Source organism: Mesorhizobium sp. AA23 (genome assembly GCF_001672435.1).
Lineage (GTDB): Bacteria > Pseudomonadota > Alphaproteobacteria > Rhizobiales > Rhizobiaceae > Mesorhizobium.
Genome location: NZ_LYTP01000015.1, coordinates 1 through 55,718 on the forward strand (window position 1 = coordinate 1; position 55,718 = coordinate 55,718).

Genomic DNA, 55,718 nt, shown 5'->3' on the forward strand with positions numbered 1-55,718 from the left:
TCCCCGCCCTGCCCGGCTTCCGGTGAAGCGACCATCGCGTTGCAGCCGGCCGCCGGCCCTGTTGATCGCTGTCCGGATCTGACTGGCGAAGCGTTTGCCTGCTTTCGATCCGCGCGACCCGATCTTGCCGAGCTTCGGCCTGAATTCATCGTCCTGCATGCCGGCCTCCGGGTAATCCAAAGCCAGATCAACCGTTTAGGCGCCGCAGCCTCCTGGCGCGCACAGCTGCCTCCTGGAAAAACGATGTGCAGACAGACACTTGGCCGCCTCCGGGAGGCGGTGCCTTTATCTTGCCTTACGCGCCCTGCCCTTGTCGCGCGCGCACCGCCTCCAAACTCCTAGCCATCCGGCTCCTTCGGCCGCATGTCATCCTTGCGAAGCGGCACGAGCAGATCGCGGTTTCGCGCGCCGGCGCGAACACCGTCGTGGAGGAAGAACAGCGAGCGCCCCGAGGTTGCCTTTCGCCTCGCCGGAGCGACAGATTTGCCCTTGAATTGTTTCATGTCGGTGGCCGAAACCCCGGCCGCCCTGAGCTGCTCGAGGTAATCGACGGTCTCTTTCGGCAATGGCTTGCCGTGCTTCAAATGCCCTTCGTAGCGCTCGGGGCCTGCGTTGTAGGCGGCGAACAGGCCGGGGAATCCGAAGCGGTCATACATGGCTCGGAGATAGGCGGTGCCGGCGAGAATATTGTCGCGCGGATCGTGCGGATTTGGGCCGAGACCATGGGCCACGCGCATCTCCGCATAGGTGGCGGGCATCACCTGCATGAGGCCGATGGCGCCGGCGCGAGAGGTGATGGGGCGGCCGTCGCGCATGGTGTTGCCGCCGCTTTCGGCATCCATGACGGCGTAGATCCAGGCCTGCGGAACACGAAAACGCCGGCTCGCTTCCGCTACGAACTGCTGCCAGTTTCGAAGCTGCGGACTTTGGGAAATGGCGACCGGCTCGGCGCCGGTCGAGGCGGAACAGGCGCATGGCGCGGTGGCGATCATGCCCAACATCAGGAGGGTCACTCGGTCCATAGCGGCACGAGCCTCCCGATGACATTGGCGGCCGGAACCGCCCCGAAATAGCGGCTGTCGAAGGAGCGATTGGTCTCGTTGCCGAGCAGGAACACCTCGTCCTTCGTGAGTGCCCGGCAGCCGTTCCACCAGGGCAAGGGCCGGCCTTGGGCGTCGATCTTGAGCCGGCGCGCGACGATGTCGCCGCCGATGATGATGGCGTCATGGAAGGCGCAGACATGCTCGCCGGGCAGTGCGGCAAGGCGTTTGACCAGCGCCACATTGCCAGGCAGATAGCCGCGTTGGGCCGCCAGATAGGCCACGTAATCAGGCGGGCGGACGAGCACCAGATCGCCCAGCGCCGGCGTGCCCGCAGCGATGCGATAGAGGCCGATCGGCGCGCTGGCCGAGGCGTTCCAGACCAGCCAGGGCGTGGGTTTTGCGAACGTGGTGAAGCCTAAAAGGCTGAGGCCAATCGTGGCAATGGCGATCGTCTTGCGGGCGCGAACGCGGCGCAGGCCGGAGCCGATCATGCGGAGGAAAGGACGCCGGCTCATGAGCGGCCCCCATCGTCGGCCGGCGTGGAACCGGCTTCGGGAGCGCCGTAGTGCGGATGGCCTTTCGACCATTCGTCGAGCTCGTCGATGTGATAGCGGACATAGCGGCCGTGCTTGCGGAATTTCGGGCCGCCGCCCTTGAGCCGCATCTTTTCGAGCGTGCGCTGGGAGAGCCCGATATAGAAGGCTGCCTGCGCGGTATTGAGAAAGGGGCTGCCCTTCTTGGCGCGGGCGGCGCGTTCGTTTTCGTCGTCCATGATTGTCCTCGTGTCGCTTAAGGAGAAGCGACGGACAGGATGGGCGAGCGAGGTCGCTGCGGGGACGGGCGAAGAGTCGGGGGCGAGTTTTCGCCGCTCTTGTCAGATGAGCCCCGCGCCGGTCGCGGCGCGGGGCTCGGAGCTCCGCCGTTCAGTCGACGGGGTTCCAGATGATGGCGTAGGTGTCGTCATCGTCCTGGCCGGCGGCGCGGCCGAGATTGGCGTAGAGCTTGCGCGGACCGAACTCCGGGGCGGCGATCGACAGGCTCACATAGTCCTTGCCGGAGGCCTCGCCCATGCGGATCCAGCCGGCGCCGACTTCGACGCCTTGCGTCAGCACCCGGAAGTCTGGATGATTGTCGGCGCTCTTGGCCTGGTTGGGCACGATGTCGATGTCGGCGCGGACGCTGAGCGTCTTGAGCTGGCCCTTGTAGCCGCCGTTTTCCTGCTTGGTGACGTATCCGATCGCGGTCATGTTAGTCTCCTGTTTTGCTGTCGCCGGGGACCATTCCCCTGCGATGGCGGACCGTGATGGGCGCGTCCGGCCTGCCTGAACCCGACAGGGCCGCAGCGGCAGCGCAGGACCCGAGCGGGCGGCTTTTTTGGAGCGAAGCGGGCGCGAGGAAGCCGCCATAGGCGGCGGGGAAAAAAGCTGCTGGCCGAGGGTTTCGGGCGGGTCGGAACCGCCCATAGGTCGACAAGCCAAGCGCAGGGAAATGGTCCTGAAAGACGCATGGGAGACAGATCGCGCGATCGGCTGACACGATCCCCAAGCAACATGGCGGGTACCGGGCTTGGCACGGGTTCAGACACCGCAGCCAGCGACGACGTGCCTAACCCGAGTGGCGCCTCGGCGAGCATTCCGGCCTGGCACAGGGCTGGCGAAGGGCATCGATTTGCGTCGAACCACCACATGCAGTGCGCGCTTCAAAAATCGCGAAAGTGCAACCGGTTCTGCCCGAGAGGTGCCCCAAGCGGCGGCCTTCGAAGTGCCGCCGCTTGAGGCTTGGCAGGTCACTCCGACACGAACAGGTGCCGGACCTTGGCCCACTGATCGGCGGTGCGGAAGCCGCCGCGCGCTGTGTAGCTTTCGGCGGGGAATTTCATCCAGCGCGGCAGCCAGCTTTCCACCTTCTCGCGGCCGTTCTCGCCGGCAAGGAAGTCGCGGATGATCTTCTTTTGCGTCTTGACCTTCTCCGAAACATTGCCGTCGGCGACAGGCTTGCCGCCGATATCGGCGAGCATGGCATTGGCGACTTCCTTGTCGCGCAGAAGCTCGAGGAACGCTTCGTCCGCCTGCCAGAAAGCAGCCATGTCGACGTTCAGATTATGCCCAAGCGCCTCAATGACGGCGCTGTCGGCTTCGAGCGTCTCGGCCATGACAAGGCTGAGAACGCGCAAGACATCGTCATCGGAGAGCGCCAGCAAGCGGGCAAAGACGCTGGCGAGAACGAAGGCGTCGCCATGGCCGCCGGCGAGTGGGCCATCGTGATCCGCTTGCCCAATCAGCGCCAAAACCTCGCGCCGCTTCTCGGCGAAGGCGGCTTCGGCTTTGCTTCCTGCGAGGCTGGCGGCGACCGTCTCGTTCGCCGCGCGCTGCGGCTCGCGGCGCACCTGCCACAGGCCGGAACCGGCAATCGCATGCGCCACCATGAGGCGAAGCGCGGCGCCCGGATGCTCAAGCATGGCGGTGCGCACGGCCCCGTGGCGATGCAGATCGACATAGTTCTGCATCGGGCCGGTGAGTTCAGGCCGCGACGGCTTGACGACCTGTTCGTCCGGCTCGCCGCCCTGTTCATCGGCGCGGGCGCGGCGCGCTTCCTTGCGCGACAGCCAGCCCTCGTGACACTCGACCTCGCCGCGATGCGAGACGGTGATGACGACCTTGCCGCCCTTCTTCTTTGGAGTCTTTTCGTGGTCCCATGAGTGGAAATACTGCCCCGGTTCGAGCACGGTCACTTCGCTCCAACCGGCCTCGATATAGGCGTCGCGCTTGGCCGCGATCGCCTCGTTCTGCTTCAGCCAGAACAGGTCGGCATCGGCGAAATAGCTGTCCTCGCCGAACAGGTCGGAGACGATGAGGCCGGGATAATCCTCGATGGCGAACAGCGCCACCTTGGTGGAAATCGACTGGCCGCCGAACAGCCATTGTTTCAGCTGGTAGCCGCGCGGCGCGTATTGCTCGGGGTCGGCATAAAGCGCCAGCCAGTCCTTCTGCTGCGCTTTCGAAGCCATGGTGAGATAGCGCGCCGTCTCGGCGTCGATCTCCTCGCGGCGGTAGGCTTCGCGGATCTTGGGCAGAAGCTCGCCGAGCGCCAGACTGCGTTTCACCTGAAGCTCGGTGATGCCGAAGGTGGCGGCGATTTCGGCAATGGAGCGGCCTTCTTTGATCAGCCGCGAGAACGTTTCCCATTGCGAGACCTCGTCAGGGTCGAGGCGAGCGATGTTTTCGATCAGCGAGGCTTCGAGCGCATCGGCGTCGTCGCCATCCTCCATGATGGCGCAGGGCAAGGCGTCGCTCTCGCCGCGCTCGTCGGCGAGCGACTTTGCGGCGAAATAGCGTCGCCGTCCGGCGACGATTTCGAAGCTTTCCGGCGTCCCGTTGGGCCGCACCAGAAGCGGCACGAGAACGCCGCGAGCGCGAACGGACGGCAGGATATCGGAGATATCCGGCGCGCGTTTGCCGTGGCGCATGTTGAGGGCGGAAATGTTGAGCCTATCAAGCGGAATATGAGCAAGCTGCATGATCTGTCTCCTTCGGTTTGGTTGAGGTTCTCCCGCCGCAAACGGCCGCAAGGCCGGCGCGGCGGGACGGTTTCGCGCCCTAGCGGCGCGCTTGTTCCGCCGTGTCAGGCGGAAGCTCGGAATGGGGGCTTGCAAGCCCGTCTGCTACCTGCCGCAGCAGCCGCTCGTCCTCGGTAATGGGGCAACACAGCCGAGCGGCTTCGGCGTAGACGGAGAGCGGAAACTCGGCCTTGAAATAGCGGTCGCGCTCGATGCCGAGGCCAAGCCGGCCCTTGCCGCTTTGCAGTTCGGCAAGGCTGACGCTGCCGAGTTCGGGAAAGCCGAAGCCGAGATCGCAAAGGCCGAACAGCGTGTCGCCGTCGGCGTCCAGTTCGCTCAAGAGCCACGTTGCTGCCCCGGTCGGATCGAACAGTTTTACGACCGGAACATGGTCGGTTTCGGTGTCGGAAGCGCCATTGGCGAGGAGACGGGCGCAAAGGTCGTCGGTGATCAGGATCATTGCGGAATTCCTTGTCAAAACAGGTCGAGTTGGTTGCGCGCGCATTCGTCGAAAAGGCCGATGTCGAGCGGCTTCTGCGCCTTGCGCGGTCGCATCGGCGCGTCAATGAGAAGCGAAAAGCCGGTCGCGCGTGGTGACTGGCCGGACACCGGGAATGAGCGTCTGCTCGCCTTCCGGCGTCATGTCGGGCGGCAGCGTATGAGGATCGTGCGCGCTCACGCCGCGATCTCCTCACGGTCCGAGTCTTCAGTGCTGGGGATAGAGCAGAGCAGCAAATCGGCGGCTTTCGAGGCTTGGCTGGCGGCGCGGAAAATGGCGCGGTTGTCCTCGCGCAGCACGGCGAGCCATGAGCCGATGTAATCGGCATGGCGCACGGTCGGCTCGATACCGAGACTGCTGCAGACGAAGGCTGCGCAGATTTCTGCGACCAGTTCCTCGCGCGCATAGGCCTTCGAGCCGAAGGAGCCGGAAAGGTCGCGCGCAAGCCGGGTTGGATGGCCGGTCCAGTGGCCAAGCTCGTGGAAGCAGGTGCGGTAATAGTCGATCTGGTGAAAGAAAGCGGGCTGCGGCGGCACTTGAATGAAGTCGCTGCCCGGCATGTAAAAAGCGCGATCGCCGCCGATGCGGAAGTCAGCGCCGCAGCCGTGAATCAGCGCCTCGGCCTGCGGGACGACCTGACGCTCGGGCAGCGGCTCGGCGGCGGCATAGAGATGTTCGGGCAGGTTATCGCATTGCGCGACATTGAAGACGGTGAAGCGCTTCAAAAAGGGCACGGCGTGCGGCTCATCGCCATCCTTCTTGGCGCGTTCCTTTTCGTCCTTGGGAACAAAGCGGTCAGCGTGGACGATGGTCGTGCCGTGTTCGCCCTTCCTGACATTGCCGCCAAGCGCTAGAGCCTGCCGGAAGGTCAGCCAGTTCTGGCTGGCATACCCGCGCTCGAAGACAGCGCCCCAAAGAATCAGGATGTTGATGCCGGAATAGGCGCGGCCGGTGGCCGCGTTGCTGGGCAGGCCGAGGCCGGCCTTGGCGCTGCCCCATGGCTTGACCCATGGCACGGTGCCGCGCTCCAGCTCGGCGATGATGCGATCTGTGATTTCCTGATAAAGGCTGGCGCTCGTGCGCCCGCCGCTGCCCGCGCCAGCCTCTTGGCTACCGCAACGCTTGTATTTTGCACCCATCGCCTGGTCCTCCGCTCTTCAATCCAGCGCCCTCCCCGGAAGCGGGGTGGGCGGCGAAAGCGACCGGAAAGGCCCGACGTCCAAGGCGGACCGCATCCGAAGGGCCGGAACGAAGAGGAGGACCCGAAGCGAAGCGAAGGGTTGCGGGACGCCGCGGCGGGCCTAGAAGGGAGTGCCGCCCACCGCGCGCCACCGGGGAAGGCCAGTACAAGAAACCAGGCCGGCCCATAGGCCGGCGACCGTCAGCAGCCGACAGGCTGCCGCGCCAGGGGGCGAAGCCGCGGGGCCGAGACCGCCTGAGCTTGCCGAAGAAAAGCGGGCTCGGTTCACGAGCACCCGGCGCGCGCCTTCAGGCGCGCGGGCGCTGAGCAGTGCCGATGGCGTCAAGGCGACCGCTGCGAATTCGACGCCCTTGGCGGCTTTCTGAGCCTATGGCGTCAAAAACCATAGGAATCTCTTTGCGAAAGAGGCTGCGCCGCTATGCGTTGCCCGCTTCTTCGCCAATTTGCCGGCGTGTCTGGTCGGCATGGAGGCTTTGAATGGGGGGCTATTGGGCTCGCGTGCTCACCGAGCTTGGCCATCAGGTGCGCCTGTGGGCACGGGCCGCATATCCACGCCATGGATGCACTATATCCAAACAATCAAGTTTACCAATGGGTCCTCATACTGCATAGCGCATTGCTTGAAAACCTATGTGCTGTGCTTTCCAGCTCACGTTTTCCTCGGTTGCTCTAAAGTTGTTCCACAGCTAACTTTGACATGGATCTATTATGCGAATTTGCGGTATCAAGCTAACGCACGACGGGGCAATCGCTGTCGTCGAGGACGGCCGATTGGCCTTTTGCATCGAGCAGGAGAAACTCGACAATAATGCTCGATATCAATCCATTGACCGTCTTGAAACGATTGTTGCCGCCTTAGCGGAACATGGCCTGGATCCGCACGATGTAGACCGGTTCGTCATCGATGGCTGGGACGGTGAGATCGAGTCGCAATTCCAGGTTGTTAGTGAGGGCACACCAGTCACTCTCAACGGGGCACCATATGTGGAGCGGGATCCTAAAAGTCCCCTGACAGCTTGTCACGGCTCAGGCCTCGTGCTGGGCGGCGGGGTATTTTCTTATGAAAGCTATCCGCATGTCCTTGGCCACGTAGCTTCCGCATACTGCACCAGTTCATTCGCCAAAGCCAAAGAACCTGCCCTTTGCCTGGTATGGGACGGCTTCATCTTCCCGCGGCTTTACTACGTGGAACCAAGCGGAGTGCGGTTTATCGAATGCCTGTTTCCGATGATGGGTCATGCCTATGCCGCCGCGGGCCAACACTTCGGTCCTTACAGGCAGGAAACGAGGACCGGCTGGAATCTGGATATCGCCGGCAAGCTGATGGCCTATATCGCGCTCGGATCTGTCAGCGAAAAGATCGTGACAGTATTTGGGGAACTTTACGACCAACATTTCGCCGGCGACACGAAGCTTGCTATTGAATACAGAAACAACAGCCGCTCCGAGGACGCGTTACTCACGGCCGTGCATGATTTCTTCGATGCAGCCGAGTCACGGCTGGTCGCCGAGACACCTGAGGACATACTTGCTTCGTTTCATGCCTTTGTCGAGCGTCTTCTGGTTCGCGAAATGGCAATCGCGCTGCGTGGGCTCTCGGTTGCCGGAACGCGAAACCTGTGCATCGCCGGGGGATGCGGGCTGAATATCAAATGGAACAGCGCACTTCGGGCGAGCGGTTTGTTCGATACAGTTTGGGTGCCTCCGTTCCCAAACGACAGCGGGTCGGCGATCGGTGCCGCTTGCTGCGCGCTGGCTGCCGACAAAGGCTTCGTTCACCTCGATTGGTCGGTCTACAGCGGACCAAACATGAAGGATGGCCCCGTGCCGCCGGGATGGCAGGCTGCTCCATGCAGCGTGGCAGAACTGGCCAGCGTCCTCGCCGACGGCAAGCCTGTCGTTTTCCTCACTGGCCGTGCAGAGCTTGGGCCACGAGCCTTGGGAGGCAGAAGCATCCTGGCCGCAGCGACTTCGCCCCAAATGAAGGACCACCTCAACAAAGTAAAACGTCGAGAGCACTTCCGGCCGGTAGCGCCAATATGCTTGGAGGATCGCGCAGTTGATATATTTGAACCTGGCACGCCGGATCCCTACATGCTGTTCGATCACCGAACACGTTCGGAGTGGAAAGAGAAAATCCCGGCAGTCATTCATCTCGACGGGACTGCACGATTACAGACAGTTTCTAGAAAATCTGATCACCCAATTGCAGAGCTCCTGGTCGAATACGAACAACTCACCGGCATTCCGCTGCTCTGCAACACGAGTGCCAACCTAAACGGACGTGGCTTCTTTCCCGATGCCTCGGCAGCGTGTGAGTGGGGATGCGTGGACCACGTTTGGTGCGATGGGTTGCTGTTGACCAAGACGGGCTAGTCGCCGCTCCGGTCTTCAATAAGGCTGGCTGTGTGTGCAGGGTCGATCGCGCCTGGTTTGGCCGTGCATGCGGCATCATCGGGCAGCGTAGCCGGCCTCACAAGCCCGTGGCCGGTCGAAGGATAGGGCATGAAGGCTCTCCTCACGGTATTTCTCGTCAGGATTCGACAAGCGCCATGCCGCTAATCGTTGGTCAATCACCGCTGAGCTCCATGAAGCACTGCTGACGTCTCCACTGACAAAAATTGTCGGAGCAAGTTGCGCGCCGATCACCGTGCCGTTTGCCTTTGACCATTGCCCCGGTACGGGCAGACGGCCGTGGCGATCTTTTGGTCGCGCTTGCGACATTCTTGTCCGCCTTCGGACCCAAAAAAAGTTTTTTGGATGGGCGCGCCCGAGCGAGCAAATCAAGGCATCTCGATCATGCAACGATCCTGACGCCCAGCCGAACTCGATCCTTACCACGTGCAGACCGGCGCGCGGTGCTGATGAGCGGGAGGCGTCAAAGACCTTCCTCGACGGGGGAGCAGCAACAGCGCAATGGTAGAGGTGCGATGGCCGCGTCCTCCCAGATCGCCGACCTGCGCACGCAATCACCCACTAAAAAACGCGGTCGATGCAGGTCCCGCCGGAGTGGGCAATGCATCGGGCTCGGCGCGGCCGGAAAGGTTTTCGTCTTCCGAGCCGGGACGCAAGTGCCGATTACCCCGGACAATACAGCACTTTTGGGCTCGGGTGACCAAGCGATTGTGCGGCGCTCTCGGTGTCGGTCAAGGCGCGGCGGCCCTGCTCAATCCAACAGGGCTTCGGCAAAACATAGTCCGGTTCGGTGCCTGCAAAGTGAATGGTATGGCGCTTGCTGTCGTCGGTTAGAGCCCATCAGAGCACGTAGAGAGCTACAAACAGAACCATGGCAAAACGCGAGCGCCCAAGGAGACCCGTGCACATCTGCGCCGAACGTTTGCTCCAGACGTTCGTGCTCGGTAGGTGCTTTGCGCACCGCTGGTTCGAGACTGACGGACCAAGGCGTGGCGCTCGCCCAATTGCCGTTTACCCGCCTGCGCCAGCAGGATGCCGTTTTGGAAGACCGCGTCGACCAACTGCGGCCTCTCAATCTCAGGACTGTCGCCGACGCGATCAAGATACACAAGTCGACGGCAAGCCGGGTGACGTCGAGCAAATACATGCTGATCCCGCGCGGCGTGTTCGATCTGGAGTATTTTTTCGCCGTCGCGATCGCCTCTCCCAAGGTGGCGACGCGCACTGCGCCGAAGCGTCGGCCATCGGATCAAGTCGCCAAACGCCGCCAGAATTGCCACATGACGTGTTGTCCGACGGTGACATCGTCCGGCTCAAGCAAAGGGCCATCGATAGCGCGCGCCGCAACGTCACAACATATCGCGAAGCGACCACATCCCCTCTTTAGTGCAACGCTGCAGGGGAAGGCGCTTTTGGCGTTCATGCGGGTCAGCACAGCCTCCCCGATGTTGCGCATCGAAACTGGAGACCCGGTTCATGACCGAATCCGCGGATATTCATGGACGGAGTTCTGCATGACCCAGAACAGCCAAAATCAACGGTCGGGTGCCGCCTGGGGTGCGGTCATCTCTCTTGCCTTAGGCACCTTCGGGCTTGTGACGGCAGAGTTTCTGCCTGCCAGCGTGCTGACGCCGCTTGCGCGTGATCTCGGTATCACCGAGGGTGCAGTTGGACAGGCGCTGACAGCGACTGCAATCGTCGGTGCCATCGCGGCGCCGACGATGGCCATCATCACAAATCGCCTGGACCGCAGGATCGTCATGTGGGCGATGACGCTGCTGCTGATCCTGTCGAACGTTCTATCGGCCGTCGCCGAGTCGCTGCCGGTTCTTCTGACCGCCCGCGTCGTGCTCGGAATAGCGATCGGAGGCTTCTGGTCGATTTCAGCAGCGCTGGCGATGCGGCTCGTTCCAAGTCACCTCCTGCAGCGCGCCATGTCGATCATCCTCACCGGCGTTACCGTCGCTAACGTCTGCGCGGCTCCAATCGGCGCCTATGTCGGCGACATCTGGGGATGGCGAACCGCCTTCATCATCGCTGCGGTCGTAGCCGCCATTACACTGATAGTGCAACTCGTGACCCTTCCGAGGCTGCCTCCGATGGGACCGGCCAGCTTTCGCCATCTGCGGGACGTGGCCAGGAACCCGACGATCAAAGTCGCGATTTTGGTCGTCCTGCTGGCGGCGTCCGGGCACTTCGCCGGCTTCACCTATATCCGCGCTTTCCTCGAGGATGTTCCCGCGCTCAATATCGCGACAATCTCGCTCGTGTTGCTCGTCTTTGGCATCGGCGGCTTCTTCGGCAATTTGGCCGGCGGAGTCTTGGCCGAGCACAGCCTCAAGGCAGTCGCAGCCCTGCCGCCCCTGATCATAGCGCTTGCCGCTGTCTCGCTGCTGACGCTGGGAGCATCGGCGTGGGCCGCGCTGATTGCGGTTGGCGTATGGGGTTTTGCCTTCGGCGCGGTGCCGGTGGGAATGCAGACATGGATGGTGCTGCGCGCCGCTCCCGAGCATGCCGAAAACGCCGGTGGGCTGATGGCCGCAACGTTCCAAGTGGCCATCGCAGCCGGCGCGGTTTTCGGCGGACTACTCGTGGACAATGCCGGCGTGGCCAGTGTTTTTGCCTACAGCGCCGTAGCCTCGTTCCTCGCTGCCCTGACGGTATTCTTGCTCGGCCCCAAGCGCGATGCCTGGACCGCTTGAAAGAGGCCGTCAGTGAAGCGCGGGGAACGATGCAATCAGATCGGCCGCGCTGTCCGATCCTGCGCACGATCTTTGGCGGTTGCAGGCTTCGTCTCCGCGAGCGGCGGGATCTCAATCGCCGCCTGACCTGCGGGAAGCACCCGGGGACAGCGTCGGAAGTCAGCACCACACCGTCATGGCAAAATCATCGACTTTGAGCCAGGCCCAATTTTTTGCGCGCCGTTTGCACCCATACGAGGCGCTGAGTAAGATCCAGACCTGGACCAGGGAGCACCCGCGACTTCACATGCGGGACGCCTCCTGCAACATTATCTGCCGCATCCAGGTGCTTGCTGGATCGCTGTTGTGAAGGGTGGGCCATTGGACGGCCTCGGTGAACGTGGGTAGCGGCCGCGGAAGTTCGATGACCCGCAAGGGAAAGGTGTTTTTGAAACGCTGAACCAGCCGGAGCGGCATGGTCGCTATACGAGATGTGCCTGAGACCATCGGCGGGATCATGCTGAAGGACTGAACGATGATCTCGACACGCCTCTTGAGGCCATGCTCAAGCAAAAACCCTTCCTCAATGGATGGCATCTGCGCGCGGCCGAGCCTGAACGCAATGTGCTTCATCGTCACGTATCTCTCAAATGTAAGCTGCCCTGGCAATTGCTTGTTCGTGGGGCAGCCGACGCACACGAATGTCTCGTCGAACAGCGCCGCTCTTGGATGGGCGCTCGACATGAACGATTCGGGAAGGATCAGAAAATCAACGTCACCGCGCCGGAGAAGATCGTCCGGATTGTCGTCGAGCGGCAGCAATTCGAAGCTGATGGCGGGTGCTTCGCGTGCAACACGCTCCACAACCTTTTCAAAAAACACAAGTGTGACGAAATCCGAAACCATGATCCGGAAGCGGCGATCGGATTGAGCCGGCTTAAACGGCTCCCAAGAAATAATCGAGCACTGGATGTGCAGGAGTGCGCCGCGAACTGCGGGAGCGAGTGTTTCCGCACGGGGGGTTAGAACACGTTCGCGGCCGCTCATCGTAAACAGTTCATCATTGAAATAATGGCGCAGCCGGCCGACGGCCGCGCTCATGGCCGGCTGGCTCAGGTTGATGCTGTTTGCCGCAGCCGTGAGGTTGCGCTCGGTCAGCAGTGCGTCGAGCACGACGAGAAGGTTCAGATCAAGGCCTTTGAAGCGCATGCCTCATCCGTCCGCAACGTGGTTGCTTGTCATCGCGACCATTGCGTACGGTTCCCACTCAGAGGTGTTGTGTCTTGACCTGCCGCCCACGCGTGTGGAGGACGTGCTCGGGTTATGCCGATTGCGCGGCCGATCAGCGAATGGCCGGTGTGTACAACAGTTGATCGGACAGGTCCGGAGCTATGAAATGAATTTTTCACGTGGCTAATTGATTACAGATTGATGTTTGAGCAGACTTGGGGCGTGGCGGCGCTCCGACAACGATCTGCGACACATATCCAAGGTCGCCGGCAAACTTGCGAATTGCCATCGCTGTGACGACAATGGACACTCCAAGTACACTTGCGAACGCGATTCTGGTCGTGAGATTCCAGACTTCTCCAAACTGTATAAAATCCGTGAGGCGAAACACGGCACCCTGAACAAGGTAAAGCAGCAGCGTGCTCTGACCAAGCTCGACCGCTACAAAGTGAGCTATTCTGGTCGAATACCCAATTCTCCAGCATTGCAACATAAACTGCATTGCCACTGCAGAAGCCGCTGCAGAGCCGGCGAACATTAGCAATACTTGTTTAGCTGGCCGTCCATCATTGATTAACACGAGATTGTTGAAGGCGTAGGTCTGCTTATCCCACCATAGCAAGCATATGAAAGCTGCTATCGAAAGATAGAAAAGAAATATTGATTTGTGGGTCCATATAATACTTTCCTGCCACCCTTTTGACTTGGCAAAGAAGAACCCCAAACAATAAAATGGGTATGTGTATCTTAACGACGGGATTATCGATGATGTGATGGGGGCGATTGCGACCGCAATTGCGGATGCGCTTATGATCCACATCGATAGACGATTGAAAGTTGTAAAAAACTTGACTAGGACGAACGAAATAAACGCCGCCCATATGAACCAGTATGTTCCAATGACCTCTGTCAACAGATCCAACAATCCACCAGTTAAACTCTTCGTCGGGACCATCACGGTGGACTTGAGCGTCCAAATCAACGCACACCAAAAAAGCATTGGCAGCAGTAACTGGGTTGCTCGATTGCCGACACCCTGAATGAACGGTTTTCGCAAAATTGCCCCAGAAGAGAGATAGCCGCTTATGGCCATAAAGAGAGGCATATGAAATATGTATATCGACTTGAAATACGGCGACAGCCAGAAGGCGTCAGTGCCTCGATAAATGCAATGTTGTAATAAGTGCCCAATTATCACCAAAGTAATGAGTATACCTTTGGCGAAATCAAAGCTTGGGTCTCGGTTGTTTGTTCCGGCTGGGCGCGAGTCGCGTGCTTTCGCTCCGATTGTTATGTGATCAAGCATCAGACTCCAGCCTATCTATCGCATTGCTACGTGCCGTCTGCGGGCACGGCGAGCGCGCCAGTTTCGGCGCAAAGGATCGAAACTGACGGGGATCGGGCATGGTATTGTGGGGCGATTGGCTGCAAGCGAGCGGACAAAATCTCAGCGCCTGATCGCTACCTCGATCGCAGTGGCGGTCGCGATCATGTGCGGCGACGCGAACGCCCGGCACTATGGCCGCCAGGCCGTCTCTGCAGAACTTCTCAAGATGGTTCCACAGGGCGTGCCGAACCGTGCCGAAAGCGAATGGAATGTCAGGCTGCTGCGGTAGCACACGCATGACGCGGATAGAATGGCTCATTCCGAGTCTCTCAAGATCCGACTTGCACCGTTGTACAATCCGAGTTCGCTACCAAGAAATCAACCTCGCCGACCGTGAGGAAACGGCGCAGCAGGTCCAAGTGAGCCGCTACGCCGTGCAGTGGCGTGATCGGGTGCATCTCAGGTGCGGTCATCTATGCGGCGCTATGGAAGTTTGGTAAAATCGATTGTTTAGATCGTGAGCATCCACGCTATGGATAAGTGAAAGCCATGCGCTTCAAGGGCCTTGATCTGAACCTTCTCGTCGTACTCGACGCACTGCTGAGCGAGCGCAACCTCACGGCGGCGGCAAACAGCATCAACCTGAGTCAGCCGGCCATGAGCGCGGCCGTCGGCCGGCTGCGCGATTATTTCAACGATGAACTGTTTACGATGAGCGGACGCGAACGTGTTCTAACGCAGCGTGCGGAGACACTCGCTCCCGCAGTTCGCGGCGCACTCCTGACAATCCAATCCTCGATTATTTCTTGGGATCCGTTTAACCCGGCTCAATCCGATCGCCGTTTCAGGATCATTCTTTCCGATTTCGTCACACTCGTGTTTTTTGAAAAGGTCGTGGAGCGTGTTGCACGCGAAGCACCCGGCGTCAGCTTCGAATTGCTGCCACTCGACGACGATCCGGATGAGCTTCTCCGGCGCGGCGACGTCGATTTCCTGATTTGTCCGGAATTGTTCATGTCGAGCGCCCATCCAAGAGCGGCGTTGTTCGACGAGACACTCGTGTGCGTGGGCTGCCCCACGAACAAGCAGCTGCCAGGGCAGCTTACCTTCGAGAGCTACATGTCTATGAGGCACGTTGCGGTCAAGTTCGGCCATGCGCTGACGCCATCCATGGAGGAACGGTTTTTGCTTGAGCATGGTCTCAAGAGACGTATCGAGATCGTCGTACAGGCTTTTAGCATGATCCCGCCGATGGTCTCAGGCACAGCTCGTATCGCCAGCATGCCCTTCCGGCTGGTTAAATATTTCGAAAAAACCTTGCCCCTGCGGATCGTCGAACTTCCGCTGCCACTTCCCGCATTCACCGAGGCCGTCCAATGGCCCGCCCTTCACAACAGCGATCCGGCAAGCATCTGGATGCGAGAGGTGTTGTTACAGGAGGCGTCTCGAATGACTTCTCCGCCGGACGCCAAAGGGCGCCGCAGGCACCCCCAAATTTACTCCCGCGTCTCAGGCCGCCAGTCGGGTCAATAGCCCGTGTCGGACTAGATCGATGCTTGCGGCAAGTGCGCCTGCGAAGTCGTCGAGCGGGTGGGCTGCATCGACAAACGGTGCGAATGAGAAGGGGCCCCCATAACCGCCATCAAGCAGCGCCCGGATCTGGCTGCCATTGTCGGAACCTGCCAGGACGCGATCCGGGTAAATCCAGTGGATTGGATCGTTCACTCTTGAAATGTGCACTAGACCGGTCAGCTCGCAGGAGAAGAACGTCTCCCCGGCGAGCGTGTGATGGAACGTGTCGTGCACGAGTCGGAATACCGATTGGCCATCAACAGCGGCGATGGCCTTAGCCGCTTCGTTCTTCGATCGAAGCGAGCAGGTTTGGAAGCCCAGCGGCTCGACGAGACCGATCAGGCCGCGCGACTGGAGGATCGGCTTGAGAGCCTTCAAGGCGGCGTGGAGATCGCCCCGGCGCTCGCCATTGGCGGGCCAGGAGCCGTCGTTGACCGGGACCAGCATGAGCATCTTGGCTCCGCAGGCGGCCGCATAATCGGCGAGTTTGCTCGCCTCGGCCTTGCGGGCGGGTGTCCACTCATTGAAGCGCTGCAAGGCATTGACGGAAAGAATCCCAACGCCTGCTTCGGCGGCGGCAGAGCGGACGTCCGCCGCCGGGATGCCGAGTGCAATCGCATTGCTGCGCGGCTGGCCGCGGATCTGGACGTCGGTCAGCCCCTGGTCGCGGGCAAAAGCGAAAAGTGCCCCCACGTCAAGTCCGGGTGTCGCCATATGATCAAGTGCAAAGCGGGGCGATGCTTGGCGCATGGGTTGGTTTTCCTTCCAGGAAACGGGTGCCATTCTCGGCTGACTGGTCTTCTACCGTCCGATGATACGCGAGGGCCGAAATGATCTTCATGCGGGAGGCGAGTCGGTCGAGCTCACGCTTCTCTCATTGTGGTGCCGCGCCTTCTGAGAAATTGCCTGAATAGGTGCAATGACAGAAGCTGGCTCGGGCCATCCATCTGCTTGCGCAAGCTAACCCGCCAACCCGCAGAGACGGCCAACCGATCGGATTCACAAATTCAGGCAGCCGGGTGCTTCGCCAGGGCGAGGCCTACGCCCAGCGCGATCATCGCGCCGCCCGACGCTTCCCTTAGGCGGCGGATCAACCCGGGACGCGCTGCCGCGCCGTCTTGAATGCCGCTGGCCAGGACGGCAACCACGATGTCGGCAAGCGTGTTGAGTGCAATCGACAAGGAGCCAAGCACCACGAATTGCAGAGCTACGAACCCTGCGCTCGGGTTCACGAACTGCGGAAGGAAGGCTAAAAAAAACGCTGCCGTCTTCGGGTTGAGAGCCTCGACCAGCACCCCTTCACGAAATGCCCGCCGGGGTCCGACTGGACTCACCCGGTCGCCGTCATGGCCGCCAGTCGCTCCCTTGCGGCGGGCGGTTTGAAAGGTGCGCAAGCCGAGCCAGACGAGGTAGACCGCGCCGAACAGCTTTAATGCAGAGAACAGTTCCGAGCTCCCGAGCACGATCGCGGAGACACCTAAGCTTGCGGCGAGGACATGGATCATGCCCCCTACCCCGGTGCCGAAGCTGGAAGCGATACCTTCCGCACGACCGCCGGCAAGCGTGCGCGCGGCAACGTAGAAGATGCCCGGACCTGGCGTGATGGCGAGCATGAAGGCCGCGGCGAGATACAGGGCGAATGGGGTCAGTTCTGGCATCATGGTCGATTCCGACGAGGTTCACGATTATTTGGGATGAGAGCGGCGATCTCTCGGTCAGAGCGCCCGCTCCCTGCAAGGCCCTCCTTGCGTAACCAGTCAGCTACCGGCAATCTGACCTGCTGGAAACGGCCAGTCAGAAGCTATCGACGTGGTCCAGTTGACGAAAGACGGCATCGCGCCGATCCGATCAGGGACAGATCCCGCAGCGGGGTGGTCGAGTCTGGGAACAGCCTGCGTCCTTTGCAGCCGAGCGGTGGTGCATATCCCGCATGACGGCAACGGCGGCTAGTTTCCCAAACCTTGTGGCCCGCGATCACGCAGGAATGTGGTATAGGCCTGCGGCAAGCCCAATGAATTGAGCTAACGCAAAATCAGCCATGTTAAAACAACCTCGAGGAGAGCGCGTCGGCCAGGCAATGCCGAGAGCGTGCGCGGCTCCGGCAGGTGACAACTACCGTCCACGCTTAAGCGAACGGTCGGAGTTCGTCCGAGGTCGACGAAGTGCTTGTGCGCAGGGCGTAAACGGCCTGCAAGCCTTCATGCGCGAGATCACAAGGTTCTGGCGGAAAGCAGGTCCAATCCGGCATTTCAGTGATGTTCTGGAAGCGAGCGAATTTCATATCCGCAGGCATGTAATGCCGGAATTAGATTGGACAGCGCCATAACGGTCTGATCGCGCAGACTGGCTTGAGTGCTGGACTCGTCGGGAGGGCAACCGTCATGCAAGAGCACGATTGCGCCAGGCCGGACCGAAGCGAGCACTGCATCGACGATCGCGTCGGTGCCGGGCCGCGCCCAGTCTTTTGGGTCTATCGACCAATGAAGGGCCGCCAGCCCGGCGATCTCTGACGCAGTGAACACTTCTTCGGTCCAGGCGCCGTATGGCGCGCGAATGTAGCGGATCGAGGCCTGCGGGCATGCTCCCATGATGGCACGGTTCGCCTCAAATACTTCACGTTGCACTTCGCCCAAGCCGCATTTGGACAGATCCGGATGAGACATGGTGTGGTTGCCCACGTCATGCCCTTCTGCGATCATTCGCTGGATGAGATCCGGGTGCTCTGCGGCATAGGCACCAATGACGAAGAAAGTCGCTGGCACCCCATTTTGCGCCAGCACATCGAGTATCTGTGGTGTGAAAAATGGATTGGGACCGTCGTCAAACGTCAGATAAACGCTCCGACGGCCGGTTCCATCAGCGCATTCACTCTGCACCTCACATATCTTATCAAGAGGTTTCATCTCCGTATCCTTCCGGGCAATGTTGTACCGGCCATTTGCTCATCGGCCGCGCAATCGGCATAGCCAAGAGAGCACGTTCTCAACGCGCGAGACGGCAGGTCGAGGTTCGGCACTCCGGAGTGGGATTGTACGCGAACGTAGACGCAATGGCCGCCACGCCGTTTCGACAGGACCTCTCAATTGGTTCCGCAGCGCCTGCCCCACCGTGGCGAAAGCACTGGATATGGCACTCAAATGAATTGCTGATTCCGACTCGATCAAGATCCGGACGCATCGGGTGCAACCCGAATTCTGCCGCCAAGAGATCAACTTCGCCGATCCTGTTGGCGGCGCAACAGGCGCAGATGGAGCCGTGACGCCCAGAACGTCGTAGCCGTTGCCGAAGCCCCAGCCCAACTTCGAACGAATAGTGTTCCATTATAGGTGCCGTCGCACGAAAGAAGGTCGGAGAGTCCGACATGATCGGCACTTGCAACTTGTTTCGAAGCACAACCTCCACCGTCCTTGGGGGCGCATGGGCCTCAACTTTGTTGATCCTTGAGGTAGGCGCCTACGCTACCTGAGGGAGCTTGTGGCGAAGAGCCGACCCGATGCAGCTTGCGCCGATCACCGACGAACCTGATCGAAAAGCGGATCGGCTCGCCTAAAGTTCGGCGCAGCCCAGGAGGCACACACCAGAAATGCTCCTCGGAGCCAACGTATACATCGACAATCCCTTTAGGGCTGCATCCTCGAATTCTTCCTATGCGACGTCCTGTCCAATCCGCAAAATCGATTGCTTCGATGACAAGCATCCAGTTTGTGAATAGATGAGATCAAGCCCTTGATCTGAACCTCTTGGTCGTGCGACGCACCGACCGAGCGCAGCCTCACGGGGCGGCAAGCAGCATCAACCCAAGTCAGCCGGCCAGAGCGGGCCGTTGCCCGGCTGCTTTCAACGATGAACTGTTTACGATGAGCACCCGCGAACGTGTCCTACTCCGCATGCGGGAACCGTCAGCCTCTCAGAGTTGAGCGACGACGTCCCGCAACATCTCGACGCCTTTTTCGATCTGCCGGATGCTCAAGGCGGAATAGCCCATGACAAGCCCGACGCGATCGGCCTCGCCTGCTCCCGACTGCCCATGATAAAGCGGCGAAATGAGGTGCAGACCCAGACCCGTGCGTTGCGCAGCTTCGACCAAGGCCGTTTCGCGCGATCGCGGCAGGTCGTTGAACCATATCACAACGTGCAGTCCGGCCTCTGCTCCTTGGACGGAGATCCTGTCTTGAAAACTCCGTTTCATGGTGCTCAGCAATACCTCCCGGCGCTTGCCGTTAAGGCGGCGCACGCGGCGCACATGGTTTTCATAGCTGCCGCTCTCGATCAGAGAGGCCAACGACTCCTGCTCCGCCACCGGAGAATGCCGGTCGGCAAACTGCTTGGCGGTTTCGAAAACCTGCTGCAATTCCACCGGGACTACGAGATAGCCGATGCGCAGCAGCGGCGAGAGCGTCTTGGAGATGGTGCCGAGGTAGATGACGGCACCATGATCCTCCAGGCTGTGGAGCGGGGGAACGGGGCTGATATCGTAGCGATATTCGCTGTCGTAGTCGTCCTCGATGATGTAGGCGCCCTCGTCCCTCGCCCATTCCAGAAGCTGATGCCGCCGCGCGATCGGCATGACGCCGCCCAGCGGAAACTGATGCGACGGCGTTGCATAGGCCAGCCGGGCCGCGAGCCCCGCCAGTTGCTCCGTCCTCATGCCGTGCTCGTCAACCTCGACGGGAACCGGCGTGGCACCTGTGCTGGCAAAGACCTGGCGTGCCATCCTGTAGCAGGGGTCCTCGATGACGAAGCTGTCCCCTGGGTCGAGCAGCAGGCGCGCGCAGAGATCGAGCCCCTGCTGCGAACCATTGACGATGACGATTTGCTCAGGGTCGCAGCGCACAGTACGGGCGCGCCAGAGATAGCCCTGAAGCGCCTGGCGGAGCCGGCGCGAACCGCACGGATGGTCGTAGGCGAGCCGTCCAGGCCGCTGCGCCATCGCCGCGTTCATCGCGCGCTTCCACACTGGTGCCGGGAAATCTGAAGGCGCCAGGTCGCCATATCGGAAGTCGACCTTCAGCGTGTTGGGCCGGTAATCCGGCCAGCGCGGAGTGCCACGCAGCCGTTCGCCATAGTTTGACAAGTGACCCGGGCCGGCCCGTTTTGGGGCATTGGCGGTTAGCTCCGGTCCAATCAGCGAGGATGCGACGCGATGGCGTGCGCCTTGACGGACGTCGATGAAACCTTCCGCCGCCAGTTGCTCGTAGGCAGCGGTGACGGTCGTTCGCGAGACTCCAAGTTCCTCGGCGAGACCACGTGAGGAGGGCAGTTGGCTGCCGGTGTCGTAGACGCCTCTGAGGATCTGCTCGCGAAGCGATTCGTAGATCTGGCGCGCACCCATGCCGTACGAGCGGTGTGAGCCACCGGGACCTGGAAACTGGACCATTTCTTTTCCTGCCAACTGGACCAGTTTGCAGCTACTCTTGCCGAAAGCCAAGAGCATGTCCGAAGTCGATGCCCGAGCCCGACCCACCGATGCAAGACTGATAAACTGGCACAGTTTGCGAACGGCCAATTCGGCTACCCGCGCGATAGGCTCGGGCGCTCCAGTCCAAGTCGCATGGTTGCCAACTGAGGTTCGCGTCACGCTAGGAAGACGTTCAACGTTCCTGGTGGAAATCCTTTAGCGACGCGTGGCGCAGCTTCTCTTCGCCCTTCGCGCCGGTCCTGCAGCGGCATGTCGCGTAGATTATGGCCGCTAAGGTGAAGAAGATCGAACGCTGCCAGGCAGAGATCCTGCGGGCGCCTGGTGATGGCCGAGCGCAATGCGTGGAAGTCGGAGAGCCCGGCTTCGTTCGTCACGATCACTTCGGCTTCTATGATGAAGCTTTCGGCCTCGATCGCCGCGGCTTCCTCCGCGAGCGGCCGATATTTTGCGGTCCAATCGATTCCGTTCCTCGTGTAGAGGCTGACGCCGTCGACGTCCTGTGATCTGCGTCCGATAGCCGTCGAATTTTACTTCGTGGCTCCAGCCGTCGCCCTTGGGCGGCAGCTCGACGAGCTCCGGCTCCGGACGAACGAACGATAACTGGACCCGGCTGGCGGGCTTGTGCATCGGAATGCCAACGCAAAAACTCGAATTTAATTCAATATCGCACGGCCATAAGTGTTCCGTTAGCACATGCTGAAATATGCGCCGGAACATTCCGGCGCACGGCCGCTGTTATTTCTGACCAGGAGAAACAGCGTCTGCCATGTCTAGTGTTCCCCGAACGAGCGACGAAGAGCAAGTCGACAAAACAAGACCAAGCGCGGTGGCCGCGACCGCGACCGTCAGCGGACGAGGACTACGAAGTCCGTCATTTCGCTAACAAGGTTGGCCTGACCGTTCAACAGGTCCGCGATCTTATCAAGCAGCGCGGCAACGACGGGAAAAGGCCGGAACGTGTATAAAGCTTTCGAAGCTTGGGCCGCCCATTATCGGAAATCGGCATGGTGGCGAGCCAGCCAGCCGAACCTGCGCGCAGGCGGTTCGCTAACTATCTCGCTTATGCAGTTCGCGAAGCCTTCACCATCTCGATAGGCCTCGAGTTGATCAGCATTAGATAGGCGCGCATGGCCTGTAGGGGCCGCGAACGGCCCCGTTTCCACTACTTCCATTGATCGAAGCCGGAGCCGAACCTGGACGCGAAGTCCTGGTTCGAAGGCCAGTCTTCGTACGGATTGCTTTGACGTCGACGATCTCGGCGGGAAGCTTATAGGGCTCGGCCTCGCCGCGTGCGACGGCAAGCGCTTCCTGCAGGCCCCCCTTTGACCGATGTACCCAGCAGGTTTGCCATAGCTTGGTTGGCGTTATGTCGCTGCAGCCGCTGTGTTGGCCGCCACCATCGCGGCCCGGCCATCCGGATATCGCCGCTACCTTTCGCGCTCGAGCACCGTGGCGCGACCAGATCGACCGACGGCGAGCGGGGGCCCTTCGTCGCGGCTTAGCCTTGGCGATGCCGACAGTCCGATCAATCACTCCGCCGGCCTGACCCGCGTCCGCCAGAAGTTTGCGCCGCCAGCTCGCCTTTGCCACGCCCTCATTCGCTGACCTCGACACGAGGCGACGACGCGCCGCCGCTCCAACTGCCGGCTCCGTCAACGAATTTGACCTTCGGACTCGCCCTTCGCCGACGCTTCGAAGCGCGCCATAGTGGTGGCCTCCAGATCCGCGACATGCTTTGCGCAAGGTCGTGGTGAGCGCCAGGCCGAGGATGAAGTCGATATAGTTGCCGCGGCACGTCGATGGGACTGGTGGATCATAATTGCTCCGGATCCCCGCACCAGGCGGCGTGTCATATGAAGGTGCTTGGACACACCGGTGTTTCGGCAGCTGTTATCGGTCTCCAGGCTTTGGCATCAGTTTTGGTGGACGCGAGCAGCTTGTGAGGGGTGCATCCGAACGTGGCGCTGCTCCCACAATCGTCGCAGCTCTGACGTGAGAGCCTCGCGCTGGGCTTGATCCAGCGTAATTGTGTCGAGGAGATCCGCGAGCACAGCTTCGCCGTCGATCCGCGTCAACAGATCGAACAAGTCATGTGAAATACGCGCACAGTCACGGTGATCCGTTCGGATTTCGCAGACGGTCTCCTGGCGATCCTGCGCCGTGTATGCGCGGACTTTATGAAGGGATACATAAGGCGGCAATGAAACCGCGAGCGCAGTCCAGTCCTGCAGCGTTGCGGCCCGTTTTTTGACGAGGTACGGCCCGACCACAAGTCCATCCAGCTCTGTCGTCAGGAACGTGGCAATCGCGTCTGCAACTGAATCTACGATCGGCTCGGCATTGTTGTTAAAGGACGTATTGAGCAGCATTGGGATGCCCGTCCGCTGCTTGAAGGCATTGATGACGTCCCAGTAGGCGGGACTGGCCTTGCGCGATACTGTTTGCAGCCGAGCCGTACCGTCGACGTGCGTGATGGCGCCGAGCAAACCACGCTTGGAATCGTGCACACGAACTACGAAGTTCATGAACGGAAATTCGCACGCACTACCCGGGAGGTCAAAAAATTCGCGCGCATCCTCCTCCAGCACTGATGGGGCGAACGGGCGATACCCTTCCCGCTTCTTGACCATAGCGTTGATCCGGTCCTTGTTTGTGGCGGGCCTGGGGTCGGCAAGAATGCTGCGATTTCCGAGCGCGCGCGGCCCGAACTCCGAACGACCTTGCACCCAGCCGATCACGGCGCCATCCGCCATCCACTCGGCTGCCCTATCCGCCACTTCCTCAGTGCGTTCAAACTCCAGGTGCCCCGCCCATGCCTTCAGTTCCTCTTCGATAGCGTGATCACTCGCGAGATCCGGCCCCCAATAGACCTCCTGCAATCGCGCGCGCGGCGCGGGGCGGCCCAGCTCGTTAGACACGATTAGTGCAGCGCCTAATGCGCACCCAGCGTCATGCGATGCGGGCTGCACGAAGATGTCTTCGAAAAGTCCTGAATAGAGCAGCTTGCCATTCATGGAGCAATTGTGCGCAACTCCGCCGGCCAGGCACAACCGCCTCATCCCGGTGGCCTCACGATAATGCCGAAGGATGTGAAACACGATGCGTTCGAGCGCTTCCTGTAACGACGCACTCACATCCTTGTGCTGCTGGGTGAATGGCATTCCCTTTTGCCGAACCTGAATGCTGCGGAGCAAAGTCGGACCGATGCGGTCCAGATGGACGCGATACTCGCCGTTTGCTGAGAGTTCATAGAACTGCTGGAAAAGCTCGCGATAGGGAACGGGATCGCCGTAGGGGGCAAGCCCCATTACCTTATATTCATCGAACAAGCCGTAGCCGAGATACCGGATCGTCTCGAGATAGAATTGCCCAACGGAATTGTTCTCTGGGAAAGTCGCGAGTTGCGTAATTTCCGTACCAGATCCTATCGCCATAAGGCCCGACAGGAAATCACCAGAGCCATCAATCGCGAAAATCAGACTTTGCTCGAAGCCCGACATTGCAAAAGCACTCACGGCGTGCGCCTGATGATGACCTACGAATGAGATACGCGAAGCGTCGAGCTCGGTACCGAACTCCTGCGCCAGCAGCTGCTGCACCAACAGTTTAGCATCCAGTGGAATGGAAGCGTCGGGCTGGGAAATAAGCATGTTTTCGAGCATGGCGTTGCTATAGTCTTCGGTAGCGTAGAACGCCACACGATCGATTTCGCTGAGCTGAACCCCAGCTGCTGAAAGACAGTATTGAGCCGCACTAATTGGGAGCTTGTTGGAATGTTTGATCCGGTTCAGGCGCTCCTCTTCTACGGCCGCAATGACCTGTCCATCCCGCACGAGCACCGCAGCGCCATCGTGCATGAATGTGTTTGGAATCTGAAACCTGTTTTCATAGACTTTGTCCAATCCGCCGTTCAATCCTAGACACAGCATCTTGCTCTCCATTTGTCGTACATGAATACTAAATTGGCCTGTCTCGAGACCGTTCGATCAGAAAGACCGGCTGCGTTGTCATTCGCCTCGGCGAACGCCAGTCAGACATCACTACCTCAAAGAAATTCTCTTGGGTCCGCCGGGATCAACATAAGATCCTGTGCTCGAGACGCCGTCGTTCATAGCGTTGTGAGATTGAATCCACGCCAGCCAAACCCTTCGCGGCACATGCTGGCGATGTCGTTTTTATTTGCGCCCATAGCGCATGATTTATCTCCTTCTCTCTTTCGCGTCAGCGCATCAGTCGGCGGCGCAACAGCGCCATCGAGAGAAAGAATGGCAACAGCGCGTACAGGCCGAGCACACCGATGTGCAGGGCGATGCCGGCGATCGGGCGATCAAGCATAATCGGACGAATGAGGTCGATCGAATGTGACAGCGGCATGCACCGCGCTATCTTCTGAAAGGCGTCAGGCAGCTGATTCAATGGGAAAACGGCGCCCGACAGGAACAGCATAGGTGTGAGTACAAGCGTCTGGTAAAATACGAAGTAATCGTAGCTGGGCGAAAGTGCGGTGACGATCATCGCGAGGCTCGCAAATACGCACCCCGTCAGAGCAATGATTGGCAGCGCACAGAGGACGGACGGCCAGGCTGCATAGCCCAACGTTACGGTGACAATGGTAATTGCGGTACCGGCCAGGAAGGCCTTAGTGGCTGCCCAGGCCAGTTCACCCAAAACGATGTCGCCGAGTGTAACGTGCGTGTACAGCATGGCTTCCCATGTGCGTTGAGAATGCATACGAGCGAAAGCCGCGTACAATGTTTCGAGGGTAGAGGCGGTCATCGCACTTACCGCCACCATGCCGGCCGCCAAAAAGGCGATATACGACGCGCCGTTGACGTGGCCGACCATTATGCCGAGTCCGGTGCCAAGTCCGAAAAGATAGATCATCGGATCGGCGAGGTTACCGAGAATCGACACGAGTGCGACTTTCTTCCATGCCAGATAATTGCGGCGCCACACCGCAACCCAGTTCCACGCATTGGCCGGCAGCGCCGCGGCAAAACCTTCAATCATCGTTCACTCCTCCATCTCGCGCCCGGTCAGCCGCAAGAAAACATCCTCAAGATTGGCTGGGCGCAGAAGAAGACGCAGACCTGCACGCTCCTGCAGTTGCGTGCGCACCTGGTCGGGGTCTGGCGCATAGCAATAAAGGGTTTCGCCGCTGATCTCGATGCGCTGAGAATGTGGCTTGACCAGCGAATGCAACTCGTGCGGATCGCCGCCGTAGATCTCCATGACCTGGCATCCTATATGCTTGTCGATAAGCGCCTGCGGGCGGCCTTCGGCGATGTTGCGACCTCTTTCGAGCACGCACAGCCGATCGCATAATCTCTCAGCCTCTTCCATGAAATGCGTCGTCAGGATAATCGTCTTGCCGCGTGCCAACAGGGCGCGCAGCCGCTCCCAGATGAGGTGGCGCGCGTGCGGATCGAGGCCGGTGGTTGGCTCGTCCATCACAATGAGCTGGGGGTCGTTGATCAACGCCCGCGCCATCGTCAGGCATCGCTTCATCCCGCCGGACAGTTCCGAGACACGCGCATCCGCCTTTCGCTCGAGGCGAGCGAATTCGAGAAGCGACGGGATGATCGCTTCGCTCTGACGTGTGCTCATGCCGAAGTAGCGGCCAAACACCAGCAGGTTCTCGCGTACGGTGAATTCCTGGTCGAGATTGTCGAATTGCGGGACCACGCCAATGCCCCTACGTGCCAGCCGAGCGCGCGCGGGTACCGGGACGCCGAGCACCGTGATCGTGCCCGCGTCAGGGCATGTCATGCCAAGGAGCATGCGCGCAATCGTGCTTTTGCCCGCCCCGTTTGGTCCGAGGAGGCCGAAACACTCGCCCGACGCGACGCTGAACGACAGTTCGTCGACAACGACCTTGTTGCCGTACGACTTGGTTACGCCAGCAAAATCGACGGCCACGGTCGACTGAGAGTCAGGCATGGAGCTTTTCGCGCTTGCTTGCCCGTGAGACTTCCGTTCGATCGGACCGGTCTCGAGCCGCCGCAAATCCTCCGAGCCCAACTTCCGACTCAACACTTGATGTTCCTGGTCCTGACTCAAAGCTCTTCCACCTGAGATCACGTGACTATTGCTGTTCGCTGTAAGTTTCGTCAGATCCCACCAAGTTGTTCTTTGGAATGGCGCCGTCGGTGTTTGGCACATTGGCCGCAGAGCTTCGCGACAACCAATCGCTATTGCTCAATGTACACAGCGCGTATGCTTTCAATGGGAGCAAGAGAAAGATGTTGATGAGTGTGTGGAGCGAGAATCCGAGAAATCGAAGTTGGCGCGCACGAAACGCTGCCACGCTGCAGCGAACTATAGTCATCACCGCAATCGTCAGGCATGCCGTCCAAGGCACAGTACCTGTCGTTACGAATTGCGCGAGCCCCGCGAGGAGAGACAAAGAGAGCAATAATGGGCCAAGATTCTGCCCAATCACGTCCAATGTGAGATAAATATTAAGGCCGCGCAACAGTTGGAGCGCCAGCAACGTGTCACGGAACGTGCTCCGGGCCCAGCGAAGCTGTTGGCGCAGATAGGGACCCATGCTGTTGGGAACGACTGTGGCCGCGACGGCCTCCGGGACATACTCTGTTCGAAAGCCTGCTTTCAGCATCAGGATCGTAAGGTGGCGGTCCTCACCGAAGTCGCTCGGCTTCCCTCGAAAGCGCTGCGTCTCGTACTGATCCAGCAGCGAAACAAGCGCGGACCGCCGGTACATGGCACACGGACCGCAGCAACACATGACGGCACCGAACCGAGCCTGCGCTGCCCGCTCTTCGTTGCAGGCGAGCCAGTATTCCATGTCAATCAACTGCGTCAGCCAAGTTTCATTGCGATTGCTAGCCGCCAACTGGCCCATGGCGGCGCCGATCGCTTGATCTTGCATCTTTAGCGCAAGCCTTGTGATGACGTCCGGTGCGAGTATCGTGTCCGAATCTACATTGAGCACCAAATCTCCGCACGAGCGGCGAACCGCCGCAATCTGTGCCTTGCGCTTTCCGACATTCTTTGGGAGCGCAATGAAATTGAACCTCGGGTCGCGCGCGTATTCCTCGTGTACACCTACGAGGGCATCGCGGTTTCCAGAACCATCATCAACAACATAGACTTGCAGTTCTCCGGCATAGTCCTGACTTGCAATGGAAGCCAGGCAGTCCGAGAGGGTGCGAGGTGCCTCGTTGTAGCACGGGATAATGACATCGACGCTCGGCCAAGGCTCACAGCCCGGTTCGCCCGAGGACGGCGGTACGTTTGCAGGCAGGGTATAAAGCACCTGCGCGGTCTTATAGACGGTCGACAGCAGCGCATAAGAGCAGACGGCGACAATACTGGCCGGGGCAAAGAGGTTCATGAGATGTCAGATTTTTCAGTACATTTGAGGAAGCGAGCGGACAATAAATCCGCGGTCAATGCTGGGTTCAGATCGGTCAATGCGATGAGGGGCGGGTCGCGGTGACTGATATCATTGCGGGTGTTCTTCATAGCTCTGGACCGTTCCGATCGATCAAAGTGCCGGCCGGCCACTCGCTCATTGAGCGTCCAATTGGGAGCACCATGACGAGTACGTCGTCGTCGATTCGCGTGGGAGGCAGATCGGGGTACACGTCCGGGTGGGTTGAACGCACGCGGACGCCCGACAAAATGCTCGCCAAGCCTTTGCGGCAGAACCTGCCAAGATGGTTCCGGAGCGCGTGCCGAACCGTGCCGAAAGCGAATGGAACGCCAAGCTGCTGCAGCACTGGATACATCGCGCTGATCGAATGGGCGATTCCTAGCCCCTCAAGATCCGTACGCACCCCGTATAGACCGAGTTCAGCGACAAGCAGATCAGCGTCGCAAACTTTGATGTATCGGCGCGGCACGCCCAAGTGAGCCGCTATCCCGTGCACATCATAGCCGATTGCGCGGACCTCCGGCCTTGCACCGGCCCAACTTCCACCGCCCGCGAATGCCTTTGCACTAAAGGCTCCGACAGGCTCATAGATCTTCCGGAAGAACTCAGAGAGTTCGAGGTGATCGGAAAGCCGCAACTCATTTTCCCAGCACAACCTCCACTGCACGTCAGAGCGCATGCGAAGACTTCCTCTTTTTCGGGTTCTTTTGCGGACTACGCGGTGGTGCAGCGGCGGCGCATGTCATGTGGGCGGTCTATGAACGACCCGCACAGATTGGTAAAATTGATTGTTTAGATCGCCAGCATCCACGCTTTGGATGCTAAAACCATGCGTTTCAAAGGCCTTGCTCTGAACCTTCTGGTCGTGCTCGATTGGGCCGATAGAGCGACGGCACCGATGGCAGCTGTCGGTGACACAACCTGCTTCAAGAGCGGCCGCCAGCGGCGTGTCTGCGCCTCGTGCCGAAGCAGCGATCAAGTGGAGGATGGGCCCGACCCGCCAACGACAAGGATGTCGAAGCCGTCGTCACAGCCGGCCATCAACGTGCCGCCAGCGCGTCGGCTCTCTTCGTGAGACGCTGCTGGAGTCGAGCCGCATGTCGTGCATCGAGCGGACTGATCTGCAACGAGCGTCAAACCGACCGCGAGCTCGACCTCGCCTACGCACTGGCATCCAGGCTCAATTCCAAGCTCATCCACTTCGTGCCTCGCGACAACATCGTCCAGCACGCCGAACTCAGGAAGATGTCAGTGATCCAGCATGCGCCGGACTCCAAGCAGGCAGGGGAACTGCAAACAGGTGGATGAATCTTCGCGCATCTCGGAATGTTGTCGCATCGCCTTACCCTTCGTATTCAGCCCAGAATTTCGGGGGTGCCGACTTACCATGCGCAGAGCGGCTATTCCGCCGGCCGCGCCTGCAGGACAGTACGGCGGTCGACTGACTGCAGCAGCACAGCGGCGGCGACGGCTAGCAGCGCCAGCGCCGCACCTACCAGCGGCAACTGGGCGTAGGACACGCCCCAGGAGATAGCGAGGCCACCGGTCCAAGCGCCGCCGGCATTGCCGACATTGAAGGCCTCTGGATGAGCGTGGCGGCAAGGTTCGGGCCCTCGGCAGCCGCCTCGACGACGCGGATCTGCAGCGGCGGCACGACGATGAAGATCAGCATACCCCATAGGAAGACGATGGCGATGGCAACCATCGCTATCGCACCGAATTTGGCGAAGATGACGAACATCAAGGCCATGGCGAAAAGCGTGCCGATTACCGTCGGCATCAGCCTCCATTGGGCTAGGCTGCCGCCGATGAGGTTGCCGATCGTCATGCCGGCGCCGAACAAGAGCAGCACCCAGGTGACGGTCGCCGTCGACAGGCCGGAGACGTCGGTGAGATAAGGCTTGATGTATGTGAAAACCGCGAACAGGCTGGCCGATGCAAGCGAGGCGATCACCATCGCCAACCACACCTGCAGCTTGCCGAGCACGCGCAATTCAGCGAGCAGGCCGCCACCGCTCGGCTCGGCGACATCCGAAGGCACCAGCCAGGCGATGGCCGCGACCCAGACCAGCCCGATGCCAACGACGGCAAGGAAGGTGGCGCGCCAGCCGAAGGCTTCGCCGAGCACGGTGCCGGAGGGGACGCCGAGGATGTTGGAGAGCGTCAGACCGGCGAACATCAGCGCGATCGCGCTCGCCCTTTTGTTGCGCGGCACAAGACTCGCGGCGACGACCGAGCCGATGCCGAAGAAGGCGCCATGGCCGAAAGCGGTGAAGACGCGCGCCGCCATCAGCAGCCAGTAATTGGGCGCAAGCGCGCAGAACAGATTGCCGATGACAAAGAGCGTAGCGAGGCCGACAAGCACCTGCTTGCGCGGCAGGCGGGCGGTCGCCGCAGCGACGATCGGTGCGCCGATGACAACGCCCAGCGCGTAGCCGGTGACGAGCAGGCCGGCCGATGGAATTGAAACGCCGAGGTCGGCGGCCACCTCCGGCAGCAGTCCCATGATGACGAATTCGGTGGTGCCTATGCAGAAGGACGCAATGGCAAGTGCAAGGATCGGCAAAGGCATGGGGTGTCCAGACTCGCTCGGTGATGACTCGCGGACAACCAAGCATGTGCCGTTCCGAATAAAAGGTCATTCTGGAACAAGCAGATAGCGTAAACAGGTACGTCGCCTGTCCGACATTGTCGCCCCGGCTTTGTCATTTCTGCACTGCTGTCCGGGAAGCCCATGCCGCGCGTTGAGGGAGTTTTCCGGCTACCTTCTGAGCATCGGGTGAATGCTTCACCGGCTAAAGCCGGTGGCTTCAGGTTACGGCTTAAAGCCGGATCGGTCCGCCGTCCGGCGGACAGGGCGCGAACTCACGTCACGTTGAGATTGTCGTCAGGCTCGGCGGCGTCTGGTTCCCTACATTTCGTCGGTCACATTGCCGCTTGTGGCAACCCAATAACCCCTCGCCCACAGATGCTGGCCCTAGTAGCGTTTGCGCAATATCCGAACTCGCTCTGCAGCTTGTGTGAACTGCGTCCCTTCAGGTGCTGCACCGCACGCGATACCGACAGGTTCGGCGGGACCGACACAAGCATATGCACGTCGATCCGGCGTTGAATGACCATTTCGTGCGCCCGCGCCGTCTCACGCAGCTGCCCCGGCATCGCCATACCAATGCGAATGTTCGTGCTGCTTCCCGGGTGTTGCCAGCACAGGAGGCCATTCGAGCCCTTATTGCCATTCCGGCGCTTGCTTTCGCCGGCGGCATCCCTATTTCGCACGGCCTGGAATGTCTTACGCCATGGCCGTATGAACATGGACGTGCCGATTGCGGGAAGCGGTGATGGTGGTGCCGGTGCCTTGCGGGTGTGCGGTTTCTAGGTTTGGATGCCCATGCTTGCCCTTCATCGCCGAGCCGCTTTTTCGCCCTGAATTCAGCGCTGCGCTACTGTCGGAAGGGCGAGCGAGCTCGTCGACGTCGGTATCCCGGAGGCTAAGGAAGGGCAGGCTGTCGCTTTCCGCTGCGCCGACTATTCAGACGGTCACCAACCTCAAAGAATCGCGCGTAAGGTCCGCCTGCGAAGTGACGCCGCAACTCTCCGAAATTCTCTATCGTTTGGTCCAGGGGGCGCGCTTCCTGCCGCTTAAGAATAGTGGCACCAGAGAGCCGAACCCCTGGAATCCCCAGGAACTCCCAAATCGTTGCCAAGCACGCAGAGGGTTCGCCAAGAAGGCTCTCGTACTCGACCACATGCAAGTCGGTGGACGCGAAGGAGCGCGCGACGAGATTGTGGAATTCATCGGCGGTCTTGAAATAAGCCTCGCAGCAGTTGACTGTCAGTTTGACGCATGGATTCGCGTCGTTGCCCGAAATATACTTAAGCCATTGGCGGGTTTGCCTCGCCTGTGTCAGCGATCGCAGCGATTCCAATGTGTTTCTGCGAACTAGAAGGATGACCTTCAGGCATGGCCAACGAGCGAGCTCAGCAAAAAAGCCCGGACGCTCGCGAAACTGAGGTTCGTTGATCTTGCAACCAACGCGCGTCACCTTCTTGTCGGTTACGTTGGGATAACGCAAGTAGGCAAGCTCGAGGAGCTCGCGATCGCTGCCTAGCAAGCGATCCTTATCGAGCCAGTTAGTATCATAGGGGTTGAGCAACTCACCATTGCTCAGTACGCTCGCATGCTCGTTCAGCAGTTCTTCCAAGTAATGCGTACCCGCCCTCGGCATCGCAAGGATCACAAATGGGCTAGGCGAAGGCATTGGATGGGTCATGCAAAGTGTTTCCGTTCTAAGGTTTGTTCGGCTGGGGTTGACTTACGATGTCAGCCTGGATGAAACGGCGCAGCAACTCTATGTAAGCCGCCTTCCTAAAAATGGCTTTTCGAAAGAATTCGGCGAATTCGACGTTGTCTGCAAGTCCCAGCATAGTCTCCCGGCGTACTTTGGAAAGCGCATGGAATAACTTCCTCTTGCCGTTTCCTGGGGCACGCGTCACGCGATCCGATCTCGAACAGTCTGGAAAGCGTACGGAGCTTTGCCGGTGGTATGCCTCCAAGCGGCCTTGGGGCTTGGTTGCGTCAGCCGGATCGATGGAGCTTGCGCAACGTCGAAGAACGTGGCTGGAGTGAGCATGGCCTCGTTTGATGCTAGACGTATACTTCAGAAAACAGGGCAATGAACAGCCATATTTATATGTCCGATGACTCTCCCGGTTCACATTTTTCTATGCAGCACTCCATAAACGTCGCAAAATCGATTGTTCGGATACTTCACATTCACGCCGTGGATGAATCGACCGTGCGCTTCAAGGGCCTTGATGTGAATGCTCCACCGGCTAAAGCCGGTCCGCGACTTTTTCCGCGACGAGCTATTTATCATGAGAGGCCGTGAACTTGTCCCAACACGCCGTGCGGAAGGGCTCGCCCCCGCGGTCCGCGAGGCTCTGCTGCACATCCAGCTCTCTATCATTCCCTGGGATAATTCAACCCAACCCAATCGGCGCGTCGCTTCAGGATCGGCACTTCCGATTTCATGACGGTCGTATTTTTTCAAGCGGTCGTGGAGCGTGTCGCACGGGAAGCACCCGCCACCGGCTTTGAATTGCTGCCTCTCGAGGACGACCTGCGTGAGGGGCGTTTGCGTTCCCAGCTCATGTAGTGCCCGCTATCAGTCGGGGCGAGACGATTATCAGGTACCGATTTCATCCCCGGTACAGGGAAATGGGTTGTTGTTGCCGGGCGATCGCCGTGGTGACGAGGTCGACCTTCCCATCCGACAGCCTGTCGGCACACTGGCCCAGTAGCTGATCTGGATGATGGAGGGTCGGGCGGCGGCGATGAGGGTGAAGGAGACACCGCACCTCCTGTGCGAACTCCACCTTGAGCTATCTAAGCTTGCGGCGTGATCACTTACATCGCGAAGGAGACGTATAAGAGGGCGCGCATCGTCGTTCCGGAGAAACGAAACACCTTCGCTACCGTGTGGATGTGCGATCGTTGTTGCAGACCGTCATGTCCTCGCTCAGGCGGCGCAGCGGGCTCAACTCGGCCATTTCAAACTCTGTTCCAGAATGCGCTTCAACGTCCAATCCTATGCCAACTCACAAAGGTGTCATCGCCCAATGTCTCGGCCCCCGACATTGAAGAAGCGAACTCGCTCGCGAGAGGTGCCGCATGTCTAGGGTCACAATGGCCGGGGGCGACTTCGCGACCTGACATCATCCAGGCGTTTAGAACTTCTTCACCTCAATTCCGTGCCGGCGTAGAGCGTAGCCGACTTGCCGCGGCGTGGGCCGAGGATACGAGCCGCCCTAGCCTGGACCCAGTTGGCCTTCTCCATCGCGTCGATCAGCCGCGTTCCGTCAGCCGCGAGGCCCATTGTGGAGCAATTGGGCTCCTTCGGATCGTCGCCCCTGACGGTTCGTTCGGTCGCCCACCTCGTGTGCCGGCTGCGCCGGATGCGGCTGACCATGGAACGACAAGCGTGCAACCACGGAACCGGCTGGGCGCTGCGCGGGTCGAAAATCGCGGCGGTCCTCTCTCGTTCCAAGACAGAGCAATCCTGACCGATCGCTCAGTAGAGGGGCGGCCCTGCCATAATCAGCACCGAAAGCCGATTGACCGGCCCAGATACCTCGTCGTCCGCACTAGGAACACAGACGCCTGAAAGAGCAGATCACGCTTTCGCCTATACAAGGGGAGGAAGGCGTCATGCTCTTCCGGCGATCGACGATTCCGCGCAGCCGCGACCGCTCACATCGAACCACACTCGCCAGCCTGCTGGGCCGGCACGCGGACGATGCCACTGTGACTGGGGTTCACCGCCTCAGCATGGCCGCAATGCCATAACGGACAAAGGGAAGATGTTGTCCGAGGCGCAGCCCCACATGCCTTGCAAGCCGTGCTGCCGGATGCTCGCTTGAGTAGAGACCGACGAGAATATTCGTAGCATGGTAGAGCGGCGCGGCCGACAGGCGCAGTCGGCTTTCATATCTGTGGAGCATGTCGGGATCGGCAATGTCGCGACGGTCGCGCCATGCTGTCTGAATACCACGGGCGAGCTGCTTCTGGCCGCCGAGGCCGATGTTGAAGCCATGCGCGGTCACCGGGTGCATGCCGATGGCAGCGTCGCCGATCAATGCGGCGCTCGGCGCCCGGAACCTGTGCGCCCAGGTCGTGACCAACGGATAGATATGGCGTTGGCTTGCCAGGCTCATGTTGCCGAGGCGGCCTCGACAGCGTTTCGTCAACTCCATCAGGAACAACTCGTCATCAAGGGCAAGCAGTCCTTCGGCCTCGTTTGAGGGCAAAGTCAAAAGCAGCGACGACACGCCTTTCGCGAGGGGCAACATCGCTATCGTCTGACGATGATCGAACCATTCGATCGCGATCTGATGGTGGGGGCGCTCGTGCCTCACCCGGCAAATCAGCATCGAGTTGCCAAGCCGATTGATATCGGCGCCGATGCCGAGCAGATTGCGGGTGGCGGACAAACGCGAATCGGCGGCAACGAGAAGCCGAGCGGTCAGCTGCCTGCCATTGGAGAGCGTTATAACTGCTCGCTGGCGGCTGTTTGTTGCACGCACGACCGAGTGGCCGCACAGCAGCCGAACATGGCCCTGCAAGCGGATGATCTTGAAAAGGGCATCGCGGATCCGGCAATTCGGGACCAGAACGCCCAGTGGTTCCGCGGATCCGTCGGGGGAATCGAAACACAGCGCAAAGGGACTCGATCCGTTGAGGACGCGTGCGCCCTGAAGCGGTGACTTGTCCGAAGCACGGATAACATCCCAGGCGCCGAGCTCGCGAAGGATGCCAATCGAGGCGTGGGTGAGCGCGATCTCGCGACCGTCAAAAGCCGGACTTGCCAGTCTTTCCAGGGACTGCCCTTCGACAACCGCCAGTTTGAGCTCGCTGTGGGCAAGCGATGCGGCGAAGGAAAGTCCGACCGGCCCGGCGCCAACGACAATGATGTCGAAGCTGTCGTCAAGGCCAGGCATCAGCTAGCCGCCTGCGCGTCGGCTCTCTTCGCGAAACGCTGCTGGAGTCGAGCCGCATGTCGCGCGTCGATTGCGCTACGATCCGTGGCCCGCCGCATCGCCTCAAGCGCGTTCCTCACGTCGGTTCCTGGCTGATGAAGCGTCATTTGCCCCCCGTATGGTCCGGATTGTCAAGATGATGGGAGCGACGATCAGGCTGTCGGTCAGCACATGCGTTTCCCCTGAAGAACTGGCCGATTAGACCACGCCGACAAGAACATGGCCTTGATCTGGGTCAGTCGAGGCCCAACCGGGGTCGGATGACCTCGATCCAGTGTGCCAGCTGATCCCATGACGACGCCATGGCACCAGCTAGCCCAAGGGAGAACCAGGCGTGTGATCTGGGGAAAGCTGTTTTCAGACTTTGCGAGATCAGCGAATGACCGGCTCGCCATGGAAGCGCCGGCGCGAGGGCGGCGACACGCCGAAGCCGACTTCCATCATCAATCGTGGCGTGCGCGAAGGCACGGTGCCCATATGGAAGCCAAACGGATCCTCGACAAAGCCGAGGCCGGCTTCGCCGGTCAGCGTGACGGGGCTGTCATCGCCATAGACGTTGAGAACCTCATGCGCGGGATGGCCGACGAGCATCGTAAGTTGATGCTTGAGGATGCGCCGCTTGTGGCTGCCCCGGACATAGACATGCGGGCCGGCGCCCTCGTCGACCGGCGCCAGATAGAAGAAGAATTTCAGCATCCGCCAGTCATCGAGATCGAAATGATACTTCCCCAGCGAGGCACGGTTCTTGTCGGCGTCGGAAGCCTGGCCGGTGGGAAAGCTCCACCACACGTGTGTGGTGATGAGTTTCGCCTGAGCGCCCAGATAATGCGCGGCGATGTCGAGCAGCAGCGGGTCGTTCTGGATGGCGACCGCTGCCTTGCAGTCGAGGATGCGCTCGAAATAGTGACCGCTGAGCAAGGAGCGGCCGAAACGCTTCTCGGCCTCGGCATGGTCCTCAGGCATGAATTCGAGACGGCGATCGAAATTGCCGAAACAAGGCGTGCACCGGGCGAAGGCGGCGATCTCCTCATGGATGAAAGTCGGCAGGACGAGCCCGCAAAACAGCCCGTCCGACCGCAGCGCCTCGACAACGTCCTGGCGATTGACGCCGGCAAACATCGTGTCGTGGGCTTTTTGCGACATGCGAACCGGCTTTGCCCCACGCCAGTGCATCCTGCGGGCCGGCATGGTGCGGGCGAGCACGAACATCGGCAGCCATGCCGGATTCTCGCGAATGTCCGACAGATAGGTCGGAATGCGCGCGGCGATGCGGCGCAGCACGCCGCCGTTTCGCGCGATGGCCTCGAGACTGGCGGCGCCGGATTTGTCAGGGCTCGAAAGGGTCATGAAGGTCCTCAGCTATGAATGCGATATCGACGAAGCATCGGTTCTCACTGCCTCGCCGCTGGTGTCCAAGCCCGATTCCCGCAGCGGAAGACCGTTAGCCGCGCGTCGGATTTTGTGCGCTGCACAATAGGCTTGCGCAGGCCAAGGCTGTTCGGATCCCTGTTTTTCGCATCGACAATATTCCAGCGGCAGGCAATAGGGGCGGCGGCACTCGAAAGAGCCGCCGCCCGGGTTGGCACCTATTGGCGGACGAACAGCGGCTGGACCCTGGCCCATTGATCGGCGGTGCGAAGCCGCCGCGCTCGGTGTAGCTTTCGACCGGGAACTTCATCCAGTTGGGCAGCCCCGCCTCGACTTGTCTGCGGCCGTTATCGCCCGACAGGAAGTCGCGGATGATCTTCTTTTGCGTCTTGACCTTCTCGGCGACATTGCCGTCGGCGACATGCTTGCCGCCGAGATCGGCCAGCATTGCATTGGCGATCTCCTTGTCGCGCAGCAGGTCGAAGAAGGCGTCGTCCGGTTGCCAGAAAGCAGCCACGTCGACACGCAGTAGTTGCCGAGCGCCTCAATGACGGCGCTGCCCGCCTCGAACCCGAAGGGCCCTCGCCTCTATGGCGAGACGATCTCCCCCCGCCCTCGACCGAGTGGCGGATGGTGGTAGCCGATCGGCGTTGCTGGCACGATCACCCGTGGAATTTTCTCGCCTTCAATGGTCGCGCGCAAGATCTCGCCGGCGCTGGCATCGGGCTGCGCGTCATAGTCAAGCCTGCCGAACAAACGCCGCTTGTTGCAGACGCAATGGTTGCGTTCGCAGCGGAGGCCGGCTTTCCCGAAGGCGTCGTCAACCTGATCTGTGCTTGCAAAGCGATGCCGTCAGTTGCACGCTGATCAACCAATGAACTTGGTCCACAGGCGCTTGAACCATGCGAGGATGGCCCTGAGCCTCTTCGGCTGGGCGCCGCGCTTGAGAAGGCGGTCATAGGCCCGGCCGGCTTCGATCTGCTCGCGAGACATCTTGCCCGCCCAATGGATTCGGCCACGTTTGATGATGTAGTGTGAGCCACAAGAGAAGTCGTGGTTGCCGATCGACGGCCAGATCGAGGCGCCCTCGTCCTCCATGACAAGGTCATATTCGGTTGGAACGAGCGGTGTCGAAACCTCCTCGCCACAGCCACAGGCGCAATTGTGGAGGGCAACGTGGCATTGGCGCGACACGTAAAGAAACCCGTCTTCCAGCTGTTCGGGAATATCTTCGACAAAGACCGTTGTAAGACAATCCACCCGAGCCATCATGCCCCCCGGTTCGTGATGTTGTTGCCCTCGATCATGTATGTCGCGTTTCTTTCGTTGCGCTCATCACGATAGAAGGTCAGCCAGCGCTTCCAGCGCATGATCGCCATGATCGCGTTCAACGAATTGAGCTCGGCGGTTTGGATCTCGGTTCCGTACACATCGGCCTCTTCATCGTCGTCACCGAATGACAGATGGGTCGCCACCTCCGCCCACGGCGTGCCGGGGGCAATGAAAGTCGCCCGTGCGCAACCGTCGAGCGTGTTGTCGTCGAGCCCAAGACCAATGCCAGTGTCGACGAATGGAATGCCAAGGCGAACCAGCCCTTCGGCAATCACGCGCCGCGACGATCCCTTGTCAACACAGACGAAGACGAAGTCATAACCTGCAAATTCGTCAATGTTGTCAGCCTTGACCCTGGTGGCGTGCGGCTCCACGCCCTTGTGCATGCGCGCGTAAAGCGCTGCGTAATAATCTACCTTGCGGGGAAAATTCTTCGCCAGCGCCAGTTCGGGAGCACCAGGCGAGCGGAAAAGATTGTGGTTGAGAAGTTGGTCGTCATCGTAGATGTGGATTTCGGCAACGCGGGTCTTGGCGGCGAGATCGAGCAGATAGGCACCTGTGCCGCCGAGGCCGATGATCGCGATGCGGCCTGTGAGCTTGCGATTGGCGACGACGATTCCGTAGCGGGCTGACGCAGAATCGGGGATCGCGAACGGGCTATCGTCCTGCGCACTGGCTAACGTGACGCCTGTGCGCGCGTTCGCGGTCTTGTCGTGCGACCGCGCAGCAGCGCCGAGGTGCGATTCGTAGGTGACAACCTTGTCGTAAATGTTGGCATACAGGCCAGTACCTTCTGGTTTCGACGAGAAATAGTGGTGGACCTTGATGTCGGATCCGACTGTCGCCTCGTTGCTGTTGTTGATGATATTGGTCATCGGCGTGCCATCGCGATGGCAGGGCGTCTCTCCGGTGAACCACATGGTGTGGTCGGTCTGTGGAACCGAGGTCAGGCCTTGGGTATCCAGCGACAGAGTGCAGACAAGCGTGCCGCGGCCAAGCGACATGTCGCGCTTCACGTAGGGGACGCTGTGAATGAGAAGGACGAGCTCGCGCATCTCGAGCTCAAACCCCTCGTCCAGCAGCCGCTTCAGATGCGGATCACGACTTGTCAGATCGGCGGACATTGAAGACCATCCCCTTCTTGACTTCGATCTTCTCGCCCTCCACCAGATCACCTTCCGCGCCGTGGACACCTTTCAGGTACGTGATCGTGTACTTGAACTTCTCAAAGTTGGCGTCGGGGTAGGCCAGTAGTGCAATCTCGCGATAGCTGTGCTTTCTCCTTGGTACCGTGCGCGATCGACCGTTGACCTTGATAACCACCGTTTTCGTCTCGTGGCTGCGGATGCGCTCGACGCCCTGTCCGCCAAGAGTCACCGCGCCGTCAGCGGGAATGACCGTATCGCCGGCGCTGTCCAGGATCAGCTCGAGATCCTCGTCGATGCTGGCGTAACGATAGATGTCGGCCGCGGAGATTGTCGCCGATCCCCACTCCCAGCCACGCTCGTTGACGGTGAAAGAAAAGGTCCTGTCGCCTTCGAATGAAAGGAACTCAGAGTGGGGCATCTCCCGCAGGTCGATCGCTTCCTCAAGGCCAATCGAACGCGATGTCCTGTCCGCTATCTGGATGAGAACATAGTCGCTGGCCGGATCAAGCCCACCCAGGGCGCGGACCTCGCGACCAGAAATGATGGCGTCATTGGTAGCCACTACACGGCCGTCCAGCTTGTATGTAAAGTTCGTCACGTCAGGCATCGAAGCCTCCTTGTCTCTCATTCTGCACAAAACATATATGCAATTTTTAGCCAATGTCTAGCTAGTCGGTAGCTATTTTACCTTCATTTTTTGGTTGACAATTATGGACTTTATAGCTACATAAACAATGCCGGTTAGGGAGGCGCCTATGAAGCGCACGATGACGCTTAACTTGTCGGACGCGGAAATGAGCGTCCTTGAAACCATGTGTGAAGAAAAAGGGCTGTCCAAAACCGCGCTCGTTCGCCAGGCGCTGCGGCTCTACAAATCAGTCGACGATCGACTGGCGCGTGGCGAAAAGGTATTTGTCGAAAGCGCGGATAAGTCAGAAAAAGTAGAGCTGATGGTTCTATGAAAGAGCTGATCGATCGCGTCTTTCTCTTAAATCGCGCAACAGGCCGGTTCGAAGATGCAGATCTGTATCATGGCTTGGACAGCACGAATCTCGCGCACATCGAAGGACGCTGGCGACCGCTTTTTGAGTTGCGTCGCAGGGAAGCCAAGGCCTCTCTTCAGACTTTAGCGGAGGTCAATGCCGAAGACGCCCATTGGGAATGGGGCAAGAAGGCGCTGGTTGCGCTGAACGACCCGTTCCTGTTCGATTTCTTCGTACTGGAATGTGGCGGCAGCACACAGGCCATTATGATGACGCGCAAAGGTGGCCAAGACTGCTTCAGTCGCCACCCCGAGCATCAGCGAGTGCCGCTAATCTACGTGGAGTTTTTGGCGACGGCTCCATGGAATCGACCAAAGCTGGTTGCTGAGCCGACTTACAAGGGTGCAGGGCGTGCGCTCGTTGGCACGGCCGTCAGCTTGAGCCTGGAAGAAGAGTTTGGTGGCCGTATCGGTCTGCATTCACTTCCTGGCGCAGAAGTTTTCTACCGGGATGCGATCGGAATGACGGATCTTGGAGCGGATGGCGAAGGAGTGCATAAAGGGCTGAGATACTTCGAGCTTTCCAGCAGGGATGCTGCGACTTTCCTATCCGTGCAACACTAACAAGAGGAGTCGACCATGAAATTACATTTCACTGCCGATTGGCTACGCAGCCATATCGAACATGATCCAGATGTCGATTGCGACGCGGGACTCCCGCTGCGCGATGCAGCTCCGCTTGAGCGTCTTATGCAGGAGAAGTCTCGTCATCAAGCAACTGCGAGGCAGCCTTCGGCTGCCTCTGAACAGAAATCTGTTGTGCTGTTTAAGTTGGTGCATCAGCTTCGACGCAAGGACGGATTGAGCATTGCGCAGTTGGCTGCCAAAATTCGTGTTGATGCGGCGGAATTGGAGAAGGTGGAGAAGGATCCCAGCTATATTCCAGGTCCGCGTACCGTTCACCAGCTGGCCGAGTTCATTGGGGTTTCAGCACGGGCTGTAGAACAGCTGACCGCGGCGTCGTCTGCGCAGAACGACAATCTCACCGAAGCGGCGCATCGTTTTGCCGCCAGTTCGGACGACCTATCGAAGCTAAGCCAGGCTGAAAGGCGCGACCTCAACGATTTCGTCAAGGTACTGGCGTCAATCGATAAGAAGAATGGATGACCATGTCCGCGATTGAGCCGATAATCGGGGACTTTGAGCGCCGAGATATCCATGAGCACGTATCACGTCTGCTCCGTGATCTCGGCAATCCAGAGCCCCCATTACGGCTCGAGCAGGTGCGTGCGCTGCAAAAGCTTGACCTTACCTATTATAGCAAAGCGAACCTGAGCCTACTGGATGAGATCGCCCACCGGGCGCGAATCGCTGGCCACGAGATCACCAGCACGGCCAAGCGCATGGTCGATGTGGTCCAGCAATATGGCCTTCGTGGTATCCTGATGCTGAAGGAAGGCGACAAGCGAATCTTCATCGATGATGACGTAGCCGAGCTGAAGCGACGCTTCCTCATCGCACATGAGATTACACATGACCTTCTGCCTTGGCATCGCTCCCTGCTTCTGGGCGACAATGAGTCCACGCTGAACCCGACATTCCATCAGGCAATGGAGGCGGAAGCCAATTATGGCGGGCGCCATCTCTTGTTTCTCGGGGGAAGATTTCGTCCCGAAGCGCTAGACTGCTCGTTTGAATGGAAGAGCATCGAGCAGCTTCGCAAGCGCTACGGGAACACCCTCACGACAACGCTTTGGCAAATGGTTTGCGAACGCGATCCGGAATTTCCTGCCTTCGGCGTTGTCAGCCGGCATCCCTATCACAGAGATATCTGCGAGAAGGCGGGGAATGACAATGTGGCCTATTTCCCGAGATCGAAAGCGCTTGCTGAGCACTTTCCCGGTATCACCACCGAAGTCGCCTATTCCGCGATCTGCGATCACGCAACGAACCGCAAGCGGGGTCCGGTAGGCGAAGGCGAAAGCATCTTTTATGATGCGAACGGCGAACCTCACATATTCTGGTTGCACAGCTTCTCAAATACTTATGATTTGCTTACTTACTGCATCTACCAGAAGAAACACCAACGCATTTTCCCCGTCGGCTACAGGGCAGCCTGATTAGCAACAGACGGTTATTTCAAGTGCCCGATGACAGCACAAAGGCGGCCGCTTGCGGCCCAAGGCTGCCGGACAGCAATGCCCCGTATTCCAGCCGCTCAGTGGTGCGGAGCCGTCATGCGGCGAATTGCCAGTCGGGGGTAGGTCCGCGGGCAAGCCATTCCGAGGGACGTCCACGAAACCCAGTCTGCGACGGCATCGCGAACATACGCTGACGCAGTGTGCAAATTTCCGAGAGTTTTGAAAGGTGCAGCCCGTTGCCGTCCCAGAACCGAGGCGACTGGGGAAATTCGGCCACCGGCGACTACGGCTGCACTCGTTGTCGGATCTTCGACGAAGTCGGACATGAGACACAGCGCTATCAGAGTGACCGCATTGTTCTGCAACGATTTTCTCATTTGGCACGACGCATGCGAGGGCTGTCCCGTATGAGTGCTCCGTCAATCTCGATTGATGCGAGCAGGATTCAATCAAAGCGAAGTGCGTCGTTTCTGAAGATCAAGGAGAGAAGAGCATGGCGAGAGCGCGAATTGGGGTGGCGCGGGCAGTAACAGCGGCTGTCGTCCTCATCGTTGCGGGACAGGCCGGCGCGGCAGATGTTCATCAAGCCGCGAGCGTTACGCAGGCAGGAGCCCCGGTCGCGGAAGCGCCAAGCCCCTGGCAGATCCGCCTGAGGGCGTTGGGGGTGATCACTGAGAATTCGGGCTACGTCAACGCGGTGCCCGGCTCCGATCTTTCCTATTCGAACACGCTGACGCCGGAACTCGATATTTCGTATTTCTTCACCGACAACATCGCCACCGAGCTCATACTGGGCACCACCTATGCCAACATCGATGGCCAAGGTGCGATCGGCGGGCTGGGCAAGGTCGGCAAGGTTTGGCTGCTGCCCCCAACGCTCACATTGCAGTATCATTTTACCGATTTCGGCGCCTTCAAGCCCTATATCGGCGCCGGCGTGAACTATACGATCTTCTATCATCAGCAAACCGGCAGCGCCGATGATCTCAAGGTCAAGAACACATTCGGCGCCGCGCTGCAGGTCGGATTCGACTACATGGTGGACCAGCACTGGGGCGTCAACTTCGACGTGAAGAAGCTTTTCCTTAAGCCCGACTTCGACGTCACTGTCTCCGGCGCCAAGCTCACAGGCAAGGCCGCGCTCGATCCCTGGCTGGTAGGCGCAGGTCTCACCTACCGCTTCTAAGAACGAAGCACACTGAAGGGGCACTTTTCGAAGTCCGCGCGCGGATCATCCGTGCCGAGAAGTGCACGCGCGATGGTTCTTAAAGGAGTTGTTGGCATGCGCGCAGAAGACGATCATTGCGACGTGATTGGTGTGTCGGTCGCTCCCACGCAACTTGATGATCTGTCTTCTGCGATTCTGCAGCAGGGGGGATGGCGCGAGTGTCGCTGCCAGGCGACGAGTTGACCTGGGTGGCAGGTCGTCAACAGACGCTCAGGCGGATGCTTTCCGACGAGCGTTTCAACAGGGACTGGCGACAGTGGCGGGCGCTGCAGGACGGCGAAATTCCCGAGGATCATCCGCTGATCGGGATGTGCAAAGTGGACAACATGGCCACGGCGCATGGCGTCGATCACCGGCGCTTGCGTGGCCTGCTGTCCAAGAGCTTCGCGCCCAGTCATATCGCCTTGCTGGCGCCACGGATCGAACAATGCGTCGATCGACTCCTGGCCGAGATGGCGCAGGGCGGCGGCAGTGCCGATTTGATTTGCGAGTTCGCCGTTCCGCTGCCCACCAACGTGATCGCCGAACTGTTCGGTTTGCCGGACGAACAGCGTGAAGAGATCGTCGCGCTCACCTACAGCCTGGCCAACACCTCCGCCACAGCCGAAGAGGTGCGACAGACGCGGCAGCGCATCCCGGAGTTCTTCCGTCGTCTGATCGCGCTCAAGCGGGGCCAGCTCGGCGATGATCTGGCTTCGGCCCTGATCGTCGCGCGCGACAATGGCGAGCTCGTTTCCGACACCGAGCTCATCGACATGCTGTTCATGGTGCTCTCTGCAGGCTTCGTCACCGTCACCGGCGTTATAGGCAATGGTGCTGACGCATCCGCAGCAACTGCACCTGGTGCGCAGCGGCCAAGTTTCGTGGTCACAGGCGATCGAGGAGATCCTGCGCTGGGGCAGCTCAGCGGCCAATCTGCCGTTTCGCTATGCCACCCAGGACGTGGAGATCGACGGCTGCACGGTTCGCCGCGGCGACGCCGTCCTGATGGCGTTCCATGCGGCGAACCGGGACGAAAAGGCCTTCGGTCCCGGCGCCGACAGGTTCGATGTCACCCGGCGGCACAACCCGCACATGTCGTTCGGCGAGGGGCCGCATTCCTGCCTGGGCGCTGCGCTGGCGCGCCTGGAGTTGCACTGCGCCTTCCCCGCGCTGTTCGGGCGGCTGGAGGATCTGGCGCTGACCATCGCCGCCGAGGACGTTGTCTACATGCCGTCTTACGTCATTCGCTGCCCGCAGAGCCTGCCGGTCACCTTCCGCCCTTCCATGCCTTAGAGAGTGCGGCATTCACCCCGGATTCACTGATTCTGAGTGGAAGGCTCGACCAGTTGTTCCGCGATTTGCCGTATTCGGGCCCTCCTGCCTCTTCGCTGGCCACAACAGCGCTGTGGAATGTTCATTGTTGATGATGACCCGCTCAGGCGGCAGGTGGTTGCCCTGGTCAAGCGCATCCGACCAGGGCCGGATCTGCTGTTGGCTGGCAGCTAACGCTGGCGGGGCGGCGGCCTCAACTCCGGCGTGCCCAGAGCCGGCCGCTGCGAAAGCGTCGGCCACGATGCTGTTGTGGTCACCCGGTCCAGCGGGCCTCCCTGGGTCGCTGAAAAAAGCTGAGGCGGCTTGATCATCCTGCCGTAGCTACAGCACTTCGCTCAACCCCTGTTCCAGTCGCAAAAGCTCCTCTGATTGCGACTCGTCAGCTCGATCATCGAACAGCCGCCGGACCACCTCGGGAACCCGTCTGACACAGACGCGTCGCGAACCCGTTGCAACGCGAAGAGGACATTGCTGTTGTCTGGAAACAACCTCTCGGCGAATTTGATCCGCGAATCGTGATTCAGCCCAGAGATCGTCGGGCCCCGACTCTGAAGCATCTGCGAGGATTACGACGCATGCGGCGAGCTAAAGGCCGAGGCGCTGACACGACGTGATGCGGCGGTCTCGCACGGATTCTCGCGGTTTGGGGCGTCAGGATCGCGCGGATGGCCTACGCTTTTCTGGCGGCGCGTAGCACGGGCAATGCGCGTCCAAAACCTGGCAAAGGAGAAAACTTGTCAGTTTCATTACAACCGCTATCCGGGCACTTCAGAGGCTTTTCAAAGCATATCATGGGGTTAGTGCGCGCTGAGCCCGCTGGCATAGCGTTTGCAACACAAGCAACGGTGCAAGACGAGGATGCTCTCTTCCCTGAACCCGTGTGCCGCCTCCGAGAGGAAACCAGTGCAGAAACCTTTGGAAAAAGCGTTAGACCGCAACGTGGTATTGCAGATCGAGTCCCCGGCCCCTTCGATTCAAGTCGAGAGCTGGCTGCGTGGCGAGCCCCTCACCAGCTTCGAGCCCGGCAAAGTGTACATCGTCGAATTTTGGGCAACTTGGTGCGCCCCTTGTGTGGACGGAATGCCCCATCTGATGCAGCTGCAGGAGAAATACAAGGACAGCGGAGTTGAGATCATCGGAGTCGCGGCTTCTGAAGACGCTCCAACGGCCGATGAGGCCCGAAGCACGTTGGACACTTGGTTGACCGAAAAGTTCATGAATCTGAACTATCGGATCGCGTTCGACTCCACGGGCGAAATGAACACGCTTTGGATGCAGCCCAGCTTTTCTTCCGCGATTCCGACCTCGTTCGTGGTCGACCGAGACGGCCACATCGCCTTTATCGGTCACCCGATGCAACTCGATGAGGTTTTGCCGAAAGTGCTTACTGGCAGCTGGCGCGCCAGCGATAAAGCAAAATCCGCCGATAGGGAGCGGATCGCGGAAGGCGAAACGATAGCGCGCGAACAGGCGCTGAAGAAGCAGATCAATGACATGTATTGGGCGGCGGTGGAGAAAAAGGATTGGAAGACGGCGCTCTCGGCGATCGAGGAAGGCATCGCCTTGATGCCGGACAACCTCGGTTTCCGACGTTCTCATGTGAATCTGTTGCTTCACAACATGAAGGACATGCAGGTCGGCGTGCCCGTCATGAGCCAATTCGTTCGCGACGCGATCAACAGAAAATCCGAGAAATGGATGGTTGCGGCGCTAGAGGAACTCTTCTTCCCGAACTTTGACCATTCGCAGTTTCCGTCTGCTGAGCGCTTGGCGATGGGTAAACAGCTGTCCGAACACATCCTGGCACTGAATCCCCCCGAAAGCGACCAATGCAAGCTCCTGCCTTATCCGTTGGCAGCCCTGTACTATCACGAGAGCGGCAACAAAGATCGTGCGATCGAGTTAATCGACCTGGCACTGAAGTCGCAGGGTGCTCCGGAGCGTATCCGCGACGAAGATGAACAGGACGAAATATTGCATTTGCTGCAGTTCCTGGCCTACTTCAAGGGCGAGAATGTTTGCTACGGTGGTCTTTGCGCGGCTCCAAACAATGGCCGATTCGACAGCTGGTATACCGTTTGCGGCTGACCGTCAGCTATATGTGAGGGACAAATTGGCCGGGCAACTCTTGATGCGAACGGCGCAAACCCGCCCGGCTTGCGAAATCGCCTGGGTCGCTTGGACGTCGGTCAGAAAGACTGCGGTCTACTACGATGCCCGCCTTTGGTTAGGCGGGCCATGAGTTGAGCTACGGGTCTTGCGCGCTTCGAAGCGGCTTCGCGAACCAGCGCCAGACGGCCGTCGGGACCTAAAAATTTTGATGGCCGGCGAACAACACCTTCACGCCAGCCGGATCACGCCCGCCCGGATATTCCTGAGATCCTGGCCGAGGTCGGCGCCGTTTGGGCAGGGCTCCGAATCGGGGTCAACGAAGTTCTCCGAGGATTGAAGCGAGATAGTCGGTGCTCCAACCGGCCTTTTTGCGCCTGAGCTTGATGGAGGCTTGTCGTGACGGCACGCTTGGATGGCGAAATGCCTGACGATAGCCAATGTAATGCGCCCCGTGCCCCTTTCGGAGGCGGGATTGATCCTCGCTGCGGCACGTCGAGGGTCCAGTGCAGCGCGTTCTCGATCAGGATTTCGCGCAGATGTATTGTGCGTCCTTACTCCAAATCGTCACTCCACGCATCGTCTACGGCTCAGCGTCAGGCATGACTGCGCTCAAAACGTCAGCGTGAAGCCGGCCCGCAGCGTGAAAGCATAGAAGTCCATGCCAGCGCTATCCTTGTAGGTTTTTTGTTTGCCGGTCGCCATGTTGTAGGCCGTGTCGTAGCCTTTCTTCCGAAAATATTTGTCGCCATTGGCGGCCAGGAAGACGCTGGCGCGGTCGGTCATCTGATAATCGATCTTGGCGCCGGCCGAGATGAACGGCACCGTGAAGAAGTCGTCCTCAAATCGCAGCTCGCGCCTCCAGTGATCGTCAACAGCGCTTGCATCAACGGTGAAGCCGCTGCGCAGCAGACCCGAGAGCGTCAAGTTCCCGAGCGTCGTGGTCGCTTCCGCGCCAAGGAACAGGCCGAAATAGCGCTGTTCGTAATCGAGGCCCGGTTCGCCGTCCGGGGACTCGCCGCGATAATCGCGGAACCCTTCCCCACTATATATGTACGAACCGCCATAGGCCTTCCACTTGATGTTAGTGTATTTGACGCCGCCATGCAGGTTGATAACCGTGGCATCGTTGATCACGAAGTCTGGGCCTGCTGCCATGTCAAGGTCAATGTAGCGGTCAAGGCGAGTGTCGGGGTGGATGGACTGATGCGACCAATCCCGTTCCACGAAGCTCGGCGCATCTTTCAGCCAATCATAGTCTTCCATATGGCTGTTGCCAGAGAAACCGAAGACGGCGTTGGCTGAAATGATCCAGTTGTTCCACACCTCGGCCCTTAGCCCGGTGGTCAGAACCGGCGCGTCGGTTTCTCAGATCAATTTGCTGATATGATTGCCCACTTTGTCGTAGACAAGCTCGTTGCCCTTTAGCCAGGTGTAGCCAACACCACCAAGAATGGCGACGCTCTTGTCGGGCGCTGAATAGATGGTCGAATGCGCCGCCATGGCGATGGTCGACGATGTGCAGAACGTGCCGAAAGCAAGAATTGCAAATGATGATGTGCAGCGATTCATGGGGCCTCCTCGGGATAGCCGTTGGTGATCTTTCGTTAAACGACGGCGGCTCTCAGCGCCCGTTCGCAGGAGTTGTTGTCGCGGCGACCATTCCTGGGCATTGGAAGACCTTGAACTCCGATGCGATGTCCAGGACGGCTTGGCATTGCTCTTGGCCTGATGCGCTGCATAGAACCGCGTGGTCGGCCACTGCCGTGTTGCCGGACCGTATAAGAGATTTGGCCCGGCCCAGAGGCGACGCTCGTGGCGAGAGGACGGGATTGCACCGGCCGCCGACGCTGTCAAAATGCCGAAGTTGGTGATGCGGCACGACGCTTAATTTCCCGCTCTTTGGCGATTAAGCGTTCCAGCTTGTGAACGTTGGGCACGCCTGGGATCACTTCGAGGCCGAGAACGAACCCAGGCGTGCCGTCGATGTACAGCTCCTTGGCGACCGCGCGATTGCGCTCGAGGAGGTTTTCGAGGGCGGGGTCTCTCATGTCCCGTTTGAGCTGTTCAACATCAAGGCCGACCTGTCTTGCGATAGTCAAAATGTCGAATTCGCTGAGCTGCCCGCTAGTAGCCATCAGGGCGTGATGGAACGCGTCATATTTTCCCTGCTTGATGGAGGCGAGCGCCGCCAGTGCGGCAAATTTGGAACCCGGTTTCTCGCCCGGATAATGTTTGTAGACAACCTTCAGCTTGGGATCATCCTTGAGGGCTTGCTGGATTATACGGTCTTCCGCCCGGCACTGCGGGCAGTTGTAGTCCAAAAACACAACGAGAGGGACGTCGCCATTCGGGTTGCCAGCAGTTGGCGCAGCGGTGTCGTTCAAGAGTGCGTCGCGCCGCTCTGGAATGAGCTTCCGCCAATCCGCGGCGAGCCGGCGATGGTTTTCGAGCTGGCGGACGTAGTGTATGGCAACTGGACCATATCGTGTCGCTAGCCCGGAAAAAAGCAGGACTAGGACTGAAAGGGTGATAGCGCCAGCTTTTGGATTAAGCATGGGAGGCTCCAAGTAAAGGTGAAAGGCAGGGCAGCAACAGCCGGCTTCTGACACCCTTAGGTGACAGCAGCCTGAAAGCCTCAGGACATTTGCGTCACTCGGGGTTCAGCGTAGCGCCACGTTCAGAAAGGATCCTGCCCTCGAACTGGGAGCTCGGGACCCCCTGATGATTCTCGATTGGGTCCATTTTGATTTTCTACGCGTCTGTGGCACTCCGGATGGGCGCGGCAGATCGAGAACTTTTTGAAAGAAATTTCAACTCCGATGGTGCTCAAAAAGGCATCTGCCTTCACTGGCTGCTATGCACTGGGATGGAAAACGCCCGCTGAGGCCGTTGACGAGTGGTTGCGGTAGGTCAAAACAGATTGGTGTTCCGACCCCGACTAGGTGACCGCAGATCTCACAGGAGCTCTGGATCTCCAATGCACAATGCCCGAAGTATACAACCCCAGTTTTCAACAACCACGCTTTGGTCGGAGTAGTGCTTGTCAGCGTCTTGGGTGACGGCTGGAGCTGGAGCGGTCATTACAATGGCCAACGCCGTGGCAGCAAGTATCGTTCGTGGGCAATGAGACCGCAATTTCTGGAGCCTCGAGCGCCCCACGGCGTCTTTTTCTGAGGTAGGCATTTTCGTTTTCCTTTTTTGCATCATCACGAATTTGAAGAGGATCGGGTGGTATGTGCCGTTGGAGAGCTGGCGAAGCGGCCGATATTCATGTGGTCGGGTCATCTGCAGGATGGCGGTCCTGTCTGCCGATCGCAGCGAGATCCAACGGAGCTGGGGGCGTCCCTCGGAATGCGCAGCCTGTGTTGCGTTCGGACGAACGTCATGTGAACTCCTGGGCCAAAGACTGCGCGACGGGCCATGTCGCAACACGTGTCATGGTTATGAATATGCAATTGCCATGCCACCAAATGAGTTGTGAGCAGCAACCACAAATCCAAGGGGTCGTCCGCCTGGCAGGCTCGATTTTAAGCCCCAGGATGTCTGTATCTGAACACAGATTGTCATGAATCGAACTCGGAAAAATGCTGTGACCAGCTTTGCACCGGTTGACGCCAGAGTCCTCGGTTGAGCATTGCGCATCAGAGCGGATTGAGGCAACAGGCGATCGCCGGCCGGTCGAGTTGCGCAGCCGTGTGTTGCAGTTAGCGTGGCGGCATAGGGGCCGCAGGTGTGATCCGGGCGTCGAATGCTGGGGCCGTTCGCGGCATCCGGCGACCCATCTAGCGATCACTGATCGCGTGATCGAGGTCATACTGAGTTCAATCGCTCGTCCCGCTGCGGCCGTTCAAGGCTTCGCAGATTCGGTTCTGCATCGGCTTGCCTGGAGCGACACGCTGCTGGCCTCCTGCCGTCCAGGCGAGCTTGGCGTTCGAGTGAACCCGGTGCCGTGCTCCGACGGAAATCAGATCGCGTCTGCCCCGACTGGGCAAATGTCCAGACGGATGAACGACGAAGCCTCGATCCTTTTCTTGAAGCTGCTGCTTGTCCCTAGGCCGCACAGGCGCATTGCCACTCTTCCGAGACGCGCACGCTTCGACCATCTCCTGGAGCGAGATGTGATGTTGCAAGACGTCGAACCGCTGCTCCTGCAAGTAGCGCAGGTGGCGCATGGTCCAGCTCTTCGTGCGCGGATATGGGCGTTCAATTGATCTGGCGGGTTAAATGACAGGCGGCCGGTTCCAGCCGCGGCGGACAAAATGTGAGGTTCACTACAAGCCGACATCTGGGCACTGTCGAGTTTTGCAAAGCAAACCGACCTTACTGGACGCTGAGATGCTGGCACGGCCTTTGCAAATTGGGAGGCGGCAACTTTTAGCGAGGGTGTCGCGTCTTTTGCCGGACAACAGTGGCAAAGCTTCCGAAGGTTTGAGTTAGCAGTAACTCAAAGCACAAATGCGTTCTCTTTGCCGGAACGCCTGAAGAAAATGAGAGCGTAAGCAGATACGTCATTGGTGACGTTACATATTTATTGAAAAATCTTGCCGCTTGTCGGGATACAGACAACATAAGAAAGCGAAGAGAAAACGATGAGTGCCGAAGGTAAAAAGAAACGCGGTGTATCAGGTGTATCAAATGCGCGGAATATTGCGTTCCGCTATGGTGGCAACCCTTCAAATTACAGCTCGGCGATAGGGCACACGACTCATCCGCGTCTTGGCGGTTCGCTGTTTCTTAACGCTATGATCCTCGGGCAAATGCTGCCAGGATTTAACCCAAGTGAACGTATGTTGAAGGCTGCGGACGCTTGTATTGAGGAATGCCCCGTTCTTGGTGCGCCTTTCCAGTGAAATAAGCGGAGAAATCGCAGTGACGTGGCAGATAGTGAGCCGATTGTAGGCGGGCTGTGCCGCCCTTCTTATTCGGCATCTTCTCGTACTCCAGGAATGGAAATACTGATTGGCGTCGATAACAACAACATCGAACGATCGGGCATCGAGATAAGCTGCGTTGCGCCGGAATTTGATCCGCTGATTACGGGGTACGCTTCATTGTCGCATTCGCGACGATGTCTGACATCGGACACAGCGCCGCCAGAGCGAGCCCATTGTTTAAACTAGGATTTCCCAGTTGGCACGACGGTTGCGGCCCTATGCGCAACAGCACTGCTACGCCGCACCAACTGGGAAGAACTCATCCATGATCACGCTTTTCGAACATACGGGCCTCGCCGCAAAAATTGAGCCTTCTCGAGCAGACGAGAGCCATTGCGCTTTCATTCCTCAGGTCTTTCGGACATGACTGAATTCGATTTCCGCCCGACACTGAAGGCGCCCGACGATGACCCCCATCTTTGGCTTGAAGATGTCGATGGCGAACGGGCACTTTCTTGGACCGCCAACCAGTCGGCGAAGACCTTGAAGGACTTCGCGGGAACGCAGTTCGAGCGCGACCGGGCGGCGCTTACAGCGATTTTCGATCGTCCCAGCCGGATTCCCCTGGTCACGCGCCGCGGTCAGTACCTCTACAATTTTTGGCAAGATGCTGGCAATCGGCGAGGACTGTGGCGCCGGACCACCCTTGCCCTCTACATGAAGGCGGATCCCCAATGGGAGCTACTGCTCGATCTGGATGCGCTCGCGGCTAGCGACGGAGAGGACTGGGTCTGGAGTGGTGCGTTGATCGAGCCGGAGAGACGGGAAAGAGCCGTTCTGCGGCTGTCGCGCGGCGGCAGCGATGCGGTCGTGCATCGCGAATTCGACCTGAGCTCTCTCAGCTTTGTCGCGGACGGTTTCAATCTCCCCGAAGCCAAGGGCGACATTGATTGGCTCGACCCCAACACTCTTCTGCTTTCCAGTGCGCTTGGTGATGGTATGGCCACGCGCTGCGGCTATGCACGCACCGTGCGACTGTGGAAGCGTGGCGCGGATCCCCTCGCGGCGCCGGTAATCTTCGAAACCAATTCCGAAACCCTCGGTGTGTCTGGCCATCTGGACCGTACCGCCGAGAGCGAGCGCTTGTGGTTCATTGAGCAACTGGCCTGGCTCGCGAAGAAAGTCCACGTTGGTGATAGAAGCGGGCCGAAGACAGAGATCGACCTTCCCAAGGACGCCAGGTGGGCTAACTTCGGCGATTGGCTGGCGGTAAAGCTGCGCAAACCATGGACGGTCGCCGGGACGACCTATAGCGCCGACGCACTGATCGGCATTTCGCTTTCCTCTTTCCTGGCTGGCGAGCGTCGTTTTAGTGCCCTGTTTGAACCAGCCGAGAGGCGCTGTCTGCAGTCATTCTTCTGGAATGACGGGACGCTCATTATCGGCTACCTGGCGAACCTCGCTCCGAGATTCGAGGTGTTCACCCCGGGCCCGCAGGAATGGACAGGCCGAGCCCTGGACGCCTTGCCGTCGCAAGGGACTGTTCACCTCTGGTCACTCGATGCGGCAGATCACGACACCAATGGGGAGGTCCTGGTTTGCGTTCAGGATCCGATCACGCCGCCGCAGCTTTTGCTGTTCGATCTCAAGGCCGCGCCACCTCTCAGCGCTTCAGAAATCCTGAAGCGCAGCCCGGAGAATTTCGACGCATCCGCACTGGTGATCACACGCCACGAGGCAGTCTCGATCGATGGTGAGATGATCCCCTATACGCAGGTCGGTCCACCAAACGGGAACGGAGATGCCCCAGTTCACCTTACCGCCTATGGCGGGTTCGGCATATCGCTCCTGCCCTCCTACAACTCCACCCTCGGCAAGCTGTGGCTCGAGCGCGGCGGCACGTGTGTGGTGGCCAACATCCGCGGCGGCGGCGAGTTCGGCACCTGCTGGCACGATGCCGGGCGCAGGGAGGGCAAGCGTCTCGCCCATGACGATTTCGCCGCCGTTGCCGCCGATCTCGTGCGAAGGGGCATCACGCTGCCGAGGCGGATTGCCGCCCAGGGCGGCTCAAATGGCGGCCTGCTGATCGCCAACATGCTTACCCGCTATCCTGAGCGTTTCGGCGGGCTGTTCTGCACGGTTCCGCTTATTGATATGCGCCGCTACACCAAGCTTCTGGCAGGCGCGAGTTGGATCGACGAATATGGCGATCCCGACAAGGCTGACGATTGGGCTTTCCTGAGTGAAATCTCGGCCTATCACGCCGCATCGTCGGGACAGCCCTATCCGCCTATCCTGCTCGCCACCACAAGACGCGACGACCGCGTCCACCCGGGCCATGCGCGCAAGATGGCGGCAAAGCTGCAGGCCCTTGGCTATCCCGCTTACTTCTACGAGCCCAGCGCGGGCGGGCACGGCTACGGCAAGGACAATCGGGAGCGAGCCGTATTCATCAGCCTTGGTATCGGTTTTCTTCGCAGCGCGATCGGGTGGCATGCCGATGGCTTTCATAAAGGACCCGGAGCTCGACAAGGGCGAACTTCGGATGAGTGAGTACAGGTCGAGGACTGCGACAAGGTACAGACCGTGCGAGTACAGTTTGCACAAATGCGCGCTAGCGCCTTGTCGTTCTCAATCAATCGACGGAGCACTTCACACCACAGACTACAATTCTGAAGAGCAAGGAGAAATATCATGGCAACAAAGCGAATGAACGTGGCGCGGGGAGTAGCAGCGGGCATCCTCGTGCTGCTGGGACGGCAGGCCATCGCGACTCCAAAATCCCCCTGCGCGTGTTACCCTCCCCCTCCACCTCCCCTTATTGCTCGGGCCCGTCTACGACACCGATCTAAGAGCCAAGCTTTGGGCAGTTCCGCCTGCGCGCCTCGGGGGCATATTCGGCTACGTTAATACCGTGCCTATCCCCGCTTAATTTCTATGGGACCAGCGCAGTCGGGCACAGCTACGGCAGGACAATCCCGAGCTCGCCGCATTCGTGGTCTTGGGCGACGATTCCCTTGGCGGCGCGATCGGCTGGCACGCCGATAGCGTTCATTGACGACCGGCAGCTCGACAAGGGCGAACTTCGAAGAGGTGAGACAGGTCGAGACTGCGACAAAGCTGCAAATAATACGTGCAGCGATTGCGCAAATGGCGCCAGCACTCTGTCGATCTCTATCAACACTGCGGACTATAGCAGTCTACCATTTTCTGAATAGCAAGGAGAAATATCATGGCAACAAAGCGAATGAACGTCGCGCGGGGAGTAGCAGCGGCCGTCGTCCTTATGCTGCTGGCGCAGCAGGCAATCGCGAACCCACAAGCCCCCTGCGGCTCTCCGC

General features: G+C 59.6%; 45 protein-coding genes and 8 pseudogenes. 18 read left to right on the forward strand and 35 right to left on the reverse strand.

The window, feature by feature from the left end:
- Nucleotides 1-338: 338 nt before the first annotated feature.
- The 7 genes from A9K66_RS15580 to A9K66_RS15610 all read right to left on the reverse strand — a co-directional run bounded on the left by A9K66_RS15580 (nucleotide 339) and on the right by A9K66_RS15610 (nucleotide 6,237).
- Nucleotides 339-1,022 carry a lytic transglycosylase domain-containing protein gene (locus A9K66_RS15580; protein WP_067325006.1) on the reverse strand — a complete coding sequence of 228 codons (684 nt, stop codon included), beginning with the start codon at nucleotides 1,020-1,022 and terminating at the stop codon, nucleotides 339-341.
- Nucleotides 1,010-1,558 carry a S26 family signal peptidase gene (locus A9K66_RS15585; RefSeq protein ID WP_067325008.1) on the reverse strand — a complete coding sequence of 183 codons (549 nt, stop codon included), beginning with the start codon at nucleotides 1,556-1,558 and terminating at the stop codon, nucleotides 1,010-1,012. Before A9K66_RS15585 ends, A9K66_RS15580 begins: the two co-directional genes overlap by 13 nt.
- Nucleotides 1,555-1,815 (reverse strand): helix-turn-helix domain-containing protein, encoded by a 261-nt coding sequence (locus A9K66_RS15590; protein ID WP_066995517.1) that lies wholly within the window; start codon nucleotides 1,813-1,815, stop codon nucleotides 1,555-1,557. The genes A9K66_RS15585 and A9K66_RS15590 overlap by 4 nt, the downstream gene beginning before the upstream one ends.
- A gap of 151 nt (nucleotides 1,816-1,966) precedes the next feature.
- Nucleotides 1,967-2,290 carry a DUF736 domain-containing protein gene (locus A9K66_RS15595; RefSeq protein ID WP_067325010.1) on the reverse strand — a complete coding sequence of 108 codons (324 nt, stop codon included), beginning with the start codon at nucleotides 2,288-2,290 and terminating at the stop codon, nucleotides 1,967-1,969.
- Between the two features lie 539 nt (nucleotides 2,291-2,829).
- Entirely contained in the window at nucleotides 2,830-4,560 is a 1,731-nt protein-coding gene (locus tag A9K66_RS15600; protein ID WP_067325012.1) for a ParB/RepB/Spo0J family partition protein, read from the reverse strand.
- 79 nt (nucleotides 4,561-4,639) lie between these two features.
- A complete protein-coding gene (locus A9K66_RS15605) occupies nucleotides 4,640-5,059 on the reverse strand; it encodes a DUF2958 domain-containing protein (protein ID WP_067325014.1) in 420 nt (139 codons plus the stop codon).
- A gap of 215 nt (nucleotides 5,060-5,274) precedes the next feature.
- Complete coding sequence (locus tag A9K66_RS15610; RefSeq protein ID WP_067325016.1) at nucleotides 5,275-6,237, reverse strand: zincin-like metallopeptidase domain-containing protein; 963 nt, start codon at nucleotides 6,235-6,237, stop codon at nucleotides 5,275-5,277.
- 770 nt (nucleotides 6,238-7,007) lie between these two features.
- Here A9K66_RS15610 and nodU point away from each other — a divergent pair.
- From nodU to A9K66_RS15620, 3 genes and pseudogenes are all read left to right on the forward strand, one after another.
- Complete coding sequence (nodU, locus tag A9K66_RS15615) at nucleotides 7,008-8,675, forward strand: nodulation protein NodU (protein ID WP_067325018.1); 1,668 nt, start codon at nucleotides 7,008-7,010, stop codon at nucleotides 8,673-8,675.
- 554 nt (nucleotides 8,676-9,229) lie between these two features.
- Nucleotides 9,230-9,865, forward strand: a pseudogene (locus A9K66_RS31155) (hypothetical protein); the annotation flags it as partial.
- Nucleotides 9,866-10,228: 363 nt separating this feature from the next.
- Nucleotides 10,229-11,416 (forward strand): MFS transporter, encoded by a 1,188-nt coding sequence (locus A9K66_RS15620; RefSeq protein ID WP_067325066.1) that lies wholly within the window; start codon nucleotides 10,229-10,231, stop codon nucleotides 11,414-11,416.
- A 282-nt stretch (nucleotides 11,417-11,698) separates the two neighbouring features.
- Here the strand turns inward: A9K66_RS15620 and A9K66_RS15625 are convergent, their stop codons facing one another.
- Entirely contained in the window at nucleotides 11,699-12,604 is a 906-nt protein-coding gene (locus tag A9K66_RS15625) for a LysR family transcriptional regulator (RefSeq protein ID WP_067325020.1), read from the reverse strand.
- Between the two features lie 76 nt (nucleotides 12,605-12,680).
- On the opposite strand from A9K66_RS15625, the pseudogene A9K66_RS31160 reads away from it, so the two are divergent.
- Nucleotides 12,681-12,790, forward strand: a pseudogene (locus tag A9K66_RS31160) (acyltransferase); the annotation flags it as partial.
- A 10-nt stretch (nucleotides 12,791-12,800) separates the two neighbouring features.
- Here the strand turns inward: A9K66_RS31160 and nolL are convergent.
- The gene (nolL, locus tag A9K66_RS15630) at nucleotides 12,801-13,931 is read right to left on the reverse strand and encodes a nodulation factor fucose acetyltransferase NolL (protein WP_067325022.1); all 1,131 of its coding nucleotides are present in this window, start codon (nucleotides 13,929-13,931) and stop codon (nucleotides 12,801-12,803) included.
- A 115-nt stretch (nucleotides 13,932-14,046) separates the two neighbouring features.
- On the opposite strand from nolL, the gene A9K66_RS31165 reads away from it, so the two are divergent.
- Together A9K66_RS31165 and A9K66_RS15640 are read left to right on the forward strand one after the other, a co-directional pair.
- Complete coding sequence (locus tag A9K66_RS31165) at nucleotides 14,047-14,241, forward strand: hypothetical protein (RefSeq protein WP_067325024.1); 195 nt, start codon at nucleotides 14,047-14,049, stop codon at nucleotides 14,239-14,241.
- Between the two features lie 260 nt (nucleotides 14,242-14,501).
- Nucleotides 14,502-15,485: a LysR family transcriptional regulator gene (locus tag A9K66_RS15640; RefSeq protein WP_067325026.1), complete on the forward strand. Its 984-nt coding sequence runs from the start codon at nucleotides 14,502-14,504 to the stop codon at nucleotides 15,483-15,485.
- Here the strand turns inward: A9K66_RS15640 and A9K66_RS15645 are convergent.
- The 10 genes from A9K66_RS15645 to A9K66_RS15685 all read right to left on the reverse strand — a co-directional run bounded on the left by A9K66_RS15645 (nucleotide 15,462) and on the right by A9K66_RS15685 (nucleotide 29,021).
- Nucleotides 15,462-16,274 (reverse strand): TIM barrel protein, encoded by an 813-nt coding sequence (locus A9K66_RS15645; protein WP_245307540.1) that lies wholly within the window; start codon nucleotides 16,272-16,274, stop codon nucleotides 15,462-15,464. The two genes, A9K66_RS15640 and A9K66_RS15645, sit on opposite strands and share 24 nt — an antisense overlap.
- A 257-nt stretch (nucleotides 16,275-16,531) precedes the next feature.
- Nucleotides 16,532-17,182: a LysE family translocator gene (locus tag A9K66_RS15650; protein WP_067325068.1), complete on the reverse strand. Its 651-nt coding sequence runs from the start codon at nucleotides 17,180-17,182 to the stop codon at nucleotides 16,532-16,534.
- A 591-nt stretch (nucleotides 17,183-17,773) separates the two neighbouring features.
- Entirely contained in the window at nucleotides 17,774-18,427 is a 654-nt protein-coding gene (gene nodB / locus A9K66_RS15655; protein ID WP_067325030.1) for a chitooligosaccharide deacetylase NodB, read from the reverse strand.
- 1,004 nt (nucleotides 18,428-19,431) lie between these two features.
- A complete protein-coding gene (locus A9K66_RS15660; RefSeq protein ID WP_067325070.1) occupies nucleotides 19,432-20,901 on the reverse strand; it encodes a PLP-dependent aminotransferase family protein in 1,470 nt (489 codons plus the stop codon).
- Nucleotides 20,902-21,098: 197 nt separating this feature from the next.
- Complete coding sequence (locus tag A9K66_RS29530; protein ID WP_343221224.1) at nucleotides 21,099-21,458, reverse strand: hypothetical protein; 360 nt, start codon at nucleotides 21,456-21,458, stop codon at nucleotides 21,099-21,101.
- Between the two features lie 1,398 nt (nucleotides 21,459-22,856).
- Complete coding sequence (locus A9K66_RS15665; protein ID WP_067325072.1) at nucleotides 22,857-24,872, reverse strand: carbamoyltransferase; 2,016 nt, start codon at nucleotides 24,870-24,872, stop codon at nucleotides 22,857-22,859.
- Nucleotides 24,873-25,164: 292 nt separating this feature from the next.
- Complete coding sequence (locus A9K66_RS15670; RefSeq protein WP_067325032.1) at nucleotides 25,165-25,953, reverse strand: ABC transporter permease; 789 nt, start codon at nucleotides 25,951-25,953, stop codon at nucleotides 25,165-25,167.
- Nucleotides 25,954-25,956: 3 nt separating this feature from the next.
- The gene (gene nodI, locus A9K66_RS15675) at nucleotides 25,957-26,979 is read right to left on the reverse strand and encodes a nodulation factor ABC transporter ATP-binding protein NodI (protein WP_082953905.1); all 1,023 of its coding nucleotides are present in this window, start codon (nucleotides 26,977-26,979) and stop codon (nucleotides 25,957-25,959) included.
- A gap of 49 nt (nucleotides 26,980-27,028) precedes the next feature.
- On the reverse strand, nucleotides 27,029-28,300 hold the full coding sequence (nodC, locus tag A9K66_RS15680) for a chitooligosaccharide synthase NodC (protein ID WP_067325034.1): 1,272 nt from the start codon (nucleotides 28,298-28,300) through the stop codon (nucleotides 27,029-27,031).
- Between the two features lie 127 nt (nucleotides 28,301-28,427).
- Entirely contained in the window at nucleotides 28,428-29,021 is a 594-nt protein-coding gene (locus tag A9K66_RS15685; protein ID WP_067325035.1) for a NodA family N-acyltransferase, read from the reverse strand.
- Nucleotides 29,022-29,302: 281 nt separating this feature from the next.
- Between A9K66_RS15685 and nifH the strand changes: the two are divergent.
- Nucleotides 29,303-29,632, forward strand: a pseudogene (gene nifH / locus A9K66_RS31170) (nitrogenase reductase); the annotation flags it as partial.
- Between the two features lie 110 nt (nucleotides 29,633-29,742).
- Here nifH and A9K66_RS15690 read toward each other — a convergent pair.
- From A9K66_RS15690 to A9K66_RS15700, 3 genes and pseudogenes are all read right to left on the reverse strand, one after another.
- A pseudogene (locus A9K66_RS15690) lies at nucleotides 29,743-30,914 on the reverse strand (MFS transporter).
- A 353-nt stretch (nucleotides 30,915-31,267) separates the two neighbouring features.
- Nucleotides 31,268-31,654, reverse strand: coding sequence for a transposase (locus tag A9K66_RS31620; protein ID WP_348626446.1), 387 nt, complete (start codon nucleotides 31,652-31,654; stop codon nucleotides 31,268-31,270).
- A gap of 176 nt (nucleotides 31,655-31,830) precedes the next feature.
- Nucleotides 31,831-32,613, reverse strand: a complete 783-nt coding sequence (locus A9K66_RS15700; RefSeq protein WP_067325037.1) for a sulfotransferase domain-containing protein — start codon at nucleotides 32,611-32,613, stop codon at nucleotides 31,831-31,833.
- 571 nt (nucleotides 32,614-33,184) lie between these two features.
- Between A9K66_RS15700 and A9K66_RS29545 the strand changes: the two are divergent.
- A pseudogene (locus A9K66_RS29545) lies at nucleotides 33,185-33,462 on the forward strand (LysR family transcriptional regulator); the annotation flags it as partial.
- Nucleotides 33,463-34,069: 607 nt separating this feature from the next.
- On the opposite strand, the pseudogene A9K66_RS31495 reads toward A9K66_RS29545, so the two are convergent.
- From A9K66_RS31495 to A9K66_RS15720, 4 genes and pseudogenes are all read right to left on the reverse strand, one after another.
- Nucleotides 34,070-34,194, reverse strand: a pseudogene (locus A9K66_RS31495) (helix-turn-helix domain-containing protein); the annotation flags it as partial.
- A 463-nt stretch (nucleotides 34,195-34,657) separates the two neighbouring features.
- Nucleotides 34,658-35,839, reverse strand: coding sequence for a 5-demethoxyubiquinol-8 5-hydroxylase UbiM (gene ubiM, locus A9K66_RS15710; protein ID WP_067325040.1), 1,182 nt, complete (start codon nucleotides 35,837-35,839; stop codon nucleotides 34,658-34,660).
- Nucleotides 35,840-36,250: 411 nt separating this feature from the next.
- Nucleotides 36,251-37,225: a hypothetical protein gene (locus tag A9K66_RS15715; protein ID WP_067325042.1), complete on the reverse strand. Its 975-nt coding sequence runs from the start codon at nucleotides 37,223-37,225 to the stop codon at nucleotides 36,251-36,253.
- A 94-nt stretch (nucleotides 37,226-37,319) separates the two neighbouring features.
- The gene (locus A9K66_RS15720; RefSeq protein ID WP_067325043.1) at nucleotides 37,320-37,763 is read right to left on the reverse strand and encodes a hypothetical protein; all 444 of its coding nucleotides are present in this window, start codon (nucleotides 37,761-37,763) and stop codon (nucleotides 37,320-37,322) included.
- 113 nt (nucleotides 37,764-37,876) lie between these two features.
- On the opposite strand from A9K66_RS15720, the gene A9K66_RS15725 reads away from it, so the two are divergent.
- A complete protein-coding gene (locus A9K66_RS15725) occupies nucleotides 37,877-38,113 on the forward strand; it encodes an aldehyde dehydrogenase family protein (RefSeq protein ID WP_067325045.1) in 237 nt (78 codons plus the stop codon).
- Here the strand turns inward: A9K66_RS15725 and A9K66_RS15730 are convergent, their stop codons facing one another.
- From A9K66_RS15730 to A9K66_RS15740, 3 genes are read right to left on the reverse strand one after another with little or no spacing between them, the layout of a single operon-like run.
- Nucleotides 38,114-38,518 carry a DUF6527 family protein gene (locus A9K66_RS15730; protein ID WP_082953906.1) on the reverse strand — a complete coding sequence of 135 codons (405 nt, stop codon included), beginning with the start codon at nucleotides 38,516-38,518 and terminating at the stop codon, nucleotides 38,114-38,116.
- A complete protein-coding gene (locus tag A9K66_RS15735; protein WP_067325046.1) occupies nucleotides 38,515-39,702 on the reverse strand; it encodes a ThiF family adenylyltransferase in 1,188 nt (395 codons plus the stop codon). The genes A9K66_RS15730 and A9K66_RS15735 overlap by 4 nt, the downstream gene beginning before the upstream one ends.
- Complete coding sequence (locus tag A9K66_RS15740) at nucleotides 39,677-40,333, reverse strand: multiubiquitin domain-containing protein (RefSeq protein ID WP_245307542.1); 657 nt, start codon at nucleotides 40,331-40,333, stop codon at nucleotides 39,677-39,679. The genes A9K66_RS15735 and A9K66_RS15740 overlap by 26 nt, the downstream gene beginning before the upstream one ends.
- Nucleotides 40,334-40,481: 148 nt before the next feature.
- On the opposite strand from A9K66_RS15740, the gene A9K66_RS15745 reads away from it, so the two are divergent.
- From A9K66_RS15745 to A9K66_RS15765, 5 genes are all read left to right on the forward strand, one after another.
- Nucleotides 40,482-40,688 (forward strand): ribbon-helix-helix protein, CopG family, encoded by a 207-nt coding sequence (locus tag A9K66_RS15745; protein WP_010913797.1) that lies wholly within the window; start codon nucleotides 40,482-40,484, stop codon nucleotides 40,686-40,688.
- Nucleotides 40,685-41,332: a hypothetical protein gene (locus A9K66_RS15750; RefSeq protein ID WP_067325050.1), complete on the forward strand. Its 648-nt coding sequence runs from the start codon at nucleotides 40,685-40,687 to the stop codon at nucleotides 41,330-41,332. Before A9K66_RS15745 ends, A9K66_RS15750 begins: the two co-directional genes overlap by 4 nt.
- Nucleotides 41,333-41,347: 15 nt before the next feature.
- Entirely contained in the window at nucleotides 41,348-41,875 is a 528-nt protein-coding gene (locus A9K66_RS15755) for a helix-turn-helix transcriptional regulator (protein ID WP_082953908.1), read from the forward strand.
- Nucleotides 41,872-42,828 carry an ImmA/IrrE family metallo-endopeptidase gene (locus A9K66_RS15760; RefSeq protein ID WP_067325053.1) on the forward strand — a complete coding sequence of 319 codons (957 nt, stop codon included), beginning with the start codon at nucleotides 41,872-41,874 and terminating at the stop codon, nucleotides 42,826-42,828. Before A9K66_RS15755 ends, A9K66_RS15760 begins: the two co-directional genes overlap by 4 nt.
- Nucleotides 42,829-43,342: 514 nt before the next feature.
- Complete coding sequence (locus A9K66_RS15765) at nucleotides 43,343-44,035, forward strand: OmpW family protein (RefSeq protein WP_067325055.1); 693 nt, start codon at nucleotides 43,343-43,345, stop codon at nucleotides 44,033-44,035.
- Nucleotides 44,036-44,148: 113 nt separating this feature from the next.
- On the opposite strand, the gene A9K66_RS31180 is transcribed toward A9K66_RS15765, so the two are convergent.
- Nucleotides 44,149-44,991, reverse strand: a complete 843-nt coding sequence (locus A9K66_RS31180) for a hypothetical protein (protein ID WP_067325057.1) — start codon at nucleotides 44,989-44,991, stop codon at nucleotides 44,149-44,151.
- Here A9K66_RS31180 and A9K66_RS31185 point away from each other — a divergent pair.
- Both A9K66_RS31185 and A9K66_RS15785 read left to right on the forward strand, forming a co-directional pair.
- The gene (locus A9K66_RS31185; RefSeq protein ID WP_245307544.1) at nucleotides 44,888-45,352 is read left to right on the forward strand and encodes a cytochrome P450; all 465 of its coding nucleotides are present in this window, start codon (nucleotides 44,888-44,890) and stop codon (nucleotides 45,350-45,352) included. The two genes, A9K66_RS31180 and A9K66_RS31185, sit on opposite strands and share 104 nt — an antisense overlap.
- Before the next feature lie 942 nt (nucleotides 45,353-46,294).
- Nucleotides 46,295-47,479, forward strand: coding sequence for a TlpA disulfide reductase family protein (locus tag A9K66_RS15785; RefSeq protein ID WP_245307545.1), 1,185 nt, complete (start codon nucleotides 46,295-46,297; stop codon nucleotides 47,477-47,479).
- Nucleotides 47,480-47,816: 337 nt separating this feature from the next.
- Here the strand turns inward: A9K66_RS15785 and A9K66_RS31190 are convergent.
- The 5 genes and pseudogenes from A9K66_RS31190 to A9K66_RS31195 all read right to left on the reverse strand — a co-directional run.
- A pseudogene (locus A9K66_RS31190) lies at nucleotides 47,817-48,024 on the reverse strand (ISAs1 family transposase); the annotation flags it as partial.
- Between the two features lie 88 nt (nucleotides 48,025-48,112).
- Entirely contained in the window at nucleotides 48,113-48,850 is a 738-nt protein-coding gene (locus A9K66_RS15790) for an omptin family outer membrane protease (protein WP_246728261.1), read from the reverse strand.
- 18 nt (nucleotides 48,851-48,868) lie between these two features.
- The gene (locus tag A9K66_RS30775; RefSeq protein ID WP_197093080.1) at nucleotides 48,869-49,072 is read right to left on the reverse strand and encodes a hypothetical protein; all 204 of its coding nucleotides are present in this window, start codon (nucleotides 49,070-49,072) and stop codon (nucleotides 48,869-48,871) included.
- 281 nt (nucleotides 49,073-49,353) lie between these two features.
- Nucleotides 49,354-50,058, reverse strand: a complete 705-nt coding sequence (locus tag A9K66_RS29565) for a DsbA family protein (RefSeq protein ID WP_082953909.1) — start codon at nucleotides 50,056-50,058, stop codon at nucleotides 49,354-49,356.
- A gap of 1,536 nt (nucleotides 50,059-51,594) precedes the next feature.
- Nucleotides 51,595-51,705 (reverse strand): annotated as a pseudogene (locus A9K66_RS31195) (IS110 family transposase); the annotation flags it as partial.
- Between the two features lie 387 nt (nucleotides 51,706-52,092).
- Here A9K66_RS31195 and A9K66_RS30315 point away from each other — a divergent pair.
- The gene (locus tag A9K66_RS30315) at nucleotides 52,093-52,353 is read left to right on the forward strand and encodes a hypothetical protein (RefSeq protein ID WP_141245940.1); all 261 of its coding nucleotides are present in this window, start codon (nucleotides 52,093-52,095) and stop codon (nucleotides 52,351-52,353) included.
- Nucleotides 52,354-52,800: 447 nt separating this feature from the next.
- The gene (locus tag A9K66_RS15805) at nucleotides 52,801-54,930 is read left to right on the forward strand and encodes a prolyl oligopeptidase family serine peptidase (protein WP_067325064.1); all 2,130 of its coding nucleotides are present in this window, start codon (nucleotides 52,801-52,803) and stop codon (nucleotides 54,928-54,930) included.
- The last annotated feature ends 788 nt before the right edge of the window (nucleotides 54,931-55,718 follow it).

Coding starts and splice junctions, on each gene's coding strand:
- A9K66_RS15765 (WP_067325055.1), top strand. CDS start 43,343: ATGGCGAGAGCGCGAATTGGGGTGGCGCGGGCAGTAACAGCGGCTGTC.
- A9K66_RS15740 (WP_245307542.1), bottom strand. CDS start 40,333: ATGCCTGACGTGACGAACTTTACATACAAGCTGGACGGCCGTGTAGTG.
- A9K66_RS15600 (WP_067325012.1), bottom strand. CDS start 4,560: ATGCAGCTTGCTCATATTCCGCTTGATAGGCTCAACATTTCCGCCCTC.
- A9K66_RS30775 (WP_197093080.1), bottom strand. CDS start 49,072: ATGAATCGCTGCACATCATCATTTGCAATTCTTGCTTTCGGCACGTTC.
- A9K66_RS15725 (WP_067325045.1), top strand. CDS start 37,877: ATGGTGGTAGCCGATCGGCGTTGCTGGCACGATCACCCGTGGAATTTT.
- A9K66_RS15590 (WP_066995517.1), bottom strand. CDS start 1,815: ATGGACGACGAAAACGAACGCGCCGCCCGCGCCAAGAAGGGCAGCCCC.
- A9K66_RS15670 (WP_067325032.1), bottom strand. CDS start 25,953: ATGATTGAAGGTTTTGCCGCGGCGCTGCCGGCCAATGCGTGGAACTGG.
- A9K66_RS15735 (WP_067325046.1), bottom strand. CDS start 39,702: ATGTCCGCCGATCTGACAAGTCGTGATCCGCATCTGAAGCGGCTGCTG.
- A9K66_RS15585 (WP_067325008.1), bottom strand. CDS start 1,558: ATGAGCCGGCGTCCTTTCCTCCGCATGATCGGCTCCGGCCTGCGCCGC.
- nolL (WP_067325022.1), bottom strand. CDS start 13,931: ATGCTTGATCACATAACAATCGGAGCGAAAGCACGCGACTCGCGCCCA.
- A9K66_RS15715 (WP_067325042.1), bottom strand. CDS start 37,225: ATGACCCTTTCGAGCCCTGACAAATCCGGCGCCGCCAGTCTCGAGGCC.
- A9K66_RS15685 (WP_067325035.1), bottom strand. CDS start 29,021: ATGCGCTCTGACGTGCAGTGGAGGTTGTGCTGGGAAAATGAGTTGCGG.
- A9K66_RS31185 (WP_245307544.1), top strand. CDS start 44,888: ATGGTGCTGACGCATCCGCAGCAACTGCACCTGGTGCGCAGCGGCCAA.
- A9K66_RS15620 (WP_067325066.1), top strand. CDS start 10,229: ATGACCCAGAACAGCCAAAATCAACGGTCGGGTGCCGCCTGGGGTGCG.
- A9K66_RS29565 (WP_082953909.1), bottom strand. CDS start 50,058: ATGCTTAATCCAAAAGCTGGCGCTATCACCCTTTCAGTCCTAGTCCTG.
- nodU (WP_067325018.1), top strand. CDS start 7,008: ATGCGAATTTGCGGTATCAAGCTAACGCACGACGGGGCAATCGCTGTC.
- A9K66_RS15580 (WP_067325006.1), bottom strand. CDS start 1,022: ATGGACCGAGTGACCCTCCTGATGTTGGGCATGATCGCCACCGCGCCA.
- A9K66_RS15700 (WP_067325037.1), bottom strand. CDS start 32,613: ATGACCCATCCAATGCCTTCGCCTAGCCCATTTGTGATCCTTGCGATG.
- A9K66_RS15650 (WP_067325068.1), bottom strand. CDS start 17,182: ATGCCAGAACTGACCCCATTCGCCCTGTATCTCGCCGCGGCCTTCATG.
- A9K66_RS15595 (WP_067325010.1), bottom strand. CDS start 2,290: ATGACCGCGATCGGATACGTCACCAAGCAGGAAAACGGCGGCTACAAG.
- A9K66_RS15750 (WP_067325050.1), top strand. CDS start 40,685: ATGAAAGAGCTGATCGATCGCGTCTTTCTCTTAAATCGCGCAACAGGC.
- A9K66_RS15625 (WP_067325020.1), bottom strand. CDS start 12,604: ATGCGCTTCAAAGGCCTTGATCTGAACCTTCTCGTCGTGCTCGACGCA.
- A9K66_RS15640 (WP_067325026.1), top strand. CDS start 14,502: ATGCGCTTCAAGGGCCTTGATCTGAACCTTCTCGTCGTACTCGACGCA.
- A9K66_RS31620 (WP_348626446.1), bottom strand. CDS start 31,654: ATGTTCATACGGCCATGGCGTAAGACATTCCAGGCCGTGCGAAATAGG.
- A9K66_RS15805 (WP_067325064.1), top strand. CDS start 52,801: ATGACTGAATTCGATTTCCGCCCGACACTGAAGGCGCCCGACGATGAC.
- A9K66_RS15660 (WP_067325070.1), bottom strand. CDS start 20,901: ATGGTCCAGTTTCCAGGTCCCGGTGGCTCACACCGCTCGTACGGCATG.
- A9K66_RS15605 (WP_067325014.1), bottom strand. CDS start 5,059: ATGATCCTGATCACCGACGACCTTTGCGCCCGTCTCCTCGCCAATGGC.
- A9K66_RS15760 (WP_067325053.1), top strand. CDS start 41,872: ATGACCATGTCCGCGATTGAGCCGATAATCGGGGACTTTGAGCGCCGA.
- A9K66_RS15610 (WP_067325016.1), bottom strand. CDS start 6,237: ATGGGTGCAAAATACAAGCGTTGCGGTAGCCAAGAGGCTGGCGCGGGC.
- nodB (WP_067325030.1), bottom strand. CDS start 18,427: ATGAAACCTCTTGATAAGATATGTGAGGTGCAGAGTGAATGCGCTGAT.
- A9K66_RS30315 (WP_141245940.1), top strand. CDS start 52,093: ATGAGTGCCGAAGGTAAAAAGAAACGCGGTGTATCAGGTGTATCAAAT.
- A9K66_RS15755 (WP_082953908.1), top strand. CDS start 41,348: ATGAAATTACATTTCACTGCCGATTGGCTACGCAGCCATATCGAACAT.
- ubiM (WP_067325040.1), bottom strand. CDS start 35,839: ATGCCTGGCCTTGACGACAGCTTCGACATCATTGTCGTTGGCGCCGGG.
- A9K66_RS15745 (WP_010913797.1), top strand. CDS start 40,482: ATGAAGCGCACGATGACGCTTAACTTGTCGGACGCGGAAATGAGCGTC.
- A9K66_RS15665 (WP_067325072.1), bottom strand. CDS start 24,872: ATGCTGTGTCTAGGATTGAACGGCGGATTGGACAAAGTCTATGAAAAC.
- nodC (WP_067325034.1), bottom strand. CDS start 28,300: ATGAACCTCTTTGCCCCGGCCAGTATTGTCGCCGTCTGCTCTTATGCG.
- A9K66_RS15730 (WP_082953906.1), bottom strand. CDS start 38,518: ATGATGGCTCGGGTGGATTGTCTTACAACGGTCTTTGTCGAAGATATT.
- A9K66_RS15645 (WP_245307540.1), bottom strand. CDS start 16,274: ATGCGCCAAGCATCGCCCCGCTTTGCACTTGATCATATGGCGACACCC.